General features: G+C 55.9%; 60 protein-coding genes and 2 pseudogenes (2 of these 62 cut by a window edge). 7 read left to right on the top strand and 55 right to left on the bottom strand.

Features of this window, described 5'->3' with window-relative positions:
- Both GH657_RS02675 and GH657_RS02670 read right to left on the bottom strand, forming a co-directional pair.
- On the bottom strand, positions 1-599 hold the 5' portion of the coding sequence (locus GH657_RS02675) for a glutamate synthase-related protein (RefSeq protein ID WP_153099251.1). Its footprint begins 4,108 nt before the window's first position; the window shows 599 of its 4,707 coding nt (coding positions 1-599); its start codon is at positions 597-599; the stop codon falls past the left edge of the window.
- Between the two features lie 278 nt (positions 600-877).
- On the bottom strand, positions 878-1,585 hold the full coding sequence (locus tag GH657_RS02670) for a transposase (protein WP_153099250.1): 708 nt from the start codon (positions 1,583-1,585) through the stop codon (positions 878-880).
- Positions 1,586-1,760: 175 nt separating this feature from the next.
- Between GH657_RS02670 and GH657_RS02665 the strand changes: the two genes are divergently transcribed.
- Both GH657_RS02665 and GH657_RS02660 read left to right on the top strand, forming a co-directional pair.
- On the top strand, positions 1,761-2,483 hold the full coding sequence (locus tag GH657_RS02665) for an OmpW/AlkL family protein (RefSeq protein ID WP_153099249.1): 723 nt from the start codon (positions 1,761-1,763) through the stop codon (positions 2,481-2,483).
- 245 nt (positions 2,484-2,728) lie between these two features.
- Positions 2,729-3,109: an ElaB/YgaM/YqjD family protein gene (locus GH657_RS02660; protein ID WP_153099248.1), complete on the top strand. Its 381-nt coding sequence runs from the start codon at positions 2,729-2,731 to the stop codon at positions 3,107-3,109.
- 112 nt (positions 3,110-3,221) lie between these two features.
- On the opposite strand, the gene GH657_RS02655 is transcribed toward GH657_RS02660, so the two are convergent.
- The 7 genes from GH657_RS02655 to pilM form a co-directional block, all read right to left on the bottom strand.
- Positions 3,222-4,433, bottom strand: a complete 1,212-nt coding sequence (locus GH657_RS02655) for a deoxyguanosinetriphosphate triphosphohydrolase (RefSeq protein WP_153099247.1) — start codon at positions 4,431-4,433, stop codon at positions 3,222-3,224.
- 24 nt (positions 4,434-4,457) lie between these two features.
- Positions 4,458-5,534, bottom strand: coding sequence for a 3-dehydroquinate synthase (gene aroB / locus GH657_RS02650; protein WP_153099246.1), 1,077 nt, complete (start codon positions 5,532-5,534; stop codon positions 4,458-4,460).
- 9 nt (positions 5,535-5,543) lie between these two features.
- A complete protein-coding gene (locus GH657_RS02645) occupies positions 5,544-6,095 on the bottom strand; it encodes a shikimate kinase (protein ID WP_153099245.1) in 552 nt (183 codons plus the stop codon).
- Positions 6,096-6,191: 96 nt separating this feature from the next.
- Positions 6,192-7,847: a type IV pilus secretin PilQ gene (locus GH657_RS02640; protein WP_153099244.1), complete on the bottom strand. Its 1,656-nt coding sequence runs from the start codon at positions 7,845-7,847 to the stop codon at positions 6,192-6,194.
- Complete coding sequence (locus tag GH657_RS02635) at positions 7,844-8,803, bottom strand: hypothetical protein (RefSeq protein WP_174769854.1); 960 nt, start codon at positions 8,801-8,803, stop codon at positions 7,844-7,846. The genes GH657_RS02640 and GH657_RS02635 overlap by 4 nt, the downstream gene beginning before the upstream one ends.
- Complete coding sequence (locus GH657_RS02630) at positions 8,800-9,537, bottom strand: fimbrial assembly protein (RefSeq protein WP_153099243.1); 738 nt, start codon at positions 9,535-9,537, stop codon at positions 8,800-8,802. Before GH657_RS02630 ends, GH657_RS02635 begins: the two co-directional genes overlap by 4 nt.
- On the bottom strand, positions 9,534-10,511 hold the full coding sequence (pilM, locus tag GH657_RS02625; protein WP_153099242.1) for a type IV pilus biogenesis protein PilM: 978 nt from the start codon (positions 10,509-10,511) through the stop codon (positions 9,534-9,536). The genes GH657_RS02630 and pilM overlap by 4 nt, the downstream gene beginning before the upstream one ends.
- Positions 10,512-10,783: 272 nt before the next feature.
- Between pilM and GH657_RS02620 the strand changes: the two genes are divergently transcribed.
- A complete protein-coding gene (locus GH657_RS02620) occupies positions 10,784-13,192 on the top strand; it encodes a penicillin-binding protein 1A (RefSeq protein WP_153099241.1) in 2,409 nt (802 codons plus the stop codon).
- Positions 13,193-13,302: 110 nt separating this feature from the next.
- Here the strand turns inward: GH657_RS02620 and cyaY are convergent, their stop codons facing one another.
- On the bottom strand, positions 13,303-13,620 hold the full coding sequence (gene cyaY, locus GH657_RS02615; RefSeq protein WP_153099240.1) for an iron donor protein CyaY: 318 nt from the start codon (positions 13,618-13,620) through the stop codon (positions 13,303-13,305).
- A 36-nt stretch (positions 13,621-13,656) separates the two neighbouring features.
- Here cyaY and lptM point away from each other — a divergent pair, with 36 nt between their 5' ends.
- Together lptM and lysA are read left to right on the top strand one after the other, a co-directional pair.
- Positions 13,657-14,058 (top strand): LPS translocon maturation chaperone LptM, encoded by a 402-nt coding sequence (gene lptM, locus GH657_RS02610; RefSeq protein ID WP_153099239.1) that lies wholly within the window; start codon positions 13,657-13,659, stop codon positions 14,056-14,058.
- Positions 14,059-14,068: 10 nt separating this feature from the next.
- Positions 14,069-15,340, top strand: coding sequence for a diaminopimelate decarboxylase (lysA, locus tag GH657_RS02605; RefSeq protein ID WP_153099238.1), 1,272 nt, complete (start codon positions 14,069-14,071; stop codon positions 15,338-15,340).
- A gap of 102 nt (positions 15,341-15,442) precedes the next feature.
- Here lysA and msrQ read toward each other — a convergent pair whose 3' ends face one another.
- The 5 genes from msrQ to GH657_RS02580 form a co-directional block, all read right to left on the bottom strand.
- A complete protein-coding gene (gene msrQ, locus GH657_RS02600; RefSeq protein WP_246173979.1) occupies positions 15,443-16,087 on the bottom strand; it encodes a protein-methionine-sulfoxide reductase heme-binding subunit MsrQ in 645 nt (214 codons plus the stop codon).
- 71 nt (positions 16,088-16,158) lie between these two features.
- Entirely contained in the window at positions 16,159-17,163 is a 1,005-nt protein-coding gene (gene msrP, locus GH657_RS02595) for a protein-methionine-sulfoxide reductase catalytic subunit MsrP (RefSeq protein WP_153099236.1), read from the bottom strand.
- A 191-nt stretch (positions 17,164-17,354) separates the two neighbouring features.
- Positions 17,355-18,545 carry a c-type cytochrome biogenesis protein CcsB gene (gene ccsB / locus GH657_RS02590; protein WP_153099235.1) on the bottom strand — a complete coding sequence of 397 codons (1,191 nt, stop codon included), beginning with the start codon at positions 18,543-18,545 and terminating at the stop codon, positions 17,355-17,357.
- Positions 18,546-18,566: 21 nt separating this feature from the next.
- Positions 18,567-20,825 (bottom strand): cytochrome c biogenesis protein ResB, encoded by a 2,259-nt coding sequence (locus GH657_RS02585; RefSeq protein WP_153099234.1) that lies wholly within the window; start codon positions 20,823-20,825, stop codon positions 18,567-18,569.
- Between the two features lie 120 nt (positions 20,826-20,945).
- Positions 20,946-21,599 carry a c-type cytochrome gene (locus tag GH657_RS02580; protein ID WP_153099233.1) on the bottom strand — a complete coding sequence of 218 codons (654 nt, stop codon included), beginning with the start codon at positions 21,597-21,599 and terminating at the stop codon, positions 20,946-20,948.
- 205 nt (positions 21,600-21,804) lie between these two features.
- Between GH657_RS02580 and yihA the strand changes: the two genes are divergently transcribed.
- Positions 21,805-22,455 (top strand): ribosome biogenesis GTP-binding protein YihA/YsxC, encoded by a 651-nt coding sequence (gene yihA / locus GH657_RS02575; RefSeq protein WP_153099232.1) that lies wholly within the window; start codon positions 21,805-21,807, stop codon positions 22,453-22,455.
- 232 nt (positions 22,456-22,687) lie between these two features.
- Positions 22,688-23,686, top strand: coding sequence for a porphobilinogen synthase (hemB, locus tag GH657_RS02570; RefSeq protein WP_153099231.1), 999 nt, complete (start codon positions 22,688-22,690; stop codon positions 23,684-23,686).
- Positions 23,687-23,776: 90 nt separating this feature from the next.
- On the opposite strand, the gene dsbD is transcribed toward hemB, so the two are convergent.
- The 40 genes and pseudogenes from dsbD to rplJ form a co-directional block, all read right to left on the bottom strand.
- Positions 23,777-25,603 carry a protein-disulfide reductase DsbD gene (gene dsbD / locus GH657_RS02565; protein ID WP_153101602.1) on the bottom strand — a complete coding sequence of 609 codons (1,827 nt, stop codon included), beginning with the start codon at positions 25,601-25,603 and terminating at the stop codon, positions 23,777-23,779.
- Positions 25,596-25,922 (bottom strand): divalent-cation tolerance protein CutA, encoded by a 327-nt coding sequence (cutA, locus tag GH657_RS02560; protein ID WP_153101603.1) that lies wholly within the window; start codon positions 25,920-25,922, stop codon positions 25,596-25,598. The genes dsbD and cutA overlap by 8 nt, the downstream gene beginning before the upstream one ends.
- A 140-nt stretch (positions 25,923-26,062) precedes the next feature.
- Positions 26,063-26,458 carry a 50S ribosomal protein L17 gene (gene rplQ, locus GH657_RS02555; RefSeq protein WP_153099230.1) on the bottom strand — a complete coding sequence of 132 codons (396 nt, stop codon included), beginning with the start codon at positions 26,456-26,458 and terminating at the stop codon, positions 26,063-26,065.
- 141 nt (positions 26,459-26,599) lie between these two features.
- Positions 26,600-27,577, bottom strand: coding sequence for a DNA-directed RNA polymerase subunit alpha (locus GH657_RS02550; protein ID WP_153099229.1), 978 nt, complete (start codon positions 27,575-27,577; stop codon positions 26,600-26,602).
- Positions 27,578-27,697: 120 nt separating this feature from the next.
- Entirely contained in the window at positions 27,698-28,321 is a 624-nt protein-coding gene (gene rpsD / locus GH657_RS02545) for a 30S ribosomal protein S4 (RefSeq protein ID WP_153099228.1), read from the bottom strand.
- Positions 28,322-28,468: 147 nt separating this feature from the next.
- On the bottom strand, positions 28,469-28,873 hold the full coding sequence (rpsK, locus tag GH657_RS02540) for a 30S ribosomal protein S11 (protein WP_153074423.1): 405 nt from the start codon (positions 28,871-28,873) through the stop codon (positions 28,469-28,471).
- A gap of 28 nt (positions 28,874-28,901) precedes the next feature.
- Positions 28,902-29,267, bottom strand: coding sequence for a 30S ribosomal protein S13 (rpsM, locus tag GH657_RS02535; RefSeq protein ID WP_153099227.1), 366 nt, complete (start codon positions 29,265-29,267; stop codon positions 28,902-28,904).
- Positions 29,268-29,308: 41 nt separating this feature from the next.
- Positions 29,309-29,425, bottom strand: coding sequence for a 50S ribosomal protein L36 (rpmJ, locus tag GH657_RS02530; RefSeq protein WP_004199844.1), 117 nt, complete (start codon positions 29,423-29,425; stop codon positions 29,309-29,311).
- A 20-nt stretch (positions 29,426-29,445) separates the two neighbouring features.
- Positions 29,446-29,581: pseudogene (locus GH657_RS17955) on the bottom strand (S1 domain-containing protein); the annotation flags it as partial.
- Between the two features lie 87 nt (positions 29,582-29,668).
- The gene (gene secY, locus GH657_RS02525; RefSeq protein WP_153099226.1) at positions 29,669-31,015 is read right to left on the bottom strand and encodes a preprotein translocase subunit SecY; all 1,347 of its coding nucleotides are present in this window, start codon (positions 31,013-31,015) and stop codon (positions 29,669-29,671) included.
- A 46-nt stretch (positions 31,016-31,061) separates the two neighbouring features.
- Entirely contained in the window at positions 31,062-31,496 is a 435-nt protein-coding gene (gene rplO, locus GH657_RS02520) for a 50S ribosomal protein L15 (RefSeq protein WP_153099225.1), read from the bottom strand.
- Between the two features lie 29 nt (positions 31,497-31,525).
- Complete coding sequence (rpmD, locus tag GH657_RS02515) at positions 31,526-31,708, bottom strand: 50S ribosomal protein L30 (RefSeq protein WP_153099224.1); 183 nt, start codon at positions 31,706-31,708, stop codon at positions 31,526-31,528.
- 15 nt (positions 31,709-31,723) lie between these two features.
- Positions 31,724-32,242 (bottom strand): 30S ribosomal protein S5, encoded by a 519-nt coding sequence (gene rpsE / locus GH657_RS02510; RefSeq protein WP_153074418.1) that lies wholly within the window; start codon positions 32,240-32,242, stop codon positions 31,724-31,726.
- A 14-nt stretch (positions 32,243-32,256) separates the two neighbouring features.
- A complete protein-coding gene (gene rplR, locus GH657_RS02505) occupies positions 32,257-32,622 on the bottom strand; it encodes a 50S ribosomal protein L18 (RefSeq protein ID WP_153099223.1) in 366 nt (121 codons plus the stop codon).
- Positions 32,623-32,634: 12 nt separating this feature from the next.
- Positions 32,635-33,165 carry a 50S ribosomal protein L6 gene (gene rplF / locus GH657_RS02500; protein WP_153099222.1) on the bottom strand — a complete coding sequence of 177 codons (531 nt, stop codon included), beginning with the start codon at positions 33,163-33,165 and terminating at the stop codon, positions 32,635-32,637.
- A 20-nt stretch (positions 33,166-33,185) separates the two neighbouring features.
- Positions 33,186-33,581 (bottom strand): 30S ribosomal protein S8, encoded by a 396-nt coding sequence (gene rpsH / locus GH657_RS02495; RefSeq protein WP_153099221.1) that lies wholly within the window; start codon positions 33,579-33,581, stop codon positions 33,186-33,188.
- 14 nt (positions 33,582-33,595) lie between these two features.
- On the bottom strand, positions 33,596-33,901 hold the full coding sequence (gene rpsN, locus GH657_RS02490; RefSeq protein ID WP_153099220.1) for a 30S ribosomal protein S14: 306 nt from the start codon (positions 33,899-33,901) through the stop codon (positions 33,596-33,598).
- A 7-nt stretch (positions 33,902-33,908) separates the two neighbouring features.
- On the bottom strand, positions 33,909-34,448 hold the full coding sequence (gene rplE / locus GH657_RS02485) for a 50S ribosomal protein L5 (protein ID WP_153099219.1): 540 nt from the start codon (positions 34,446-34,448) through the stop codon (positions 33,909-33,911).
- 16 nt (positions 34,449-34,464) lie between these two features.
- Positions 34,465-34,772 (bottom strand): annotated as a pseudogene (rplX, locus tag GH657_RS02480) (50S ribosomal protein L24).
- Positions 34,773-34,781: 9 nt separating this feature from the next.
- On the bottom strand, positions 34,782-35,150 hold the full coding sequence (gene rplN, locus GH657_RS02475) for a 50S ribosomal protein L14 (protein WP_006052212.1): 369 nt from the start codon (positions 35,148-35,150) through the stop codon (positions 34,782-34,784).
- A gap of 289 nt (positions 35,151-35,439) precedes the next feature.
- Positions 35,440-35,712 carry a 30S ribosomal protein S17 gene (rpsQ, locus tag GH657_RS02470; RefSeq protein ID WP_153099218.1) on the bottom strand — a complete coding sequence of 91 codons (273 nt, stop codon included), beginning with the start codon at positions 35,710-35,712 and terminating at the stop codon, positions 35,440-35,442.
- A complete protein-coding gene (rpmC, locus tag GH657_RS02465) occupies positions 35,709-35,903 on the bottom strand; it encodes a 50S ribosomal protein L29 (RefSeq protein WP_007180130.1) in 195 nt (64 codons plus the stop codon). Before rpmC ends, rpsQ begins: the two co-directional genes overlap by 4 nt.
- A 10-nt stretch (positions 35,904-35,913) precedes the next feature.
- Positions 35,914-36,330: a 50S ribosomal protein L16 gene (gene rplP, locus GH657_RS02460; protein ID WP_153099217.1), complete on the bottom strand. Its 417-nt coding sequence runs from the start codon at positions 36,328-36,330 to the stop codon at positions 35,914-35,916.
- Positions 36,331-36,332: 2 nt separating this feature from the next.
- Positions 36,333-37,139, bottom strand: a complete 807-nt coding sequence (rpsC, locus tag GH657_RS02455) for a 30S ribosomal protein S3 (RefSeq protein WP_153099216.1) — start codon at positions 37,137-37,139, stop codon at positions 36,333-36,335.
- An 11-nt stretch (positions 37,140-37,150) separates the two neighbouring features.
- Entirely contained in the window at positions 37,151-37,480 is a 330-nt protein-coding gene (gene rplV / locus GH657_RS02450) for a 50S ribosomal protein L22 (protein WP_153074407.1), read from the bottom strand.
- A 12-nt stretch (positions 37,481-37,492) separates the two neighbouring features.
- Entirely contained in the window at positions 37,493-37,768 is a 276-nt protein-coding gene (gene rpsS / locus GH657_RS02445) for a 30S ribosomal protein S19 (protein ID WP_042623627.1), read from the bottom strand.
- 10 nt (positions 37,769-37,778) lie between these two features.
- Positions 37,779-38,606, bottom strand: a complete 828-nt coding sequence (gene rplB, locus GH657_RS02440; RefSeq protein WP_153099215.1) for a 50S ribosomal protein L2 — start codon at positions 38,604-38,606, stop codon at positions 37,779-37,781.
- Positions 38,607-38,608: 2 nt separating this feature from the next.
- Positions 38,609-38,923: a 50S ribosomal protein L23 gene (gene rplW, locus GH657_RS02435; protein ID WP_153099214.1), complete on the bottom strand. Its 315-nt coding sequence runs from the start codon at positions 38,921-38,923 to the stop codon at positions 38,609-38,611.
- Positions 38,920-39,540, bottom strand: a complete 621-nt coding sequence (rplD, locus tag GH657_RS02430; protein WP_153099213.1) for a 50S ribosomal protein L4 — start codon at positions 39,538-39,540, stop codon at positions 38,920-38,922. Before rplD ends, rplW begins: the two co-directional genes overlap by 4 nt.
- A complete protein-coding gene (gene rplC / locus GH657_RS02425) occupies positions 39,540-40,199 on the bottom strand; it encodes a 50S ribosomal protein L3 (RefSeq protein WP_153099212.1) in 660 nt (219 codons plus the stop codon). The genes rplD and rplC overlap by 1 nt, the downstream gene beginning before the upstream one ends.
- A 186-nt stretch (positions 40,200-40,385) precedes the next feature.
- Entirely contained in the window at positions 40,386-40,703 is a 318-nt protein-coding gene (gene rpsJ, locus GH657_RS02420; protein WP_153099211.1) for a 30S ribosomal protein S10, read from the bottom strand.
- 119 nt (positions 40,704-40,822) lie between these two features.
- On the bottom strand, positions 40,823-42,013 hold the full coding sequence (gene tuf / locus GH657_RS02415) for an elongation factor Tu (protein ID WP_153099199.1): 1,191 nt from the start codon (positions 42,011-42,013) through the stop codon (positions 40,823-40,825).
- A gap of 36 nt (positions 42,014-42,049) precedes the next feature.
- Complete coding sequence (gene fusA / locus GH657_RS02410) at positions 42,050-44,152, bottom strand: elongation factor G (RefSeq protein ID WP_153099210.1); 2,103 nt, start codon at positions 44,150-44,152, stop codon at positions 42,050-42,052.
- 119 nt (positions 44,153-44,271) lie between these two features.
- Positions 44,272-44,742: a 30S ribosomal protein S7 gene (gene rpsG, locus GH657_RS02405; protein ID WP_006053291.1), complete on the bottom strand. Its 471-nt coding sequence runs from the start codon at positions 44,740-44,742 to the stop codon at positions 44,272-44,274.
- A 193-nt stretch (positions 44,743-44,935) separates the two neighbouring features.
- Positions 44,936-45,316: a 30S ribosomal protein S12 gene (gene rpsL, locus GH657_RS02400; protein WP_153099209.1), complete on the bottom strand. Its 381-nt coding sequence runs from the start codon at positions 45,314-45,316 to the stop codon at positions 44,936-44,938.
- Positions 45,317-45,567: 251 nt separating this feature from the next.
- Positions 45,568-47,415, bottom strand: coding sequence for a DNA helicase RecQ (recQ, locus tag GH657_RS02395; RefSeq protein ID WP_153099208.1), 1,848 nt, complete (start codon positions 47,413-47,415; stop codon positions 45,568-45,570).
- Between the two features lie 225 nt (positions 47,416-47,640).
- A complete protein-coding gene (rpoC, locus tag GH657_RS02390) occupies positions 47,641-51,879 on the bottom strand; it encodes a DNA-directed RNA polymerase subunit beta' (RefSeq protein WP_153099207.1) in 4,239 nt (1,412 codons plus the stop codon).
- Between the two features lie 21 nt (positions 51,880-51,900).
- The gene (gene rpoB / locus GH657_RS02385; RefSeq protein WP_153099206.1) at positions 51,901-56,007 is read right to left on the bottom strand and encodes a DNA-directed RNA polymerase subunit beta; all 4,107 of its coding nucleotides are present in this window, start codon (positions 56,005-56,007) and stop codon (positions 51,901-51,903) included.
- Between the two features lie 364 nt (positions 56,008-56,371).
- Complete coding sequence (rplL, locus tag GH657_RS02380) at positions 56,372-56,746, bottom strand: 50S ribosomal protein L7/L12 (RefSeq protein WP_153099205.1); 375 nt, start codon at positions 56,744-56,746, stop codon at positions 56,372-56,374.
- A 75-nt stretch (positions 56,747-56,821) separates the two neighbouring features.
- On the bottom strand, positions 56,822-57,113 hold the 3' portion of the coding sequence (rplJ, locus tag GH657_RS02375) for a 50S ribosomal protein L10 (protein ID WP_153099204.1). 215 nt of this gene lie beyond the right edge of the window; only the last 292 of its 507 coding nucleotides appear in the window; the start codon falls outside the window, past its right edge; the stop codon is at positions 56,822-56,824.

Genomic DNA, 57,113 nt, shown 5'->3' with positions numbered 1-57,113 from the left:
AAATATTCCTTGCCGTGCTTGAGCTGGAGCGCCTGAATACGATGACTGGCGGTCTTGCGGATGACGTACAGCTTGCGCTCGAGGGCATCGGTCACCATGATGTCGCGGCCACGGCCAATGAAAATTTGCCGGATGAGCGGCTCGGTCGCCTTGACGGTTGGAGAGATCGGCATCGTGTGATCCACCGGGACATCACGCCAGCCCAGCACCACCTGCCCTTCTGCCTTGACCGTGCGCTCCAGTTCCTGCTCGCAGGCCAGGCGCGAAGCGTGTTCTTTCGGCAGAAAAACCATGCCGACCCCATATTCGCCGGCCGGAGGCAGCATCACGCCCTGCCTTGCCATTTCCTCGCGGTAAAAACCATCAGGGATCTGAATCAGAATACCCGCGCCATCACCCATTAAGGGGTCGGCACCGACCGCGCCCCGGTGATCGAGGTTTTCGAGAATTTTCAAACCCTGCTGAATGATCTCGTGACTTTTCTTGCCCTTGATATGGGCGACAAAACCTACGCCGCAGGCGTCGTGTTCGTTGTGCGGGTCATAGAGACCTTGCGCGGCGGGAGATGCCTGGCGGGCTAGTGGTTGAGGGTCGTTCATGAGAAACACCGTCTGTGAGGAGGCCGGACTGGCCGTTGAACCATTTTTATTGCAGCGAACGGAGCCGCGGAAAATCACCAGAACGTGCGCGCTCGAACTGCCGGAGTTCGAAATATACGCGACGAAACAAAGGAATCGCAATCAAAACATGATGGTGCGACCCTATTTACAAAGCCATTTACAAAATATTGGTATTTATTAGTTCCACATCAAATGGAGAAACAAAAAACGGCACGCGTTATACGTGCCGTTTGACGCATCTCTTATTCAGTCTTCCGCTAGCGCACTTGGGATGCTTCCCGGATTTTGCGCGGACGGCCGCGTGGCAAGGGCGACACTCGCCGGTTTGCGGCCCCTGCCGCCCATGCCCGGTAAGTCTCGCTGCCCAACACCCAGCCCTTGAGCGTGGCCTGCTGCAGCTGGGCCACCTCATGCTCATCGAAAGGCTGTTCACATAGTTCGTGATAAGCGCGCTGACGCTCGAACGGCGTATTGCCCAACGCCCAAAAAAGCGGATGGTCGGTAATCAGGCTATCCAGCGTAAGCCCAGTATGGTGGCGATAACTTGACCAGCGATACGCCTCGGGCGTTGCTGCCAAAGCCGCACGCACGGGCGCCATTTCGACCACGCGGCTGGCGAGCAGGAAATAACGCTCCGCTTCTATCACCGTTGCGCGATAGCGGCCCTCCCACAACGTGCCGCGCCGCACATAACGCCGGTTGAAATGTGCCACATAACGTCGGCCAACTGCCTGCATGGCTTTGGGCAAACTTGATTCGGTCGCAGGCGTGACCAGTAAATGCACCGCGCCAGGCATCAGCGCATAGGCGTGAATGGAAAGCCGGTGATCGCGTGCCGCCGCTTTCAGGCAGTCGATGAAAAGCTCGTAATCCTGGTCATCGACAAACGCAGGCTGAGCTTCAAGCCCACGCAAAATAACGTGTTGCGGCTGGTCGGGAACATAAAGACGTGCAAGCCGTGCCATGCTGAAGTGTCCAATAGTCGGATTGGGATATACCCGAAGGTTTTCCAGGCCTTGTACATGCGGGGCCCGGTACAGCCAGAAAGCACGCGGACCTTAGGGAGAAAGCTCTAATTGCCTTGTATGGTTTGTTTCAAACGTTCTCGTCATAATGAGCGGGCTTTTTGGAGGAGCACACATGAAATTAAAACAAACCATCACGGGGCTAGCTGCATTTGCCTGCGTGAGTACGGCCCATGCACAGTCAGCAGGGTCTTTTTACGTCACAACCGGCTGGTTCCATATGGCACCGCAAGACAGCAGTGAAGCACTAAGAGAAACAAGCGTTGGCGGCTCTCCTGTCAACATCACCTTGCCGAACACCGGTGCCAGCATCAGCGATGCCGATACGATCGGCTTCACGGCAGGCTATTTCGTCACAGACCACATCGCTACTGAAATCGTTCTGGGCGTACCGCCTTCGTTCGACCTCAAGGGTGCAGGCTCCTTTGCAGACTACGGCAAGATCGGCGAAGCAAAACAGTGGAGCCCCACGTTGCTGTTCAAGTACTACTTCAACGCAGCCCAAGCCAAATTCCGGCCGTATCTGGGTCTTGGCGTGAGCCGCGTATGGTTTACTGGTGAACGAATCACCAATGGTGCGTTTCAGCAAAACGTACTGCATGGTCCGACCACGGTGACTACGAATAGTTCTTGGGCTCCGGTGTTTAATGCGGGTTTTACCTATGCATTCGACCAGCACTGGTTTGCCGGGCTGTCAATCTCGTATCTGCCACTCAAGGTTACGGCCAAGCTGAATTCGTTAGCCAATACGCCTGTAGGCCAGTTGAACGTCCAGTCACAAACCAAAATCACGCTCAATCCAATCGTGACCTACCTCAACCTCGGCTATCGTTTTTAACGCTGCAAACGCTCGGGCAGAGGACAGTTCATGGCGGCTGACACGCCATATCTCTGCCCGATCCCATCTGAGTTGTAACTTTGACTCGCATCACAGCCAGATTTACACATATTCATTTATTTTTTCGGTAACGCGCCTCTGCATGGAACGCTTCGTCTGAACTGGCATCGAAGTTGCGTCACATCCTGGCCTCTCGCATGCATGGGAGAGCGTCCATTCATGCCCACCTCATTGACGGAGCACTTATGAAGGCACTACCGAAAACGCGAGACGCGCTCGGCGAATCCTGGACGAAAACGCAGCGTCATGTACGCCGCATCACACGTCACGGCCGCGATGCCGCTGAAGATATTGGTGGTGAACTGCAAACGCTGATGTCGTCCATCGAAGAAGCCATGGCCGATGGCACCAAGGCCGATGTCGCGGAACTGCGCGGCCAGTTGCGCAAGCTTCTGGATACAACCTACGCACGCGTCAACGACACCCGCCAGGCGGTACGCGAACAAGTCGAAGTCTCGCTGGCGGACGCCGATGACTATGTCCATGCAAACCCCTGGCAAGCGATCGCCATCGTGGGAGGCCTCGGGATAGTCGTGGGTGCCTTGCTGGCCCGTAGCCGCGGATAGCGCGGATAGATCTCCCGGCTCATCAACTTAACGCGCCGTCAGGAAACACTCCGCCGGCGCGTTTTGCTTTTCAAGCGCCCCATTGCCGCCCGCAACCCCGCTCTAATATCGCTTAATTGTCGTCAACGGCAAAAATCTGCTGATACTCTTTCAGAGCGTACCGGTCGGTCATCCCCGCGATGTAATGTGCAATCAGACGCGGCTGCGTCACCGCCGCGGCTGCATCAGATACATCAGCAGCCTGATAAGCCGGGGGCAGCAGGCGCGGATCGGCAGCAAACGCTGTGAACAGGCCGGTCACCACGCGCCGCGCCTTGTTCGCCATACGCATCACACGGTAATGGCGGTACAGGTTTTTAAACAGAAACTGTTTGAGCGCCAATGCCTGTGCGGCTACGGCTTCGCTATGCACGACCAGCGGCGGTGCGGCACGGACGGCCTCCAGCGAGGTGGGTGCGTACCGGGCAAGATTGCGTCGAGTGGTATCGGCCAGATCGACAATCAGCCTATTGATCACGCGGCGCACCGTTTCGTGAACCAGCCGCCGCCCTTCGATCAGCGGATATTCGCGCAGCGCCGCTTCGTAATGCACCTGCCATAGCTCGACTTGCGCAAGCTGCTCCACCGTGAGTAACCCCGAACGCAAGCCATCATCGACATCGTGATTGTTATAGGCGATCTCATCGGCGACATTCGCAATTTGCGCCTCAATAGACGGCCGTCGCCCAAGCAGGAAACGCTCTCCCAACGGGCCCAAACGTCGTGCATGCTCACGCGAGCAATGTTTCAGAATGCCTTCGCGGGTTTCAAAACACAGATTGAGGCCATTGAACCCACCGTAGTGCTCTTCCAGATCATCAACCACCGCGAGGCTTTGCAGATTGTGTTCAAAGCCACCGTGATCGCGCATGCATTCGTTGAGCGCATCCTGTCCGGCATGGCCAAACGGTGTATGGCCTAAGTCATGGGCCAACGCAATGGCCTCCACCAGATCTTCGTTGACGCTCAGGTTGCGGGCGAGCGAACGTGCAATTTGCGCGACTTCAAGGCTGTGCGTAAGACGCGTGCGAAACAGGTCGCCTTCGTGATTGACGAACACCTGCGTTTTGTATTCAAGACGGCGAAAAGCCGTCGAATGAATAATACGATCGCGGTCACGCTGAAATTCGGTGCGAGCGTCAGGCGGCGCCTCCGGATAGCGCCGTCCAGCGGAGTACGCAGAACGCGCCGCATACGGCGCGAGGTGACGCTCAAGATCCGCTGGCATGGGCTGCACGAGGGCGCTGATGGCGCTAACGGCCCTGGCAGCGCGGGCTTCAGTCATGGTTGCCTTTGCCTCTGGCGATACTCAAACTGCAGCGGCAAGCGTGGCGCGCACGGCATTGTCGGGAGCCGTGGTGACGAGTGTCTCACCCAAACGTTTGAGCAAAATAAACTTGATCTCGCCGGCTTCCGCTTTTTTGTCGACACGCATCAGCTCGATATAGCGCGCCTCGCCCAACGCTGGCGCGTGCACCGGCAAACGCGCTGCAACGATCACCTCCACCAGACGGCGGCGCACGGCTTCATCGAGATAGCCGAGTCGAACCGATAAATCAGCCGCCAGCACCATCCCGCATCCGACCGCCTCACCATGCAGCCATGCACCGTAGCCGAGACCGGCTTCAATTGCGTGGCCAAACGTGTGGCCAAAGTTGAGGATGGCGCGCAAACCGCTTTCGCGTTCATCGGCCGCCACGACCGAGGCCTTGATCTCGCACGAGCGCTTGACCGCTTCGGCCAGCGCCAGCGGCTCGCAGCGGTTAAGCGCGGCCATATTGGCTTCGATCCAGGCGAAAAACCGGGCGTCGGCAATTGCGCCGGTCTTGATGACCTCGGCAATGCCTGCTGACAGTTCACGCTCAGGCAGCGTCCTGAGCACGCCGACATCAGCGATGACCGCTTGTGGCTGATAGAACGCACCGATCATGTTCTTGCCCAGCGGATGATTGATCCCCGTCTTGCCGCCAACAGACGAGTCAACCTGGGACAGCAGCGTGGTCGGCACCTGGATAAACGGCACGCCACGCATATAACAAGCTGCCGCAAACCCGGTCATATCACCGGTGACGCCCCCACCCAGCGCGATCAGCGTGGTTTTACGGTCCGCGCGTGCGCTCAGTAGCGCATCGAAAATCTGATTGAGCGTTTCCCAGTTTTTATAAGCTTCGCCATCGGGCAAAACCACCGTTTCGACACGTTTTCCCAGTGGCGCAAGTGCCTGTCGCAAGGCGGTGCCATACAACGGATCAACCGTCGTATTGGTCACAATGGTAATGCCCGCCCCGGCAATATGCGGCGCAAACAATGCCGTCTGATGAATCAGGTCGACACCGATATGAATGGGATAGGCGCGCTCGCCTAGTTCAACATTGACGGTAATCATGCATGGCCCTTATAAAGCGGCAGGTTGCGTGATGCCAGCCATTTCAAGCTGCATCAGCACCATATTGACGAGACCGTTGACCGATGGCCGTCCGGTTTCGATGATGAAGTGCGCGCACTCACGGTACAGCGGGTCGCGGATTTCGAACAGCGCTTCGAGCCGCGCTTTGGGATCTTCAGTTTGAAGCAGCGGGCGGTTGCGGTCGCGCCGGGTACGCAGCCAGAGGTCGTGTGGCGTGGCGCGCAGATAGATCACAAGGCCATTCTGATGCAGCGCCGCGCGGTTATCCTCGCGCAAAATCACACCGCCGCCCGTGGCCAGCACAATGCGTCGTTGCTGGGTCAGATCTGCGATGACTTGCGCCTCGCGCTCGCGGAACCCGGCTTCTCCCTCGATCTCGAAAATGATCGGGACCCGCGTGCCCGTGCGCGCTTCAATTTCATGGTCGGAATCGAAAAACGGACGACCCAGCCGACGCGCCACGGCACGGCCTACAGTGGTTTTACCCGCCCCCATGAGGCCTACAAAAAATACATTGGCGTGTGCATCCAGCGCTTGCAACGGTGTCCTCTGGCTATTCCGCTATGGTTCGTGCCGCAGCTTACTGGCAAAGCGCGTGCCTTGTCGAGTCTGCCACCCGCCAGCCTGGCCGGAGGGTCAATCAGGTTGCACTACTTTGGGTGTGATGAACACCACCAGCTCGCTACGCTGGTCACGATGTGCCCGATGGCGAAAAAGCGCGCCCAGAAATGGGATTTTCCCAAGGAATGGCACCCGAGCAACGTCATCGCGGTTTGCTGTCTCGTAAATGCCGCCAATCGACACGGTTCCACCATCCTCCACCTCAACCCGGGTGCGCACGTGTTTGGTATTGATCGCCGGGCCGGCGGCAGTTTGCTCGCCAACGCTGTCCTTTGCGACATCGAGATCAAGCACGACCCGGCCATCGGGGGTGATCTGCGGCTCGACTTCAAGCTTCAGGCTGGCGCGCCGAAACTGCACGCCCGAGACACCTTGCCCCACCTTCGCCTGGTAAGGCAGCTCGGTTCCCTGCTCGACGATCGCTTTCATCCGTTCCGCGGTAACCACTCGCGGGCTCGACACCAGTTGCCCGCGCCCCTCGGCTTCCAGTGCGCTCAATTCAATATTGAGCAGGCGCGTAGCATGGGCCGCAAACAGCGTCAGGCCAGCCGTCGCGGCCTCAAACCCTGCTATGGGACGGGCCGACAAGTCATAAATCGAGCCCTCCTTGCCACCGGCCAAGCCTGTCGACACGCCATCGGTGCGTGTACTGGCAAGCGAAAGCCGTGCGCCTAGCGTGCGCGAGAAGCCCTGTTCGCCTTCGACGATGCGCGCCTCGATCAGTACCTGACGCGCAGGCCGGTCGAGCGCGGAAAGTAACGTGCCGATCTGCGCCAGACGCACTTGCAGATCGGTAACGAAGAGCATGTTGGTGCGCGGATCAGCCATCACCGCACCCCGTTTGGACAGCACGCGCTGACTGCCGGACGCGGTTAGCAAACGCCGCACTTCTTCGGCGCGGGCATAGTGCAACTCAAAAGTACGGCTGGCGAGCGGCTCCAGATCCATCGCCCGGGCATGGGCCTCATAGCGCAAACGCTCGCGCGCCGCCAGATCGGCGACGGGGGCGACCCAGATGACCTTGCCACGGCGCTTCATCGCCAAGCCATTGACATCGAGCAAGGTGTCGAATGCCTCACGCCAGGGCACCTTGTCTAGCTGCAACGAAACCGCTCCACGCACACGCTCGCTAGCGACGATGTTGAGCCCCGTGAAACGCGCGAACGCATTCAGCACCGCACCTAGTTCAGCGTGCTGGAAATCGAGGGTGATGGGTTTATCCGGGCCCAGACCGTCATCCGGTGAATAACCCGGCGTCGCGCTTGTCGCTGGGCTCAGACGAGCTGCGGCGGGCAACGGCACCGGCGGGCCTTCAAGCCCCTCTACCGCAGGCCGGGTGTCCATGTTCGGCCTAACCGCCTGAGGCACTGACCGCAGTGATGGCGGCATGCCAGCAGGCAACCCCGGTTCAGGCGCATCAGGCACCTCAGGCACCTCAGGCACCTCAGGCAAGACTGTATTTATGTCTGTATCTGTTTCAGTTGGGGCCGGATCCGCTGCCGCGACAGGCTCCTGAAACGGGTTTGACACAGCCACTACGGCCGTGACACGGGGAAAAGATGAGGATGGCAACGGCGGCAAGGGGGGGACTGCCGCATGCACCTCAACCTGCACCACGTAACCCGCGCTACACAAATACAGCATGAGACAAATGATTCGAGCGTTTTTCATGGCGTCTTCTCAAGAAACGCCAGGAACCGTTCCTCGTCCTGACCATCGCCCTGATTGCCCAGCCGGGCCAACGTGATACCACGGGCAGTAATCCGGCTAACGCGTTCAACGCCTAGGTGCTGACCAGGCGCGACTGTCATGACACCGTCCGGCGTTTCGACTAGCGCCAGACTGCGCGAGCCCTGGCGCAGCAGACCCACGAGCTTCAATGACGCACTCACGGTCAATGAGGGATTCCCCTCTGCTGTCGCAAGCCCTGCCGCGAAAGGATCCAGCAGAAGTACCTCGCCCTCATCGGCATCGGCATCGGCATCGGCATCGGCATCGATATCAGTATCGGCAACCGCGGCCACAGCCGGGGCCGCCGGGGATAGCGCGCGATAGACTTGCAAGGTCGCGCTGAGCGTCAGGTACTGCCTGTCACGCTTGATCGTCAGGTCGCCTGGCACCACCAGAACAGGCAGGCTGGCGAATCCGCCCAGGAACCCCAGGAGTCCCGCAAAATCCGTCCGGGCCACGATATGTACCGGCTGGGCAACCCCACCGCCTGCGCCACTTGCCACGCCGTGTTCGAGCGTCAACAGCTCAATGCCACTCTGTGCGGCTAGCTGGGACACGATCCGCACATCGTCTGCGGTACTCCAGTACGGATTCACACGAGTAACGGACTGCCTGGCGGAGGCGACCTGATGGCGTAGCCCAGGCAATCCCTGGACTGTCTTTCTCGCAGCCAGCAAACGCTGCTGCACGTCTTCGAACAAAGTTCGGCTGTACATCAGATGCCCCAGATCGGCGGCATACCAGCCCTGTACGCCCAGAATAAAAACCGTTGCGGCAAGCAAAAGCCCAACCATCCAGCGGCGGCGGTCACTCCATAACTCGAGCGGCAAGCCCAGTTGCAAACGGCTTATTCCAGGGCCTGACGGATTCCATTGAGGTACGGCCGCGGCCTTCATCGCGCACCTCGCACCGAACCTGCTGCGCCGCTCGTTGCACCCGATGTGCTGGATGTACCAGAAGCATCAGAAACGTCAGAAGCACCAGGAGCACCCGCAGCAGCCGAGCCGCCCCAGTGCCACCTGACGGCAAACTCCACCGGGGCCGGATCGGAGGAACGCGTGTTGTGCACAGCATCATTCGCACGGCGCAGGCCGTTCATCTCCGCATTTTTTACATCAGGCACAAGCGAAAGCTGTTTCAACCATGCGGCAGCGGCCATATGGCCGGGTGCGCTCGCCAGCACTCGGGCGTCCTGTCCGCGCACTTGCATCTCGTGCACGGTCACACCTTCCGCAGCCATGTGGCCCAGCGCATACAGCAAGACGAGCAAGCGTGTCGTCGGCACTGAGGCTGCTGCGGCCTGTTCCACGAGCTGACGTTGCAACGCCGCATTGCGCTTTAGCTGTTCGTGTTCAGCCAGCGGTGCCGCCAGTTGCGCCAGCGAATGCTCGAGTACCGCGCGTTGCGTATCCGTCCTGATGCGCTCGATGGCGTGCCAACCTGCTACGGCAGCAACGGCTGCCAATCCTGCGACGGCCGCCGCGCAGCCTTGTATCAGGCAGCGTTGGCGGGCACGCCGCGCATCGCGCTGGCGGTAAGGCAATAAATTGAAACCTCCAAGCCATAAGCGCCGCAATGCGCGCGGCTGCCTTTTACCGGTTCTGGCCCACCCCAGAAGCAGCGGGCTCATTCCATCACCTCGCGTAACGCCAGGCCACACGCGACAGCACACGCGGGCTCATGCAGCAGCCCTCCCTGAACGCTCTGGGAACGACTGCCGAAAGCCATGCATTCAAATGGCAAAACGATGCAACCCAGCACATCGCCGATATCCGCGAGAGAAAAACTCACGCCATCCAGCAAATCCAGCTCCCCTCCTACCAGCGCGCAGTTGGGTGCCGTACCGTCGGCAAGTTCGCGCAACGCCTGCGCCAGATCGGTGTATCGGGCATCGGGATAGCGGATTTCGCGTGCCACCTGGCCATCCATCAGACGCCAGCCAAAGATGCCGTCCCAACCCACCCACAGCGCGACGTATATCGCATCAGGATCGAGTTCGATGCTCGCCTCGTAACGCAGCGCCCGCAAAGCAGCATGCGGCTCGCCATCCAGCGTGGTCAGCACGATACCGGCCATGGCCGCGCATTCGACCCGGTCATCGAGATGCCGCCGTGCAGCCGCCGCAATGCTCAAGTGCCCCTCGTAAGGCACCGAAGTGTCCACAAACCAGTCAACGGCCAGCGCATGGCGCTCGATGCCCGCTATCCGTTCCGCCGCCACCATCACGGCAGGCTCCAGCCCCGCGAGCTTAAAACCGCTAGCCGCCGGGCTGCTGTCAGGCGCTAGCCCGGCGAAAGAAAGCGTTGCCATCAGCGTGGCCGAAGCGGGTACCGCCATGGCACAGTGCAGCACGTGACGGCTACAGCTACGCGGCAAGCCGCCAAACGCTTCACGCAACGCCTGCGCCACGGTGGCCTTGTCGATAATTTCGGCACCCGCCATCGCACCGGCCGGCAGAGGCTGCGAAGCCAGATATTCGATGCGCAAGGTCGTCCTGGCTCGCCCGCGCTGGCTTAACACCACCAACCTCACGCCTTGCGGGCTGACATCGACCCCCACCGCGAAGCGGCGCAGCCCTAATAACAATGAATCATCCAGCACCATTCACTCCTCCAGACTCAACTCGCCCGACACCGTCACCCAACGGGCACGGCCAGCAATGAAAAAATTGTGCCTGGCGCAAGGAGGGCGCGATATTCGGCCAGATGGCTAACGCTGCGTTAAAGCGCGCCGTGGATGCCCTGAGCCTGGTTACAGTAGGGCTGTTCCAGATTTCGCGGCACAGCGCGAAACCCGGGTTTTTATCAACGGTTTTTTACAAGAAAAGACCAAAAACGCGGACGGCTATAATCGCGGGACTGTTTTTTGGTGCCTATATGGAATCTTTGCCTCCCGCTCCTGTTTCTCCTCCGCCTGCTCCCGAAAAGGAAAAGCGCACGCAGCCGCTATGGCTCAAGGTGAGCCTCTGGTTCGTCGGCCTGATCGCAGCGGCCATCGTCTGCGGGGGTCTGGTGCTGTGCTATGCGCTGGTTGTCGCCACACCCAACCTGCCGTCACTTGACGCGCTCACCGATTACCGTCCCAAGGTGCCCCTGCGCATTTACACCGCCGACCACGTACTGATCGGCGAATTCGGCGAAGAACGGCGCGATATCGTCCATATCCAGGATGTGCCCGAAACACTGAAAAAAGCCGTGCTGGCCATCGAAGACGCCCGTTTTTACGATCATGGCGGCGTCGATCTGACGGGTATCGCACGAGCCGGTTTTGTCGCGCTGACCAACGGTCATGCCTCGCAGGGCGCGAGCACGATCACCATGCAAGTGGCCCGCAACTTCTTTTTATCGAGCGAAAAAACCTACACGCGCAAGATTTACGAAATGCTGCTGGCGTACAAGATCGAATCCAGGTTATCGAAAGACCAGATTCTCGAGGTCTACATGAACCAGATTTATCTGGGGCAGCGCGCTTACGGCTTCGCCAGCGCCGCGCGGATATATTTCGGCAAAGAACTGAAAGACCTGACGCTGGCTGAATCCGCGATGCTCGCGGGTTTGCCAAAAGCGCCTTCGGCCTATAACCCCGTAGTCAATCCCAAACGGGCCAAGGTTCGCCAGGAGTACATCCTGCAACGCATGCTGGAACTGCACGACATCACTCAGGCGCAATACGACGAAGCTAGCAGCCAACAGCTGGTCATCAAGGGCGCGGGGAAAGAATTCAGCGTGCACGCCGAATACGTCGCCGAAATGGTGCGGCAACTGATGTACGCGCAGTATCGGGAAGAAACCTATACACGCGGGCTCAACGTCGTCACCACGATCGATTCCGCCGATCAGGACACCGCTTACCGCGCCTTGCGCAAGGGTCTGATGAACTACGAGCGGCGCCATGGTTATCGCGGGCCGGAAGCCTTTATTGAACTGCCCGACGACAAAACCGAACGTGAACAGGCAATCGATGATGCCTTGCTCGACCATCCGGATAACGGCGAGATCATCGCCGCGGTTGTCACCGCAGCCAGCCCGAAACAGGTAGAAGCCAGCTTCAGCGACGGCAATACCGCCATCATCGAAGGCGATAACCTGCGTTTCGCCGCATTCGCACTTGGCCCACGTGCCCAGCCTAACCAGCGCATTCGGCCCGGCGCAATCGTTCGGCTCATCAAAGGCGAAGACGGCAAGTGGTCCATTACCCAATTGCCGCAGATCGAAGGCGCGTTTATCTCGGTCGTGCCGCAAAACGGCGCGATTCGCGCCCTGGTGGGCGGTTTCGATTTCAACAAGAACAAGTTCAATCACGTCACTCAAGCCTGGCGGCAACCGGGCTCCAGCTTCAAGCCGTTCGTATATTCGGCTGCGCTGGACAAGGGGCTCGGCCCGGCGACCATCGTCAACGATGCTCCGCTTTACTTCAGCGCCGCTGAAACCGGTGGACAAGCGTGGGAGCCGAAAAACTACGGCGGAAGCTTCGATGGTCCGATGAGCATGCGCACCGGGCTGCAAAAATCCAAAAATCTGGTTTCAATCCGCATCCTGAACCAGATTGGCACGAAGTACGCGCAGCAGTTCATTACCCGCTTTGGCTTCGATGCCGACCGCAATCCTGCCTACCTGCCGATGGCGCTTGGCGCGGGACAAGTCACACCGCTACAGATGGCCGGGGCATTTTCGGTTTTCGCCAACGGTGGCTATCGCGTCAATCCTTATCTGATCGCTGAGGTTACCGACCAGCGCGGCATAGTCGTCACGCATACGCAACCGCTGGTGGCAGGCGAAAGCGCGCCGCACGCAATCGATCCGCGCAACGCCTACATCATGAACAGCATGCTGCAAAGCGTTGCGCAACGCGGCACCGGGTCCAAGACAAATGCCTTGAAGCGCACGGATCTGGCAGGCAAAACCGGCACCACGAACGATTCACGCGATGCGTGGTTTGGCGGCTATCAGCCTACGTTAGCCGCCGTGGCATGGATCGGCTATGACAATCCGCGCAGCCTGGGCGATCGTGAAACCGGCGGCGGACTAGCGTTGCCGGTCTGGATCGAATATATGGGCAGCGCCTTAAAAGGCGTGCCGGAATACCGGATGCCAATGCCCAATGGCATCGTGACGCTGGGCGGCGAACTGTATTACGACACGTTCACTCCCGGTCATGGTTTTATCGCCTCGGTCGGCTTGAACCAGGCCACACCGGGCAACGGCACAGACGGCACCTCAACCGCGCCAGCCCAGGTCGACGAGCAGGAAAAGCAGGACATCATGAATCTGTTTCGAGGCCACTGAAACTCACCTGGTGCCGGATGTCGCCATCGCGCTAGCGCCTTCACGCTCCGCCCGATGGCGACGGCCAGTCAGGTGTGGCTCGCGTCACACATTGAGAAGGAATCGCCAGATCACAGGGTGAAATGCAACGGCTCGCCGGCCTGTTGCGTCGCATAGTCGGAAAGCGCGGCGAAAAACTCGGTGCCGCCGCGCGTATCCCGCCATACACCGTCGATAAACCTGAAATGAAACCCGCCTGCTTTCGCGGCGATCCAGATCTCCTGCATCGGCGGTTGTAAATTCACGATGATCTTCGATTTATTCTCGAATTCGAGCGTCAAAACATTGCCGCTGCGTTCGAACTCAAGATCTACTTCGGTCGCGTCGAGCGTGCGCTCAAGCGCCGCCAGGACAGCCTCAGCGCGGCTCAGGTACTCACTGTCGGACATGCTAAACTCCGTCGATTAACTAATTTAGGGACAGTCATGCGAGTCATTTTCCGGATGAGCGCGATTGTAGCGGCTTTAGCCGTTTGCGCTGGCAGCTTGCTCAGCGGCTGCGGACAACGCGGCGCGCTCTATCTGCCCACTGTGCCACCGCTTCCCGCACCGCTTCGGTCGCAGCCCCCTGCGCCTGACAATGCCGATGAAGATGTTCAGCCTGATGCGCAAACCACGTCTTCAACGCCCTCAGCGCCATCAGCGCCATCAGCGCCATCAGCGCCATCAGCCGCCGCGTCAGAGCCCATCGACAGCGTGCCCGATACCTCTGGCGTGCCGCTTTCGCTAACCCTGACGCCCGACGACACCTTGAGCACGCCTCCTGCAAACGAGCCCTCGCCCGCACCGCAGCAACCCGCCTCCAGCGCTATCCCCGTTCATCAATAAGACTTTCTGCATGACTTCATCTGCATTTGCCTACATCGACGGCGTACTGCACGCCGAGCGCGTGTCGGCCGTTTCGCTTGCCGAACAGTTCGGCACCCCGTTATACGTGTATTCGCGCGCCGCGCTGACACGCGCCTGGCACGCGTATGCGGATGCCTGCCAGGGCCGCCGCGCCACGGTGCACGTGGCGGTCAAGGCCAACAGCAATCTGGCCGTGCTTAATGTGTTCGCGCGTCTGGGCGCAGGCTTCGATATCGTGTCGGGTGGTGAGCTGGCACGCGTTCTCGCGGCTGGCGGCAAAGCAGAAAACACGGTGTTCTCCGGCGTCGGCAAACGCGCCGATGAAATGCGCGACGCCCTCATCGCAGGCGTGAAATGCTTCAACGTCGAATCCATCCCCGAACTCGACCGGCTCAATGCAGTGGCCGCCGCACTCGGCAAAAAAGCGCCGGTATCGCTTCGCGTCAATCCCGACGTCGATGCCAAAACGCACCCGTATATCTCGACCGGTCTTAAATCGAACAAGTTCGGCGTTGCCTTCGACGAGGCACGTGCGGCGTACCATGCCGCGGCGGCGATGCCGCATCTTGAGGTCGTCGGGATCGACTGCCATATCGGCTCGCAGATCACCGAAATCGCCCCCTATCTCGATGCCGTGGACAAGCTGCTCGACCTGGTCGAACAGCTCGAAGCCGATGGCATCGTGCTCGGCCATATCGACGTCGGCGGCGGCCTGGGCATCACTTACCAGGACGAAACTCCCCCTGAAATTGGCGCATTCGTGCGCACGGTACTCGAGCGGATCGAAGCACGCGGCCACGGTCAGCGTGAAGTGTATTTCGAGCCAGGACGTTCGCTGGTCGGCAACGCAGGCGTGATGCTGACACGGGTCGAATTCCTGAAACCCGGCGCAGAAAAAAACTTTGCGATCGTCGATGCGGCGATGAATGATCTTGCGCGCCCTGCGATGTACGAGGCGTTCCATGCCATCGAGCCCGTCGTGCAAGCTCCCCCCGGTTCCGCACCGGCCGGAGTCTATGACGTTGTCGGGCCGGTCTGCGAAAGCGGCGACTGGCTAGGCCGCGAACGGCGTCTGGCGGTAAGCCCTGGGGAACTGCTGGCGGTGTATTCGGCGGGCGCCTATGGCTTTGCGATGAGCTCCAACTACAACACCCGGCCACGCGCAGCAGAGGTGATGGTGGATGGAGATCAAGTCCACGTCGTCCGGGTGCGTGAAGAAGTCGCGCAACTCTTTGCGAACGAAACGATTCTGCCAGACTAGGCTTTCGTTCAATCCTTCGCGCACGACGCGCACAATCAAAAAGCGATACGGCATCTGGATACCGTATCGCTTTTTTCGTTTTATCCGTGTTTTAGCCATGCATCATGGTTTCAAAGACGTTCGCGTCATCCGCCCACGCAACCACATCATCAGACGCCATCCCAGAAGTAGCGCCATGATGGCGCCATAAATTTTAGGCAACATCAGATCGTGCTTACCCGCTTTCATCCACCAGAAATGCAGGATCGCCAGCACACCAATGGCGTAAATGGCACGATGCAAAATCTGCCAGCGGCGTCCAAGCCTGCGCACCATCGCGCGTGGCGAGGTCAGCGCTAACAGCAGCAGCAAAATAAACGCCGCAAAACCCACCGTGATAAAAGGCCGCTTGCCAATGTCTTTCAGGATCGCCAGCCAATCGAACCATTTGTCGAACCAAAGATAGGTCGTGAAATGCAGCGTCGCATAGAAAAAAACATACAGGCCAAGCATGCGACGAAACCGCAACAGCGCATTGATCCCGGTGAGACGGCGTAGCGGCGTCACCGCGAGCGTGATACAGAGAAAAACCAGCGTCCACAGCCCTGTCGAACGCGTGATGAACTCAATCGGATTGGCGCCTAGCCGCCCAGTCAGGCCCAACACTACGAGACGCGCCAGCGGATACCAGGCGGCGAGAAACACGATGATTCTGGCCGGGGCTACCCAGCCGCCACCCACCGCAGAAGAGGGCTTGTGACACGTCACAGGTTTTCCTGTCCGGGGAGGCACAGCTTGTTCAAATCTTTTTGCACATTGATCGCCACGGTGCCGGAGGCCTAGAAGTTCTTCTTCAGATCCATGCCGTGATACAGCGCAGCCACTTGCTCGGCATACCCATTGAACATCAGCGTCTTGCGTTTCGGTGTGAAGAAACCGTCTTCGCCAATTCGCCGTTCGCTCGCCTGGCTCCAGCGCGGATGGTCAACCTCCGGATTCACATTCGAATAAAAACCGTATTCCTGTTTAGCGTAGCTGTTCCAGCTCGTGGGCGGCTGGTGTTCAAGAAAACGGATTTTCACCAGCGACTTCGCACTCTTGAAACCGTATTTCCAGGGCACGACAATGCGCACCGGTGCGCCATTCTGGTTCGGCAGCACCTGCCCGTAGACCCCCATCGTCAACAGCGTGAGCGGATGCATCGCCTCATCCATGCGCAAGCCTTCGGAATAAGGCCATTCAAGAACCGGCACGGACAGGCCTGGCATTTGCGACGGATCGGCCAAGGTCACGAACTGGACAAACTTGGCGTTACCGGTCGGCTCGGCGCGCCGGATCAGTTCCGATAACGGAAAACCGATCCATGGAATCACCATCGACCAGCCTTCGACACAGCGCAGCCGATACACCCGCTCTTCAAGCGGTGCGAGCTTGAGCAGCGCGTCGATGTCATAGACTTTCGCGTTCTTCACCTCACCTTCGACGCTAATGCGCCATGGACGCGGGCGCAGGCTAGCCGCGCGTTGAGCAGGATCGCTTTTATCCGTGCCGAATTCATAGAAATTGTTATACGACGTGATGTCTTTATAGGGCGTGACCTTGTCCGGCGCGACAAAGCGGGAATTTGTCTTCGCCGCCAGTTTTTGCGCCCCGCTGTCCGGCGAGGTATAAGCGGCCAGGGCTTCGCCGTTGACGCCAATCAGGTTGCCCAGTGTCGCCGCAGTCGCCACGCCCGCGAGTTGCAGCACCCGCCGCCGGTTCTCAAAGACCTGTTGTGGCGTGATCTCGCTGCGAGCCATGTCATCGCCGCTCAACGCGCCTCGCACCATCCGTTTGATCCACATGATCCAACCCCTTTCAGGCCCTGGGAGCCAGGACAATAAGCATTCGACTCGCGCCGCCTGCTGAGCGTTCGTGCGGCACCCAGAGCGACCATTACGCCCAATTTCCAGATTTGAAGCGCAATAAAAAAACCGCCGGGAGCGAATCTCCCAGCGGTTTTCGGATAACAACAACAACCGGCTTCGGTCGCAATCTATAACTTTCCGTAGCTATGCAAACCCGACAAAAACATGTTCACGCCCAGAAAGGCAAACGTCGTCACCAGCAACCCCGTCAGTGCCCACCATGCAGCCACGGCGCCACGCAAGCCTTTCATCAGGCGCATATGCAGCCAGGCAGCGTAATTCAGCCAGACGATAAGCGCCCATGTTTCTTTCGGGTCCCAGCTCCAGTAGCCCCCCCATGCTTCGGCAGCCCACAGCGCCCCAAGAATGGTCGCAATCGTGAAAAAAGCGAAACCCACGGCAATTGACTTGTACATCAGGTCATCAAGGACCTCGAGTGAGGGCAAGCGATCAGCCAGCACGCCACGTTCCTTGAGCAGATACGCCACGCCCACCATTGCGGACAGCGCGAAACTGCCATAACCGATGAAATTCGCCGGCACGTGAATCTTCATCCACCAGCTCTGCAAGGCCGGCACGAGCGGCTGAATCTGCTGTGCATCACGCGCGATCGAATACCACATCAGAAAGGCCACGGCAGCGCTAATCACCAGCAAAACAAACGCGCCCAGCGAGCGCGTGTTGTAGTGCCGCTCGTAATACAGATAAAGCAGCGCGGTAATCAGGCTGAACAGCACAAACACTTCATACAGGTTCGACACCGGAATGTGGCCTACATCGGCGCCAATCAGATAGGACTCGTACCAGCGCACCATCAGGCCAACGAAGCCCATCAAAACAGCGGCCCAAGTCAGCTTCGAACCAATTGCGCCGCCTGTCGGCGAACGCGTCAACATGCCGATCCAGTAGAACAGCGTGGCAAGCACGAATAAAGCGCTCATCCACAGAATGGCCGACTGGCTCGAGAGCAGATATTTCAGAAAGAACGCGCTATCGGCCCGCGCCAGATCGCCCTGGTAAATCCAGATCGCCAGCAGCGAGAGCACCGCAATACCGGCCATCAGAAGACGCGAGGGCTTCCAGCGCCAGCCCAGCGCAACGAATACGGGCACGGCACAAACCAGCACCAGCTTGTCGTAATAATTCATGAACGCGTGATAGCGCCACAACGCAAACCCCGCGCCGACGACCAGCGCAAGTGCGAACAGCCAGTCAAACGCGCCAAGACGCTGCAAGAATGGACGGTCATCGGGCAACACAGGAGGCATCTCACCACCGGGCTGATCTGAATGAGGGGAGGAAGCCTGAGTCAAGTTCATGATGTTTTTTGGGGTCGAAACTTAGCGGGTCGAATCGTGTGGATCTGTGGACGGTGCACGGCTTGAATTCGCCGGAGCGGCTTCATCGGGACTGCCCGTACTGGCGGTGCTAATGGGATGAGTGCCCAGCGTTGCGCTCACAACCGCGCGCGTTTGAATGAATTCCTTTTCGAAATCCATGGTTTTGCGTGCAGTCGACATGGCCATGACGACATTCGCGCCCTGGCCGCTATCTTTGAGCCAAAACCAGAGTCGGCGTTCACGGATATAGAACATCGAAAAGATACCCACAACCAGCAGCAGGCTGCCAAGATACACGAGTTTTTTGCCGGGTGCCCGAGTCAGCTGGAATACTGAGGCTTGCACCTGTTTAAACGAATCAAGCTGCAAATAGACGGGTGATCCGTACAAAAAGCTGTCAGATATCGCATTAATAGCGCTTTGCACAAAACGGCTGTTTTCGGCTGACGGGGCCATCGCAGGCTCGCCCGCCTGCGTCCGGGCCAATTGCCAGAGGTCCCAAAACGAGCCTTCCAGCATGCGTAATAGCAAGCCCGCCGCCTTTTCCTGCTCGGGTTTCGGTACCGAATGGTCGATAAAAGCCGCCACCGCCTGAAAACCGCCGATGTTTTGCCCGCCAGGCATCTTGCCGATGCTCGCGTCCGCACCGGAGAACAGCATCAGCACGCGCTGGGCGCTTTCTTCGAGATTGTGTTGCAGTTCCGGATTCGCCCCCGCCACCGAGCGCTCGGCAAAACGCCGGGCCGCTTCGGTACGCAGCGCGGGGTTTTCGAGCGCAGCTCGCAGCTTCATCCACTCGCCGACCGACCCCGCCTCATCCGCAGGAATCCGCAGATAACGAAAAGCATCGTTAGGATTGGCGCGCATGCCCGCCAGAAACATCCGCTCTCCGCCCACGTCGACGGGCAGCATGTAGTTGTTGTACTCGCGCGCCTGGCCATCCTGGTCACGCACCTTGTACTGGACGGATGGGCCGACATTGCGCAAATCGATCGGCCGGGCGGATTTCGCGCCCGATCCAAGACGCTCATCAAACGCTTCCTTCAGCGAGCGATGCGCGGTGACGCCGCGCACATCGTTCTCCCCGCTACCATTCGAAATATTCTCAACGTTGATGGCGCGAAAATCAGCGAACTCAACGGTTTCGCCCTTCGCGCCCGGCAGCGATGTCTGCAGCGGTGCCGCGCCGCCGATCGTGCCGCCGAACGGCACGGTTTTCGCACTATCACCGCTCATCGGCCAGGCAGTCATTTCCATTTGCGAGCCGCCGTCCTGGAAGCTCGACTGGTAGATCGACACGCCATCGTAGGTAAACGGTTTGTTGACTTCGATCCGGGCCGGAATACGAGCGCCGCTCTTGTGGTCGATCACGACGATATCGCTGGCGAAAAGCTTGGGCATGCCCGTCGAGTAGTAATCGACGATGAACTTTTTCAGCTCGATAGAGAAGGGCAAATCCTGAATCAGCGAGCCATTGGGCTGATTCAGGATTGCGGTGGACACATGCTGGCCTTCCGGCACCCATGCATAGCCACGAAATGAGGGATTGGACGGCGCCAGCCGATGCGCTGGCGGAATATCGTTGATCACAATATTGCTATTGATTGGCGTTTTGTCGAAAAGCCACATCTGCAACTTGATCGGCAAGTTGCTATCGAGCAGGCCGCCAATACAGATCACCACGATAGCGACGTGCGCAAAGATATAGCCGATCTTTGTCAGCGCGCCACGTTTAGCGGCGATCAGCGTTGCGCCATCGCGCTCGCGCGTGACCCACTTATAGCCCATCTTGCGCAGCATTTTTGCCAGGGTTTCGGCGAGATGAACACGCGAGCCTTCTACGACAAATTCCGCCTTGTGATGAAACGCCCGCAAGCTGCCTTCACGAACCTTGTCTTTCCAGCTCTTCATGTCAGCGATCATCTTCGGTGCATTGCGGATCACGCATAGCGAAACCGACACCATCAGAAAACCGAGGATCAGCATGAACCACCATGCGCTGTACACGTTGTACAGGGTCAGCGAGCGGAAGATATCGGCCCAGAACGGGCCAAACTGGTTGACGTAATTAGGATACGGATCATCTTGAGTCAGCACGGTGCCGATAATGCTCGCAATCGAAAGGATCACGAGCAAGGCAACCGCAAAACGCATGGAACTCAGCAACTCGATCACACGACGCGAGGCGCGCTGGCCTGACTTCGAAGATTTCAGAGGCTTTAAAGGCTTCAAAGGCAATTCCGACTTGGTAACGCTCATTCAAACTCCGGCTAACAGCAAAAAAGGGTGATGGGCGACCGTTGCCACACGACGCCCCCACCCTTTTCTTGTTTTTCACCAGCCTCGAAGGGCTGACTGCACTTGCGTGCGAACTGGCAATTAATGCAAGCCCGCGATGTAATCGGCTACGGCCTTGATTTCTTTATCGGACAGACGCAACGCGGTGGCATGCATCGGTTCACTGTTATTACGTGCTCCAGGCCCTTGCTGGAATGCCACCAGTTGCGCCACGGTGTAATCCGCCCATTGTCCAGATAACCGTGGATACTGCGATGGGATGCCCAAACCGGTTGGCCCGTGACAACTGGCGCAGGCAGGCACACCCTTGTCAGCCAGGCCGCCGCGGTAAATTTTTTGCCCAAGCGCTAGCGTTTCCTTGTGACGCGCATAGCCGGGCTTGGCAGCCTGCGATGCAAAATAAGCGGATACATTGACCATGTCCTGATCGGAAAGCGCTGCGGCCATACCCGTCATAACCGGATTATTGCGCAAGGGAGGTTTGCCACCCGGCTGAGCCTTGTAATCCTTCAACTGTTTGACGAGATATTCAGGATGTTGCCCCGCCAGTTTCGGATAAGCACCAGCCGCACTATTACCATCGGCACCATGACACGCAGCGCAAACCTGAGTTGCAATCGCCTGGCCCCGGTTGATATCGAGCTTTACCGGACCAGCCGCGTCAGCCTGCGCTGCCAGAACAAAAAAACCTGCTGCCGTGTGGAGTACCACCAGAAACTTGCCGAGTCGGTTCATTCGCGCACCCTGTTTCGTCTTGTGGGAATTAGAGTTTTGGCAAAACACGACGGCAACCGGGTAACCGCATGGACTAACCTGCCCGTCCCGCAGACCTTCAGGTAAACCATCGTATTGTACAATAACCCGCTAATTACGAAGACGCCAGTCGGGCAAGTCCCGCCCCGCTCCGGGCCATCGTGGCGTCTCATCTCCCGGCCTGCCCATGTCCTTCCTGCTCCACCAATCCCGCTTCTTCATCACCGTCAATCACCTGCGCGATTTGCCGGCAACACCTCAACCAGAAATCGCTTTTGCTGGCCGCTCAAACGCTGGAAAATCCACGGCCATCAATATCCTGTGCAACCAGAAGCAGCTTGCATTCGCCAGCAAGACGCCCGGGCGCACCCAGCACATTAATTATTTCGCGGTCGGCCCAGCTGATGCGCCCGTCGCTCACCTGGTCGATCTCCCAGGCTATGGCTACGCAGAAGTACCTGGCGCCGCAAAAGCGCATTGGCAAGCGCTGCTGTCGATGTATCTGCAATCGCGCGCGCAATTGCGCGGCTTGATTCTGATGATGGATTCGCGCCGCCCGCTTACCGAGCTTGACCGGCTCATGATTGAATGGTTCGCGCCTACCGGCAAACCCATTCACACCTTGCTCACCAAAAGCGACAAGCTCACGCGGCAAGAAAGCGTCAATGCATTGCGCGCCACCCAGAAAGGACTCGCCGAATATCGTGACGCGGGCTATCAAGGCGAACTCACGGCACAACTTTTTTCAGCGCTCAAACGCGTAGGGCTCGATGAAGCCCATGAACATCTTGAACGCTGGCTGGTTGCTCCTACGCCTGACGACGTGGCAACGGCATAAACTCGAGAATCTCGTAGATATAAGCGCGCCAGATTGAAGCACGCATAAAAAAACCCGCCGTTAATGACGGCGGGCAAACAGCCTAATCGAAACCGACAGGCACCCGCTCAGGGAGGAGAAGCGGGGAGGTTAGCGCAGAGCGCCTTGCTCGGACGGTATGATATACCATCGTCCTGAAAGGTTTTTACCGTTCAGGGGCAGGCCTGCTTCCACCACCTCTACCCTATTTAATATGAGCATTTACCCCCATTACCGTCCTCGCCGCATGCGCCGTGACGATTTCTCGCGTCGCCTGATGCGCGAAAACATCCTGACCACCAACGACCTGATTTATCCCGTATTTATCACTGAAGGCGTGAACACGCGGCAAGCTGTGCCTTCAATGCCTGGAGTCGAGCGGCTTTCCGTTGATCTGTTGCTTGGCGTAGCCGAGCAATGTCTGGAACTGGGCGTGCCCGTTCTATCGCTTTTCCCCGTTATTGACCCCTCGTTGAAAACCCCCGATGGCCGTGAAGCGACCCGCGCAGAAGGCTTGGTCCCGCGTGCGGTACGAGAGCTGAAAAAGCGCTTTCCGGATCTCGGGGTGCTCACCGACGTGGCGCTCGATCCCTATACGAGCCACGGCCAGGATGGCGTCCTCGACGAAGCCGGTTATGTGATTAACGATGAAACCGTCGAAATTCTGGTTGAGCAAGCACGCGTGCAAGCGCAAGCCGGTGTCGATATCGTGGCACCGTCTGACATGATGGATGGACGTATCGGTGCAATCCGGGAAATGCTGGAGAGCGAAGACTACATTCACACGAAAATCATGGCCTATTCGGCCAAATTTGCCTCGGCGTTCTATGGCCCGTTCCGCGATGCGGTCGGTTCTGCGACGAATCTTGGCAAAAGCAACAAGATGACCTACCAGATGGATCCCGCCAACTCCGACGAAGCGCTACGCGAAGTACGTGCTGACATCGAGGAAGGCGCCGATATGGTGATGGTTAAACCAGGCATGCCGTATCTGGATATCGTGCGCCGGGTCAAAGACGAATTCCGTTTTCCAACGTATGTGTATCAGGTAAGCGGTGAATACGCGATGCTCAAGGCCGCAGCGCAAAATGGCTGGCTGGATCACGACAAGGCGATGATGGAATCGTTGCTGGCATTCCGCAGAGCCGGGGCGGATGGCATTTTGACTTACTTCGCGCTTGATGCAGCACGTATCTTGCGCGCACAAAAATAAACGTCATTTGCTTTCTGTAGCAGCGCACGAAAAACGGAGGCATGCCTCCGTTTTTTTCAGACTCCCGGCAAAAACCCAGCTTGTACTCGATCAAGCGCCACCAGCACGCTCGAGACTGCGCAAAAACTTGTCCGCCGATTCGTACCCCACGACACGAACAAGTTCTTTTCCTTCACGATCAAAAAAAATAATACCTGGCGGCCCAAATAACCTGAAACGCTTGAGAAGCATCTGATCATCGGCATTGTTCGCTGTCACATCAGCACGCAACAAATTAAAAGACTTAAGCCGTGCAGTCACGCGCGGATCAGAGAAGGTGAATTTTTCCATCTCCTTGCAACTCACGCACCAGTCCGCGTAGAAATCGAGCATCACGGGTTTGGAAGAAGCCGCCAGCGCCTGATCGAGCTTCGCGGATGAAGGGACGGGTGCAAACGATAACGCGTCATGAGCAGCCGCACCAGGCGTAGCGGGCATGCCCCCCCGTGTCGCAGCAAATACCGCTAGCGGACGCAAGGGATCCACTGAACCTCCCGCTATCCCTATCAGTATCAATCCAGCCCAGATGGCACATGTCACGCCAACGCCACGTGCGAGACGACGCCAGATCGAACTACCGCTAACAAGCGGCGATAGTAATCCCAGACCAACCGCGGCCACCAGCAGCCACAACGCACCCAGCAACATCTGCGCCGTCGCGCTGATCACAGGCCAGACGATCCAGAATGCGGCGGCAAGCAACATCACACCAAAGAACACCTTCACGCCGTTCATCCAGGCCCCTGCGCGCGGCAACAATGAACCGGCCCCCAGCCCAATCAGCAATAACGGAATACCCAGGCCGATCCCCATGGCAAAGAGCGCGGCGCCCCCAAGCAGCGCGCTTCCTGTATGAGCAATAAACGCGAGTACAGCAAACAGGGGGGCCGTCATGCAGGCGCCGACCACCAGTGCGGAAAGCGCACCCATCAGCGCAACGGCGACAAATTTGCCGCCCGAAAAGCGTGAAGACGAACGAGAGACACTGTCTTGCCAACGGCCAGGCAGGGAAATATCAACACCGCCGATTAACGTCAACGCAAACGCGGCCAACAGCACACCGAATGCGCCCAGCACCCAGGGGTTCTGCAACCATGCACCGAGACTTTGGCCAACTATGGCGGCCGCGATACCCAGCGCCGTATAAACCAGCGCCATACCGATGACATATGACAGCGATAACGCAAACCCGCGCAACCGGGTCACGCGTGCCCCTTCGCCAATGATGATGGCAGAGAGAATCGGGATCATCGGATACGAGCATGGCAAAAGGCTCAGCACAATCCCTGCGAGAAAATACAAACCGATAATGCCGAGAAAACTTCCGCCTTGAAGCAGGGACTGCGCATAATCCAGGCTGGTCGCACGCTCATACCAAGGCGCAGACTCCATAGCTCCGGCCACTCCGACCGCTGACGATGGCATACCGCTTGCCCGATAAACATGTTCAGCAGGTGGATAACAAATACCCGCGTCCGCACATCCTTGCGATGTAACAACGAGATCGAATGGTCCTGAAGCTTGTTCAACGGGAACATGGATGCTGACCTCATGACGGTAGGTTTCGACCTCTTTCTGGAACGTCTGATCAAACTTGACTTTTCCTGGCGGCAATTGCGGCGCGCCGATCCTGGCAGTGCCATTGCGAACGCCGAAGACAAACCGCTCGCGGTACATGTAATACCCATCCGCGATCTTGAAATGGATATCTATGCCACCGCCTTGCTCTTGAGCACTGAATTTGAACGCATCCGCCGGGTTGAGAAAATCATCAGCTACCGCATGATTGATCGTGAACAGGGCAAGAGCAAGGGAGGCAAGCAGCAACGCGGCACGCCAGCGCGCAGTATGCATGTAGCAGGAAAGTCGATTAAACATGAAGAAGAGGCTGAGTTTCAGCGAGAACCCACCGGCCATAAGCATCGGAAGCCAACGCCGACCATTGAAGGAGCTCGGGGGTGCTATAAGGATGCTGCGCAAGAATAAAACGCTCAAGCTCCAGCGCACGTACAGCACTAGTTTTGAATAGCAATGGGATTTCGTCGGCAGTTTCGATCTTGCCCTGCCAGTGATAACTAGACCGGCTGGCACCCAGACGGGTCACACAAGCGGCAAGACGTGCCGACAACACGGCGGATGTCAGGTTTTGTGCCGACTCGTCGTCGGGTAGCGTCGTCAAAATCAGCGTTATAGTCATCATCACCCTGACATTGCCCCACTAAAAATGGCATCCGTGCCATCCTAACATCGCGCTGGAATGCTTACTTTCCACCGTGATAAAAAAAGCCAGATCAAAGCTAACGCTTTGATCTGGCTTTTTCAAACAACAAAAACCGCTTATTCGGCTTCGCTGACGTTTTCTTCTTCAGCGACTTCCGGGCGATCAAGCAATTCGACCAGTGCCATTGGCGCATTATCGCCAACACGGAAACCAAACTTCAAAACACGCAGATAACCGCCAGGACGCGTAGCAAAACGGGGGCCGAGCACTTCAAAAAGCTTCGTTACCGAATCACGGTCACGCAAACGATTGAATGCCAGACGGCGGTTTGCCAGCGACGGTTTTTTACCCAGCGTGATAAGAGGCTCAACCACTTTGCGAAGCTCTTTAGCCTTCGGCAACGTTGTCTTGATCACTTCATGCTGGATCAGCGAATTGGACATATTACGGAGCATTGCCAGACGGTGGCTGCTCGTGCGGTTCAGTTTCCGCAAACCATGACGGTGACGCATTTTAGCTTCCTTGATTCAAAGTTTTGGTCCAGCTCTTCTATCGCATCCTGTATGGACACACGGGCCGGTATAAAAAAGTACGCCGCGGATCTTAAAGCAAAATCCGCGTCTTTGCTACCTGGTACTACGACGCTGCGCTGTTTACTTGTCGAGACCGGCTGGTGGCCAGTTTTCGAGCTTCATGCCCAAGGTCAAGCCACGAGAAGCCAGCACTTCCTTGATCTCATTCAACGACTTCCGGCCAAGATTCGGTGTCTTCAGCAACTCGTTTTCAGTGCGCTGGATCAAATCGCCGATATAGTAAATATTTTCGGCTTTAAGGCAATTGGCTGAACGGACCGTCAACTCCAGATCATCCACCGGACGCAACAGGATCGGATCGATCTGTGGTGCACGCGACGGCGCTTCTGCCATTGCTTCCGTACCTTCCAGCGCCGCGAATACCGACAACTGGTCGACCAGAATACGCGCCGACTGACGAATCGCTTCCTCTGGTGAAATCACACCATTGGTTTCAATATTCATCACGAGCTTGTCAAGGTCAGTACGCTGTTCAACCCGTGCGCTTTCAACTGCATAGCTCACACGACGAACCGGCGAAAACGATGCATCAAGCACAATCCGGCCAATGATCTTGCCTGCATCCTCACCATACTGGCGAACATTACCAGGCACATAACCACGACCTTTTTCTACCTTGATCTGCACGTCAAGGCTACCGCCTTTTGACAGATGCGCGATGACGTGATCTGGATTGATGACTTCACAATCGTGAGCCAGCTCAATATCACGTGCCGTTACCACGCCTTCCCCATCTTTACGCAACGAAACCGTGACTTCGTCACGGTTATGCAGCTTGAACACCACCCCTTTCAGGTTTAGTAGCAGATTGACAACATCTTCCTGCACACCATCGAGCGTTGAATATTCATGAACCACACCAGCAATCGTTACTTCTGTCGGCGCATAACCCAGCATCGAAGACAACAATACCCGCCGAAGCGCATTTCCCAACGTATGGCCATAACCACGTTCAAACGGTTCCATGACCACTTTCGCGTGGCTCTCGCCGAGCATTTCAACAGCGATAATCTTCGGTTTCAACAAACTGGTTTGCATAGGGTTTCCTTTCCAATACCCTCGGCTCGTTACACCGATAAGGCTGACCGGCAACAACCTGAAAATAAACAGCCGAAATGACCTTTTGCAGAGTAACAGGTACTTCGGCTGTCAATCCGATTAGCGCGAATACAATTCGACGATCAGGCTTTCATTAATATCGCCAGCGATGTCGCTGCGTTCCGGCATTTGTTTGTATGTACCTTCAAACTTCTTGGCATCAACCGATACCCAGCTTGCCAAACCACCCTGCTCAGCCAACGACAGCGCTTCCAGAATACGAGCCTGTTTCTTGGCTTGCTCGCGGATAGAAACAATATCGCCTGCCTTCACTTGTGCCGAAGGAATGTTTGTCACTACGCCATTCAACGTAATTGCTTTGTGGCTTACAAGCTGACGCGCTTCAGCACGTGTGGAAGCAAAACCCATACGGTATACAACGTTGTCCAGACGGGATTCCAGCAATTGCAGCAGGTTTTCACCTGTGTTGCCTTTGAGGCGGTCGGCATCAGCAAAATAGCGGCGGAACTGACGCTCCAGAACACCATAGATGCGCTTAACCTTTTGCTTTTCACGCAACTGCGTACCGTAATCGGATGTGCGTGCACCGGAAGTCCGGCCATGCTGACCAGGCTTGCTATCCAGCTTGCATTTATCAGCGAGTGAGCGACGAGCGCTCTTCAGGAAAAGGTCGGTACCTTCCCGACGGGAAAGCTTGGCTTTCGGGCCTGTATAGCGTGCCACGTTGCATTCCTTCTAAATTAATCACGTGAATATAATTCACGCTAGTTCACACCCCACAGGGGTAAACGGTGGGCTTAATTGAATCTATAACGCACGCAACCTGCTATCGCCCAAAGCGACAACAGGTGCGATGCAAAAAACAACGACTTAGATACGGCGACGCTTTGACGGGCGGCAACCGTTATGTGGAACTGGCGTTACATCAGAGATCGCGGTGATCTTGATGCCAAGACCATGAAGCGCCCGAACGGCAGATTCACGGCCAGGGCCTGGGCCCTTGATACGAACCTCAAGGTTCTTCACACCATACTCCATTGCCACCCGGCCGGCCGATTCAGCGGCGACCTGTGCTGCGAATGGTGTCGATTTACGTGACCCCTTGAATCCCTGACCACCCGACGTCGCCCAAGCAAGCGCATTGCCTTGACGGTCAGTGATCGTGATAATGGTGTTGTTAAACGACGCATGAACGTGAACTACGCCCTCCGCGACATTCTTTTTAACCTTCTTGCGAACGCGTTGCGCCGCAGAATTATTCGAAGCCTTAGCCATTACATTTTCCTGTAACTGTCAGTTCCGCTTACTTCTTCAACGATTGTGCTGCACGACGCGGACCCTTCCGAGTACGGGCATTTGTACGCGTACGCTGCCCACGGAGGGGTAAGCCTTTGCGATGCCGCACACCACGATAGCAACCGAGATCCATCAGGCGTTTAATATTCATCGTAGTTTCACGACGTAAATCGCCTTCCACGATGAACTTGCCGACTTCTTCACGCAGCTTTTCGAGGTCTGCGTCGTTCAGGTCTTTGACCTTTTTCGAAAATGCCACACCAGCAGCAACGCAAATGCCGCGTGAGCGCGTGCGACCAATACCGTAAATAGCCATCAGGCCAATTTCAGTATGCTGGTGATTCGGGATATTAACCCCTGCGATACGAGCCATTGTTTTTCCTCAAACAAAAAGCGCTAGCAAAAGCGCGGCTTTCAGCCTTGACGCTGTTTGTGGCGCGGATCAGAGCTGCAAATCACCCGCACAACGCCTTTGCGCTTGATGATCTTACAATTGCGGCAAATGCGCTTAACCGATGCCATCACTTTCATGATATTACCCTTTTTTCAAATCACTTCGCCCGGAACACGATCCGCGCACGCGACAAATCGTAGGGCGTGAGCTCAATCGTTACTATCGTCCAGCAAGACGCGGCTACAGCGCACCCGCATCTTACCGGATATGTGTTCCAGTCCCACATGACCGTCTTGACTATAAAACTTAAACAGCCAAGTCAGACAAATTTACGATGACGCTCCCAGCACTTGAACAACGCCACCTTGCCCACACCCCGCTTACCGCGTTGGAACATTGCCACCTTTGAAGTTAGCCTTCTTCAGCAGCGACTCATACTGTTGCGACATGACGTACGACTGTACTTGCGCCATGAAATCCATCGTGACAACCACAATAATGAGTAGTGACGTTCCACCGAAATAAAACGGCACATTCCAGCGCAGCACCAAAAATTCGGGCAGCAAGCAAACAAAAACGATGTAAATAGCGCCAGCAAGCGTGAGGCGAGTCAAAATACGATCAATATATCGTGCAGTCTGATCACCCGGCCGGATACCTGGAACAAATGCACCGCTTTTCTTCAGGTTGTCCGCAGTTTCCCTGCTGTTAAACACCAATGCGGTGTAGAAAAAACAGAAAAACACGATAGCTAACGCGTACAACAAAACATAGACTGGCTGCCCTGGCTTAAGTGCCTCCGCTACGTTGTGCAACGTATCTGAAAGCCAGCCGGACCGCTCGCCGGAACTAAACCAGCTTAAAAGCGTTGCCGGGAACAAAATAATCGACGATGCGAAGATCGGTGGAATCACCCCCGACATATTCAATTTCAACGGCAGATGGGATGATTGGCCACCGTAAATTTTGTTTCCAACCTGACGTTTCGCATAATTCACAAGAATTTTGCGCTGGCCGCGCTCGATGAACACCACCAGATACGTCACTGCTGCAATCAAGAACACCACGAAGATCGCAGAGACCGGCCCCATCGAACCCGTTCTGACCAGCTCAAACAAACCACCAATCGCATTAGGAAAACCAGCTGCTATTCCGCCAAAAATGATGATCGAAATACCATTACCTAATCCGCGCTCAGTAATCTGTTCACCCAGCCACATCAAAAACATCGTTCCTGTCACAAGCGTGACAACCGTCGTCAACCTGAAGACCAATCCTGCATCAGTAACCAGGCCGGGCTGATTTTCCAGTGCCACCGCGATGCCAAATGCCTGAAACGTAGCAAGCAACACGGTAAATACACGCGTGTATTGCGTAATTTTTCGCTGTCCGGCTTGCCCTTCTTTCTTTAGCGCTTCCAGTTGCGGCGAAACAATCGTCAACAACTGCATGATGATCGACGCCGAAATATACGGCATGATCCCAAGCGCAAAAATTGTGAACCGAGAGAGAGCGCCGCCCGAAAACATGTTGAACATACCGAGAATGCCGCCGGCCTGACTTTGAAACAACTTTGCAAGCTGCTCCGGATCAATGCCGGGGACCGGAATGTGCGCGCCTATACGGTAAACAATCAAGGCCAAAAGCAAAAAGATCGCCCGCCGACGCAAGTCGGCAAACTTCCCCCCACTTCGGGCTGGCTTCACAAGACTCGGGGTGTTGGCCAAGTACTTTCTCCGATACCAATACTAATAACGACAAATAGCTTGAACGTTATTCAGAAAAAGAACCACCCGCTGCCTCAATCGCAGCACGTGCACCTTTAGTTGCGCCTAGTCCCTTCACAACGACTTTACGCTTCAGCTCACCCGTTGCGATGATTTTTGCACTTTTGATCAACTCACCGACCAAACCAGCCTGCTTCAATGCGAGCAAGTCAATTTCGTCAACTGGCAGTTTCTCTAAATCAGAAAGTCTCACCTCACCTACAAATTCGCGGGTCAGCGAGGTAAAACCACGTTTTGGCAAGCGGCGTTGCAAAGGCATCTGACCGCCTTCAAAGCCGACCTTATGAAAACCGCCTGAGCGTGATTTCTGCCCTTTATGGCCTCGGCCCGCAGTCTTGCCCAAGCCAGAGCCAATTCCACGGCCTACACGACGCTTGGCGTGCTTTGCACCTTTAGCAGGCTTAAGGTTATTCAATTCCATTATCAACTCCTTGAGTCCTGATTAGACGCTTAGCTGATGACCTTAACGAGGTATGAAACCTTGTTGATCATTCCGCGCACGGACGGTGTGTCTTGCAACACGCTAATTGAGTTGACACGACGCAAACCCAAACCGAGGATCGTCGCCCGATGCGACTCACGCGTTCCAATCAAGCTTTTAACGAGCTGAATCTTGACAGTTTTATCAGACATGGTGACCACCTGGGCTTAGCCCAAAATATCTTCGACGGACTTGCCACGCTTCGCTGCGATATCGCCCGGCGTAGATTGCTTGCGCAGCCCATCGAGCGTTGCACGAACGAGGTTGTAAGGGTTTGTCGAACCGTGGCTTTTAGCCACGACGTTTTGCACACCCATTACATCAAACACTGCGCGCATTGGACCACCGGCAATCACACCAGTACCATCTTTCGCCGGAGCGAGAAGAACCATGGATGCGCCGTGCTTACCATGCACTTCGTGTTGAAGCGTACCGTTTTTAAGAGGCACCTTAAACATATTGCGACGAGCTTGTTCCATTGCTTTCTGAACCGCAACAGGAACTTCTTTCGCTTTACCCTTGCCCATACCAACGCGGCCATCACCGTCACCCACTACGGTCAGGGCAGCAAAACCGAGAATTCGGCCACCCTTAACCACTTTGGTCACGCGATTAACTGCGATCATCTTTTCACGAAGGCCGTCGTCGCGTTCGTCAGCCTGAACTTTCGCTTGCATCTTTGCCATGACGAATTCTTCCCTTAGAACTTAAGTCCGGCTTCGCGCGCCGCATCGGCCAGCGCTTTAATGCGGCCGTGGTAACGAAAACCCGAACGGTCAAAGGCGACGGATTCAATGCCGGCAGCCTTAGCTTTTTCTGCAATACGCTTACCGACCACAATCGCAGCGGCTACGTTACCGCCCTTACCCGTTTTGTCAGCAAGTTCGGCACGCACTTCAGCTTCAAGCGTAGAGGCACTAGCGAGTACTTTCGTACCGCACGGCGAAAACACCTGCGCGTAAATGTGCGTATTTGTCCGATGCACAGCAAGGCGAGCAACTTGCAACTCAGCGATCTTGATCCGTGTCTGACGAGCGCGGCGCAGGCGAGATTGGTTCTTATCCATGTTTGCGCACCTTTACTTCTTCTTCGTTTCTTTGAGGGTCACAACCTCGTTGGCATACCGCACACCCTTGCCTTTATATGGCTCCGGTGGACGATAGCCTCGGATTTCCGCCGAGACTTGACCAACTTGTTGCTTACTGATGCCCTTGATCACGATCTCGGTCTGCGACGGGGTTTCGGCCTTGATGCCTTCCGGCATCTGGTGCACCACAGGGTGCGAGAAACCCAGCGACAAATTCAGCTTGTCGCCCTGTGCTTGCGCGCGGTAGCCAACCCCAACTAGCATTAGCTTCCGCTCAAAGCCTTTCGTCACACCGCGCACCATGTTCGCAACCAGCGCGCGCATCGTGCCCGACATCGCATTTGCCTCGCGGCTTTCATCAGCCGGTTCAAAGGTCAGCGTGCCGTTCTCGTTCTTGATAATTACAAGAGGATTTGCATCTTGCGAAATCGTACCCAGTGGCCCCTTTATGACAATCTTGCCGTCAACCAGGGTCACTTCTGCGCCTTCTAGCGCTACCGGGCTTTTACCTACTCGAGACATGTTTCTCTCTCCTTTCGGCTTTAAGCGACGTAGCAGATGACTTCGCCGCCAACGCCTGTAGCGCGTGCCTTGCGATCTGTCATCACGCCTTTCGGTGTAGACACAATTGCCACGCCAAGGCCATTCATGACCTGTGGAATGTCGTTGTGACCGCGATAAACCCGGAGACCTGGCTTTGAAACGCGTTCAATGCGTTCAATCACAGGACGTCCAGCGTAGTATTTCAATACAATCTTTAACTCAGATTTCGCACCTTCAGTTACTACCGCGAAATCATCTATATAGCCTTCGTCCTTAAGGACTTGCGCAATCGCAACCTTGACTTTCGACGAGGGCATCGCTACCGAAGCTTTCTCAACCATCTGCGCATTGCGGATGCGAGTCAGCATATCGGCGATAGGATCACTCATGCTCATTTACGTTTCTCCTATTACCAGCTCGCCTTGGTCAGGCCAGGGATTTCGCCGCGAAATGCGATCTCACGAATTTTATTTCGTGCCAGTCCAAATTTACGGAACGTGCCACGTGGGCGACCGGTTATCGCACAGCGATTACGCTTGCGGGTTGGATTCGAATTACGCGGCAGCTGCTGCAATTCCAGACGAGCGGCATAACGCTCTTCATCCGATTTGCTCGCGTCATCAATAACCGCTTTCAGCTCAGCCCGCTTGGGTGCGTACTTAGCAGCAAGGCGTGCACGCTTCTTTTCACGTTCGATCAGTGCCAGTTTAGCCACGGTAACCTCAGTTTCTGAACGGGAATTTGAAGCTGGCGAGCAGAGCCTTTGCTTCGTCGTCAGTCTTCGCAGTAGTCGTAATGCTGATATTCAGCCCACGCAATGCGTCGATTTTGTCGTAATCGATTTCGGGGAAAATAATCTGCTCTTTCACACCGATGTTGTAATTACCTCGACCATCGAATGCACGACCTGATACACCACGGAAGTCACGCACACGAGGCAGCGCAACTGTCACAAAGCGATCCAGAAATTCGTACATTGCCCGACCGCGCAAGGTAACCATCGAACCAATCGGATAGCCCTGGCGAATCTTAAAACCAGCAATGGCCTTGCGAGCCTTTGTAATTACCGGCTTTTGTCCGGCGATTTTGGTCAGATCACCAACAGCGTTTTCGATGATTTTTTTGTCAGCGACAGCCTCACCAAGACCCATATTCAGAGTGATCTTGGTAATGCGCGGCACTTCCATTACAGACTTGTATCCGAACTTTTCTACGAGGCCGGGCACAACCGTTTCTTTGTAAAATTCTTGCAGACGAGCCATTTTTTACTCCGCAGCGTCAGGCGCTCAGCTCAGCACCAGTCGTCTTAAGAAAACGAACCTTCCGCTCCCCCTCGACCTTGATGCCTACACGCGACGCCTTGCCATTCGCGTCAACCAATGCGACGTTCGAAATATGCAACGGCATCGTCTTGGCTTCCACACCCCCGTTGTACCTTTCATCGGGTTCGGCTTCACGTGCTTCTTAACGAGGTTAATACCCTCGACAGTCACACGCTCATCACCAACGGACAGCACAATGCCGCGCTTGCCTTTATCTTTACCGGTGGTGACAATTACTTCGTCACCTTTACGAATTTTGTTCATCTCGACTCCTCACAGCACTTCCGGTGCCAGCGAAACGATCTTCATAAATCGTTCACTACGCAACTCACGCGTGACCGGCCCGAAAATCCGGGTGCCGATAGGCTCAAGCTTGGCATTCAACAATACAGCGGCATTGCCATCAAATTTGATCAGCGAGCCATCCTGGCGGCGAACGCCCTTAGCGGTGCGAACCACTACAGCATTGTAAATTTCGCCTTTTTTCACGCGCCCGCGCGGCGTTGCCTCTTTCACGGTGACTTTAATAATGTCGCCGATGCTGGCATAACGACGCTTCGAGCCGCCGAGCACCTTGATGCACATTACTTCGCGTGCACCCGTGTTATCGGCCACTTCAAGCCGAGTTTCGGTCTGGATCATGGTTTATCTTTCCCAACTTAATCCGGCTGTACCACCATGGCACGCCCGGTCAGTCTTGGTCCCGTCAGCCTGTCAGCTGCTTGGGTTAGAACAGCAGCGACGGCAAACGAAACCCGCCATCGCATCCGGTGAATCTTTCGGAGCAGGCTGGCGCCCGCCCCGCTTCCCCCACCAACTTCGCCCGCGACGGGGCTCCCACAAAGAGGGAAGACCGAGATTATAACAAATAATCTCGGCCCTGCAAGCAAAACATACTTCTACTTCGATTTATATCTACTACAGCGCGACATTAAATGACGCGCGCGGCCTCAAGCAGACGCGACACAATCCATGCTTTCGTCTTTGAAATCGGACGAGTTTCCTGGATTTCAACAAGGTCACCCTCGTTGAACGAGTTTGCGTCGTCATGCGCATGGTATTTCTTCGACCGCACAACATACTTTCCATAAATCGGGTGCTTGACCCGATGCTCAACCAGCACGGTGACCGTCTTGTCCATCTTGTTGCTGACGACCTTGCCGACCAGCGTCCGCTTGAGCGAGGTTTTCACGCTATCGTTCATTTCTGGTTCGCCTTCTCAGTCAGGACGGTCCGCACGCGAGCGATATCACGACGAACCTTCTTCAGCTGGCTCGTGTTAGTGAGCTGCTGCGTCGCGAGTTGCATGCGCAGACCGAATTGCGCCTTCAACAGGTCCGACAGCTCCTTGTTGAGCGCGGCCTGATCTTTCTGGTGAAGTTCGGAAGCCTTCATCATCTACTCCTTAGGCACCGAGCTGGCGCACGATGAAGCTCGTCTTAAGCGGCAGCTTCGCTGCAGCCAGACGGAACGCTTCGCGTGCCAGCTCTTCGGTTACGCCGTCCATTTCGTACAGCATCTTACCTGGTTGAATCTCTGCGACGTAGTACTCTGGATTACCCTTACCATTACCCATACGAACTTCCGCCGGCTTTTGTGAGATTGGCTTATCCGGGAATATGCGAATCCAGATTCGACCGCCACGTTTAATATGACGAGTCATCGCACGACGCGCTGATTCGATCTGACGCGCGGTAAGACGGCCACGACCGATAGCCTTCAAACCGAATTCACCAAACGACACCGCGTTACCGCGGGTGGCGATTCCAGTATTACGGCCCTTTTGCTCTTTGCGATACTTTCTGCGTTTCGGTTGCAGCATCGTTATTCTCCAGTCTTCCCGTCATTACCGGCACCGCCAGCACGACGAGGAGCACCACGGCGAGCACCTGCAGGAGCTCCGCCTTCGCCATCACGGCGCGGACGACGGTCACCGCCTGGACGGGCGTTACGGCGCGGACGTTTCTCTTCAGCGACCTCTTCTACAGCCGGCGCATCATTGCGGCCAAGGGTATCACCCTTGTAAACCCACACTTTCACGCCAATAATACCGTAGGTCGTCTTCGCTTCCGAAGTTGCGTAATCAATATCGGCACGCAGCGTGTGAAGTGGTACGCGACCTTCGCGATACCATTCAGTACGAGCAATTTCGATACCATTCAAACGGCCAGCGCTCATAATCTTGATACCCTGAGCGCCCAATCGCATGGCATTTTGCATTGCCCGCTTCATCGCACGGCGGAACATGATACGACGCTCGAGTTGCTGGGTAATCGAATCAGCAATCAGTTGCGCATCGGTTTCCGGCTTACGGATTTCTTCGATGTTGACGTGAACTGGAACGCCCATCCGACGCTGCAATTCTGACTTCAACAACTCAATGTCCTCGCCCTTCTTACCGATAACCACACCCGGACGCGAGCTATAAATCGTAATACGCGCGTTCTTTGCAGGACGCTCAATCACGACTCGACCCACCGAGGCATTTTTCAGCTTTTTCTTCAGATACTCACGAACACCGATGTCTTCCTGCAGCATTCCCGCAAAATTGGTGTTGTTCGCGTACCAACGTGATGCCCAATTGCGGCTGACGGCCAAACGGAAGCCAGTCGGATGAATTTTTTGTCCCATCGTATGGCCCCTTAATTCCCGACCGTCACAGTGATGTGACAGGATTGCTTCTCAATGCGGTTACCACGGCCTTTAGCGCGCGCAGTAAAACGCTTGAGCGATGCCGCCTTATCAATATAAATGCTCGTAATTTTGAGCTCATCGATATCGGCGCCTTCGTTATGCTCCGCATTCGCAATTGCCGACAGCACGACTTTTTTCACGATTCCCGCAGCCTTCTTCGGCGAGAACGTTAAAACGTTCAGCGCCTTGTCGACTGGCAAACCACGGATCAGGTCAGCCACAAGGCGCGTTTTTTGCGCCGAGATGCGGGCACCGCGATGAATTGCTTTCACTTCCATCTTGATAGCCCCTTATTTCTTGGCCTTCTTGTCGGCTGCATGACCCTTAAACGTCCGGGTCAATGCAAACTCGCCAAGCTTATGGCCGACCATGTTTTCCGAGATATATACCGGAACGTGTTGACGGCCGTTATGCACAGCGATCGTCAAACCAATAAAATCGGGCAGGATCGTTGAACGACGCGACCAGGTTTTGATTGGCTTCTTGTCACGTGTTGCTGCAGCCGCCTCAACTTTCTTCAGCAAATGGGCGTCGCAGAACGGACCTTTTTTTACAGAACGTGCCATTGCCTACTCCTTAACGCTTGTGACGGCGCTGAACGATCATCGTCGTTGTGCGCTTATTGCTACGGGTGCGATAACCCTTCGCAGGCGTACCCCAAGGGCTGACAGGATCACGCCCTGCTGCCGTCTTGCCTTCACCACCACCGTGCGGGTGATCAACCGGGTTCATGGCAACGCCGCGAACTGTCGGGCGAATACCGCGCCAGCGATTTGCGCCAGCCTTACCGATCTGACGCAGGCTGTGCTCTTCGTTACCCACTTCACCGATGGTTGCACGGCATTCGATGTGTACACGGCGAATTTCGCCAGAACGCAACCGAACCTGAGCGTAAGTACCTTCACGAGCCAGCAACATTGCCGAAGTACCCGCTGAGCGGGCAATTTGCGCACCCTTGCCTGGCAGCATTTCGATGCAGTGGATCGTTGTACCAACCGGAATATTCCGGATAGGCAACGCATTACCAGAACGAATCGGCGCTTCCGAACCGGACATCAACGGCTGACCAACAACAGCGCCCTTTGGAGCGATGATGTAACGGCGCTCGCCATCAGCGTACAGAACCAGTGCAATGTTCGCACTACGGTTTGGATCGTACTCAAGGCGCTCGATCTTTGCCGGAATACCATCTTTAATACGGCGAAAATCAATCATGCGGTAGTGCTGCTTATGACCACCGCCTTTATGGCGCGTCGTAATATGACCATTATTGTTACGGCCAGCAGTCACGCTTTGCGGCGATACCAGAGCAGCAAAAGGCTTGCCTTTATGCAGCTCCTTGTTCACCACCTTGACCATCGCACGGCGACCCGGCGATGTCGGTTTAACTTTAACGATTGCCATGATTACTTGGCCTCCGCTTCAAAGTTGATTTCCTGACCAGGCTTAAGACACACATAAGCCTTTTTAACGTCTTTACGCTTACCCATGAAGCGACCAAAACGCTTGGCCTTACCCTTAGCAACCAGGACGTTGACCGAATCAACTTCCACCTTGAACAAAAGCTCAACCGCTGCTTTTACTTCATGCTTGGTAGCATCCGGGGCAACTTCGAATACAACCTGCTCATTTTTGTCTGCTACGAGTGTCGCCTTTTCGGAGATCACTGGCGCGAGCAGCACTTGCATCAAACGATGATCGTTCTTGCGAATCTCGCTCATGACAGCAACTCCTCGATCTGGGCGACAGCAGCCTTCGTGATCAAGATCTTCTTGAAATAGATCAGCGAGAGCGGGTCGGCATAGCGCGGCTCGACAACTGCCACGTGGGCGAGATTGCGCGACGCGAGGTACAGGTTTTCATCAACCGTATCGGTAATAACCAACACGGATTCGAGACCCATTGCCTTAAATTTTTCAGCCAACAATTTCGTTTTAGGCGCTTCGAGCGTCAATTCGTCCACGATCGAAATACGACCTTCGCGGGCCAACTGGGAAAAGATCGAGCAGAGACCTGCGCGATGCATCTTCTTGTTAACCTTGTGCGAGAAATTTTCTTCTGGCGAATTCGGGAAAATCCGACCACCGCCACGCCACAATGGGCTTGACGACATACCAGCACGGGCGCGGCCCGTACCTTTTTGCCGCCACGGCTTTTTGGTCGTGTGCTTGACCTGCTCACGATCTTTTTGTGCACGATTACCGCTACGGGCATTGGCTTGATAAGCAACCACAACCTGATGAATCAGGGCTTCATTGTAGTCACGACCAAACACGACGTCCGAGGCACTCACCGCCGAGCCTTCCTGACCATTCGCATTAAGGAGCTTAAGTTCCATTATTTCGCTCCTTTTACAGCACGCGTCTTCACAGCCGGCGTCACAAAAACCTTGCCGCCCTTGGCACCAGGAATAGCACCCTTGATAAACAAGAGTTTGCGATCAGCATCAATACGGGCGATTACCAGATTTTGAACTGTCACCGTTACGTCACCCATGTGACCAGTCATGCGCTTACCAGGAAACACGCGGCCTGGATCTTGCGCCATACCGATCGAGCCCGGCACGTTGTGCGAACGCGAATTACCGTGCGATGCACGACCAGACGCGAAGTTATAACGCTTGATCGTACCAGCGTAGCCCTTACCAATAGACGTGCCTTGCACGTCAATCTTCTGGCCTACTTCGAAAAGATCGATATCGATGACAGCGCCATTCGACAGCTCAGCGGCCTTGGCTGCATCGATCTGGAATTCCTTGAGGATTTCACCGGCTTCAACACCAGCTTTGGCGAGATGACCTGCCAATGGCTTACGCACGCGCGAGCGGCGGCGCTTACCAAATGCAACCTGAACGGCTATGTAGCCGTCGGTTTCAACAGTCTTGATTTGCGTCACGCGGTTGTCGGACACGTCTAGTACGGTAACGGGGATTGAGTCCCCTTCAGCCGTAAAAATACGGGTCATGCCAACCTTGCGACCTACAAGTCCAAGGCTCATCGTTTTCTCCATTCCCAACTGCGATTGGTCGGGGCTAATTTACAAAATGCCGAAGCCACCACTTGGCAAGCATCGGCTTTTTTGCGCAAATGCGCGAAAAGCCTTGCATTATAGCCAGGCCTTTCGTTTTTCGCAAGCAATCAATAACTTAGCAATGACATCCATGAATGCACTGCCAGACAAGGGTTACTGCAGCTTGATTTCGACATCAACGCCAGCGGGAAGATCCAGCTTCATCAAGGCATCAACGGTTTTGTCCGTCGGATCGACGATGTCAATCAGGCGCAAATGCGTACGAATTTCGAGCTGGTCGCGTGAAGTTTTATTCACGTGCGGCGAGCGCAAAATATCGAAACGTTGAATACGGGTAGGAAGTGGTACCGGGCCACGAATAATCGCGCCAGTCCGTTTAGCCGTCTCGACAATCTCAGCAGCCGATTGATCGATCAATTTGTAGTCAAACGCTTTTAGGCGAATGCGAATTTTTTGCTGTTGCTGCTGCATGGACATTCCTTAAAAAGAGCGAGGCGGCTTAGCGCCACCGTACACAAAAGAACGAGAGAATGAGCCAATACAACACCGCATTGACCCATTCCCTGACATACATCTACTGCGATTACGTTTTACTCGATGATTTTAGCGACGACACCTGCGCCGACGGTACGACCGCCTTCACGGATAGCGAAACGCAGACCTTCTTCCATGGCGATTGGCGCGATCAGCTTCACCGTGATCGACACGTTATCACCCGGCATCACCATTTCCTTGTCTTTCGGCAACTCGATCGAACCCGTCACATCCGTTGTACGGAAGTAGAACTGCGGGCGATAGTTGTTAAAGAACGGCGTATGGCGACCGCCTTCATCCTTGCTCAGCACATACACTTCTGCCGTGAAGTGCGTATGCGGCGTGATCGAACCCGGCTTGGCCAGAACCTGGCCACGCTCCACGTCTTCACGCTTCGTGCCACGCAGCAGGATACCCACGTTGTCGCCCGCCTGACCCTGGTCAAGCAGCTTGCGGAACATTTCCACACCCGTGCACGTCGTCTTGACCGTCGGCTTGATACCGATAATTTCGATTTCTTCGCCAACCTTCACCACACCGCGCTCGATACGCCCCGTTACCACTGTGCCGCGACCCGAGATCGAGAACACGTCTTCCACTGGCATCAGGAACGCCCCATCAACTGCGCGCTCTGGTGTCGGAATATAGGTATCCAGTGCATCAGCCAGGCTCAGGATCGCCACCTCACCCAGCTCGCCCTTGTCGCCTTCCAGCGCCAGCTTGGCCGAACCCTTGACGATTGGCGTATCGTCGCCCGGAAAGTCGTACTTGGACAGGAGCTCGCGCACTTCCATCTCGACCAGTTCCAGCAGCTCGGCGTCGTCCACCATGTCGCACTTGTTCAGGAACACGATGATGTACGGCACACCAACCTGGCGCGCCAGCAGGATGTGCTCACGCGTTTGCGGCATGGGGCCGTCTGCTGCCGAACACACCAGGATCGCGCCATCCATCTGCGCCGCACCCGTGATCATGTTCTTCACATAGTCAGCGTGCCCCGGGCAGTCAACGTGCGCGTAGTGACGGTTGGCCGTTTCGTATTCAACGTGCGCCGTGTTGATCGTAATGCCACGCGCCTTTTCTTCCGGCGCCGCATCGATCTGGTCATACGCTTTTGCTTCGCCGCCAAATTTCGCGGTCAGCACTGTCGTGATGGCCGCCGTCAGCGTCGTCTTGCCGTGGTCAACGTGACCGATCGTGCCGACGTTCACGTGCGGCTTGGTCCGTTCGAATTTACCTTTAGCCATTTTTCTCTTCTTTCAAAAAAATTGATCAGTGAATAATTACTTCGACTTTGCGTTGATAACCGCCTCGGCAACGTTCCGCGGAGCTTCTGAGTAATGCTTGAACTCCATCGTGTACGTTGCACGCCCCTGGGTCAGAGAGCGCAGCGACGTCGAGTAGCCAAACATTTCTGCCAATGGCACTTCTGCGCGGACGATCTTGCCGCCGCCAACCATGTCATCCATGCCCTGGACAATACCGCGACGGCCAGACAAATCGCCCATCACATTGCCCATGAAGTCTTCTGGTGTTTCCACTTCCACGGCCATCATCGGCTCAAGCAGCACCGGGTTAGCGCGGCGCATGCCTTCCTTGAAACCCATCGAGCCAGCCATCTTGAACGCGTTTTCGTTCGAATCCACATCGTGGTACGAACCAAAAAACAGCGTGACCTTGATGTCAACGACCGGGAAACCAGCCAGCACACCCGCCTTCAATGTTTCCGTAATGCCCTTGTCCACTGCCGGGATATATTCGCGCGGCACCACACCGCCCTTGATCGCGTCAACGAACTCGTAGCCCTTGCCCGGCTCTTGCGGCTCAAGCTTCAGCACGACGTGGCCATATTGCCCACGACCGCCCGATTGCTTGACGAACTTGCCTTCAACTTCCTCACAAACCGAGCGAATGGTTTCGCGGTATGCCACCTGCGGCTTGCCAACCGTTGCCTCAACACCGAATTCGCGCTTCATCCGGTCAACCAGAATTTCAAGGTGAAGCTCACCCATTCCTGAAATAATAGTTTGACCCGATTCTTCATCGGTTTGAACGCGGAACGAAGGGTCTTCCTGAGCCAGACGATTCAGCGCCAAACCCATTTTTTCCTGGTCAGCCTTGGTTTTCGGCTCAACAGCTTGCGAAATCACCGGCTCAGGGAAAATCATGCGCTCAAGCACAATCGGAAAAGCTGGATCGCAGAGCGTGTCGCCCGTCGTCGCTTCTTTCAGACCCACAGCAGCGGCGATATCGCCCGCATGCACTTCCTTGATTTCTTCGCGTTGATTTGCATGCATCAACAAAATACGGCCAAGACGCTCTTTTTTGTCTTTGGTCGCGTTGAGCAACGTATCGCCGGATTTGGTCGTTCCAGAGTAAACACGGAAGAAGATCAACTGACCGACGAATGGGTCCGTCATGATCTTGAAGGCCAGTGCCGAGAATTTCTCATCATCAGCCGCACGACGTTCAGCCCGCTCGCCGTTTTCCAACTCACCGGTAACCGGCGGGATATCAACCGGCGACGGCAAGAAATCAAGCACAGCGTCCAGCATCCGCTGCACGCCCTTGTTCTTAAACGCCGTCCCACAAAGCATCGGCTGAATTTCACAAGCGATCGTGCGATCCCGCAGACCCTTGATGATTTCTTCTTCGCTCAGCTCACCGGACTCAAGATACTTGTTCATGAAGGCTTCGTTTGATTCCGCGGCAGCCTCAATCATCTTTTCGCGCCACTCAGCACATGTATCTGCCAGCTCCGCCGGAATGTCCTCGTACGAGAACTTTGTCCCCTGCGAGGCATCGTCCCAAATGATCGCCTTCATCTTGATCAGATCGACCACACCCTGGAACGATTCTTCGGCGCCGATAGGCACCACAACAGGAACCGGATTGGCCTTCAGGCGCAACTTGAGCTGCTCATAAACCTTGAAAAAGTTCGCGCCCGTACGATCCATCTTGTTGATGAACGCGAGGCGGGGAACCTTGTACTTGTTCGCCTGACGCCAAACGGTTTCCGACTGCGGCTGAACGCCACCCACAGCGCAGTACACCATGCAGGCGCCATCAAGTACGCGCATCGAGCGCTCAACTTCGATGGTGAAGTCAACGTGACCCGGGGTGTCGATGATGTTGATCCGGTACTCAGGGCGATCGCCAGCCATGCCTTTCCAAAAGGCCGTGGTAGCAGCCGACGTGATCGTAATGCCACGCTCCTGCTCCTGCTCCATCCAGTCCATCGTTGCAGCGCCGTCGTGCACTTCACCAATCTTATGGTTCACGCCGGTGTAAAACAGAATGCGCTCGGTCGTCGTCGTTTTGCCAGCGTCGATGTGAGCGCTAATACCGATGTTGCGGTAGCGCTCGATAGGTGTCTTGCGAGCCACTTTAGTCCTCTATGGGAATGGCGCGATGGAGTAGACCATTGCGCCTTAAACAAACGGGCGAGGCACTTTGTAAGCGCTCCCGCCCGGAATTTCGCTCCGTCAGCCCGGGTTCGGGATGCCTAGAAACGGAAGTGCGAGAACGCCTTGTTGGCTTCCGCCATCCGGTGCACTTCGTCGCGCTTCTTCATCGCACCGCCACGGCCTTCAGCTGCTTCGCTCAGCTCCCCAGCCAGACGCAGAGCCATTGATTTTTCGCTGCGCTTCTTCGCAGCCTCGCGCAACCAACGCATCGCCAATGCCATACGACGCGACGGACGCACTTCGACTGGAACCTGGTAATTCGCCCCACCAACACGACGGCTCTTCACTTCGACCACCGGCTTGACGTTATTGAGCGCAACCGTGAACACCTCCAGCGGGTCCTTGCCACCCTTGGTCTGAATTTGTTCAAAAGCACCATACACAATGCGCTCGGCAACTGATTTCTTGCCAGACAGCATCAACACATTCATAAACTTGGCTACATCTACATTGCCGAACTTGGGATCCGGCAATACTTCCCGCTTGGGAACTTCACGACGACGTGGCATGCTTCTTCCTTTAATTTTTCAGTTGGAGCCGATACCGGCTCCGCGGCCACCAACTAACCCGATCCAGCCTAAGCGGCCAGTCAGCCCGGTCGGGTGACCACTTACTCGACAGCACGGGCTACCCCAGAACTGCCGCCTTATACCCTATGCCCCATGGCACGGGCGACCTGAAATTACCTGATTTCGGACTGGCTTATTTGCCAGCCTTGGCACGCTTCGCACCGTACTTCGAGCGAGCCTGCTTGCGATCCTTGACGCCCTGGGTATCCAGCGAGCCGCGAACCATGTGGTAACGCACACCCGGCAAGTCTTTCACACGGCCGCCACGAATCAGCACGACCGAGTGCTCCTGCAGGTTGTGGCCTTCACCACCGATATACGAAATGACTTCAAAACCATTCGTCAGGCGCACCTTGGCAACCTTACGAAGCGCCGAGTTCGGCTTTTTCGGCGTCGTCGTGTACACACGTGTGCACACGCCGCGACGCTGGGGGCAGTTCTGCAAGGCCGGGCTCTTGCTCTTCACAGTTTCGGAAGCGCGACCGTGGCGAACCAGTTGATTAATGGTTGGCATTGTTTATTCCTGAAATTTAACAAAACCGGCTACTTTACCTGGGCATTTCGGGCAAAGCGAAAGCCAGAAGACGCCGGAGATCCCGCTTCGGGTTGATAGCCACTTGCTGTGCGGACCTTACCTTAACGAGTAAGCCAAACGCGCAAAAGCACCAAATACGGGAACCTAGCATCATATTCTGAAAACCTGAAAGAAGTCAACAAGTTGCAACCCCTTTCGGCGCACGGTACAAGCCAGGCCGCGAAACTGGACTAATCTGCAGCAACAACCTCCAGCAGGGCATCTCCAAAGCGATCCAGCTTGCGGGCGCCCATCCCGGGAATATCACGCAGCTCCGTAATTGAATTTGGGCTACTACGGGCAATTTCAGCCAGCGTGGCATCGTGAAAGATGACATAAGCCGGCACCCCATCGCTCTTCGCGGTTTCGGTGCGCCAGGCACGGAGGCGGTCCCAGCGGGCACGCTCTCGTGGCCCCATGCCAATGGTTGGATCGGCACGCTCACTCGTTCGAGTCGAGGTCTGACGGCTGCGAACCGGCTTGACATAACGCCGCAATGTGACGTTTTGCTGGCCTTTTAATACCGGCTTGCTGTTTTCCGTCAGTACCAGCGCCCCATACCCTTCGTGATCCACCGTGAGATAACCGAACGCAACCAACTGACGAAATACGGCTCGCCATTCTGGCTCGGAAAGCCCCGAACCAATCCCGAACGTTGTTAAGCGCTCATGGCCACGCTGAAGAATTTTCTCGGTGCGATGGCCACGCAAAATATCTATCAGATGGCCCGCACCAAAATGGAATCCACTCGCTCGCTGAGCACGAAATACACAAGACAACGCCATCTGCGCTTCTCTTGTTGCATCCCAGGATGCAGGCGGTTCAAGGCACGTATCGCAATTTCCGCATGGCTGACTTAATTCGCCAAAATAGGCAAGCAGCCGCACCCGACGGCACGAAGCGGTTTCGCACAAACCCAGTAATGCATCAAGCTTTGCTGTCTGAACTCTTTTATGTGTGTCGTCAGCATCAGAATCATCAATCATCCTGCGCTGCTGAACGACGTCACCCAGTCCGTATGCCATCCATGCATTGGCCGAGGCTCCATCGCGCCCAGCCCGCCCCGTTTCCTGGTAATAGCCTTCCACGCTCTTGGGTAAATCCAGGTGAGCGACAAATCGCACGTCGGGTTTATCGATACCCATACCAAATGCAATTGTTGCGCACATGACAATACCCTCTTCGCGCTGGAACATCTCCTGATGTTTCTGGCGCACGCCGAACTCCATGCCTGCGTGATAGGGCAATGCCCGTACGCCCTGTGCTTTCAGCCATTCCGCAGTCTCTTCGACCTTGCGCCGCGAGAGGCAATAAACTACGCCAGCGTCGGTCATGCCATTGGTTCTTGAATGTTCGGCGCGAATAAAATCGAGCAACTGCGCACGAGCATTATCTTTTTCGACGATGCGGTAGCGAATATTTGGCCGGTCGAAGCTCGAAACAAAAACATGGGCCTCATCCAGCGCAAGACGCTGAACGATCTCCTCGCGTGTAATCGCATCCGCGGTCGCTGTCAGGGCAATGCGAGGAACAGAGGGAAAACGCTCGTGTAGCACCGACAGCTGAATATATTCGGGACGAAAATCATGGCCCCATTGCGACACGCAATGCGCTTCGTCAATCGCAAACAGACTAATGCGAGCACGCTCCAGCAAATCCAGAAAACGCGTTGTCATCAACCGTTCTGGCGCCACGTACAACAGATCAAGCTCGCCCTCGCGCAACGCCCGTTCGGTGGCTGCAGCCTCAGCGCCGCTCAGCGTGGAATTCAAGTAAGCAGCGCGCACGCCAAACTCGGTCAATGCAGCAACCTGATCTTGCATCAGCGCAATCAGGGGTGACACCACGATTCCAGCCCCCAGTCCAGCCTCCCGGCGCACGAGCGCGGGAATCTGATAACACAGTGACTTTCCTCCCCCCGTCGGCATGAGCACAAGGCAATCACCGCCAGCGCTCACGTGCTCGACAATTTCGCCCTGCCGCCCCCTAAATGCGGGGTAGCCGAAAACCTCTTTAAGAATTTCTAGCGAACGGGACATAAAAGCGAAATAAAGTAGAAGGAGGGACAGGAAATGCCAGTTGTGCAAATTTTATCAACACGTTCGCATGTTGCTCACGGTTTCAAAGCTTTGCTGGCGACATGGCCTATCCACCCATACCAGCATTCAAGGCAATGCTTTGTCGAAAAGCCATAAAAAAAACCGCCCAGTCGAAAACTGGGCGGTTTGACTGGCGCTCAATCCAGCGGCTCACGCCGCATGAACTTACTCGCCAGAGTGCTGCTGTTCAGCGGCCGGAACTTCCGGTGTACCAAACTCGAACGACTCTTCAGCCGCGATCTGGTCAAAACGTTCACGGTCTGACAGCTCCCGGCTCTTGCGAGCCTTATGGAACGCAAGACCTGTACCCGCCGGAATCAGACGTCCAACGATCACGTTTTCCTTCAGCCCGCGCAGATCATCACGCTTGCCCATGATCGCTGCTTCGGTCAGCACGCGAGTCGTTTCCTGGAACGATGCCGCAGAGATAAACGAATCAGTCGACAACGACGCCTTCGTAATACCGAGCAACACGTTTTCGTAGGTTGCTGGGCGTTTGTCGTCGGCGATCATCCGGTCGTTCTCATCGAGCATATCCGAACGCTCGACCTGTTCGCCCGGAATGAAGCGCGTATCACCGTTATCCGTGATCTGAACCCGACGCAGCATCTGACGCACGATCACTTCAATATGCTTGTCGTTGATCTTCACACCCTGCAAACGATACACGTCCTGCACTTCGTCCACGATATAGCGTGACAGCGCTTCAACACCCTGCAAACGCAGAATGTCGTGCGGATCAGCCGGCCCGTCCACGATCATTTCACCCTTGTTGACCACTTGGGCGTCATGCACCAGAACCTGCTTTTCCTTCGCAATCAGGAACTCGTGCTGGTTACCTTCGAGGTCCGTGATCACAAGGCGCTGCTTGCCCTTCGTGTCCTTACCAAACGACGTCGTTCCGGTTACTTCCGCGAGAATGCCAGCGTCCTTCGGCGAACGCGCCTCGAACAATTCAGCCACCCGTGGCAGACCACCGGTAATGTCACGCGTCTTCTGCGACTCGGTTGGAATACGCGCCAGCACTTCACCTACCTGAACCTGCTGACCGTCTTTCACCGTAATCAGCGCACCAACCTGGAAGCCGATCTGCACCGAATGCTCGGTACCCGGAATCTTGACTTCCTCACCGCTGGCATCCAGCAACTTGACCTGCGGACGCACACTCTTCGATGCCTGCGAACCACGGCGTTTGACGTCGATCACAACCAGCGTCGAAAGACCCGTCACATCGTCGATCTGCTTGGCAACCGTCACACCTTCTTCGACGTTTTCGAACTTCACCGTGCCACCATACTCGGTGATGATCGGACGCGTCATCGGGTCCCATGTCGCCAGTTGCGTACCCGCCTTGATGAGCGCGCCGTCGAGTTGCAACAGGGTCGCGCCATACGGCACCTTGTGACGCTCACGCTCACGGCCGTGATCGTCCGTGATCATCGCTTCGCCTGAACGCGAGATGACGATCTGTTCGCCCTTCGCATTCGTCACATAGCGCATCGTCGCGGTAAAGCGAACCGTACCGTTGGACTTCGCTTCAACCGACGAAGCCACTGCCGCACGCGATGCCGCGCCGCCGATGTGGAACGTCCGCATCGTCAACTGCGTACCGGGTTCACCAATCGATTGCGCTGCGATCACGCCAACAGCCTCGCCCACATTGACCGACGAACCGCGCCCGAGATCCCGGCCATAGCAGGCCGCGCACAAGCCATAACGCGTCTCGCACGTAAGCGGCGTGCGCACGCGCACTTCATCGATGCCCAGACGCTCGATCTCTTCGACCGCATCTTCGTCAAGCAGCGTGCCCGCTTCGTACAAGGTCTCTTGCGACTCTGGATTGACGACGTCAGCCACCGCCACCCGGCCGAGAATCCGGTCACGCAGCGCTTCCACAACCTCGCCACCCTCGACCAGCGCCTTCATTGCCACGCCATTCGATGTGCCGCAGTCGTCCTCGACCACAACCAGATCCTGGGTCACGTCAACCAGACGGCGAGTCAGGTAACCCGAGTTCGCGGTTTTCAGTGCCGTATCAGCCAGACCCTTCCGTGCACCGTGGGTCGAGATGAAGTACTGCAACACGTTCAGACCTTCACGGAAATTCGCCGTAATCGGCGTCTCGATAATCGAGCCGTCCGGCTTCGCCATCAGGCCACGCATCCCCGCCAGCTGGCGAATCTGCACAGCAGAACCACGAGCACCGGAGTCAGCCATCATGTAAATCGAGTTAAACGATTCCTGACGCGTCTCCTTGCCATTGCGATCAACAACAGGCTCGGTCGACAACTGCTCCATCATCGCCTTGCCCACTGCTTCCGATGTTGCTGACCAGATATCGACCACGTTGTTGTAGCGCTCTTGCGAAGTAACAAGACCTGACATGTACTGACGGTCGTATTCCTTCACCTTCTTCGCTGCATCACCGACGATCGTCTCTTTTTGTGGCGGCACGAGCATGTCGTCCACGCAAATCGAAATACCCGCACGCGTCGCCAGACGGAAGCCCGCTTGCATCAGCTGATCCGCGAAGATCACCGTCTCACGCAAGCCGCACTTGCGGAAAGCGGTATTGATCAGGCGTGAAATCTCTTTCTTTTTCAACGGCTTGTTCAGCACCGAGAACGGCAGCCCCGGCGGCAGGATTTCCGACAGGATCGCGCGGCCAACGGTCGTTGCGTAAAGCGAGATCTTTGGCACAAACGCGGGAGCGCCCGGCGACTTGTCTTCGTTATGGACCATTTCGGTGATCCGCACGTTCACGCGCGATGCCAGCTCGACTTCCTTGTTCTCATACGCGCGCAACGCTTCCGAGACGCCCGTGAAGGACAAGCCTTCGCCCTTGGCATTGACAGCTTCACGCGTCGCGTAATACAGGCCCAGCACGATATCCTGTGACGGCACGATCGACGGATCGCCGTTCGCCGGAAACAGGATGTTGTTCGACGCCAGCATCAGCGTGCGCGCTTCCATTTGCGCTTCGAGCGACAACGGAACGTGAACCGCCATCTGGTCACCGTCGAAGTCGGCGTTGAAGGCTGCGCAAACCAGCGGATGCAGCTGGATCGCCTTGCCTTCAATCAGCACCGGCTCGAAAGCCTGAATACCAAGACGGTGCAGCGTCGGCGCGCGGTTCAGCATGACCGGATGTTCGCGGATCACCTCTTCGAGGATGTCCCACACCACGGCGGTCTGGTTCTCAACTTCCTTTTTCGCGGCCTTGATGGTCGTCGCAACGCCCATCACTTCAAGCTTGTGAAAAATAAACGGCTTGAACAGCTCCAACGCCATCAGCTTCGGCAAACCACACTGGTGAAGCTTCAGCGTCGGGCCCACCACGATCACCGAGCGGCCCGAATAGTCAACACGCTTGCCCAGCAAGTTCTGCCGGAACCGGCCGCCCTTGCCCTTAATCATGTCGGCCAGCGATTTCAACGGACGCTTGTTGGCACCCGTCATCGCCTTGCCGCGACGACCATTGTCGAGCAGCGAATCGACGGCTTCCTGCAGCATCCGCTTTTCATTGCGAACGATAATTTCAGGCGCCTTCAGTTCAAGCAAACGCTTCAACCGGTTGTTACGGTTGATCACGCGGCGATACAGATCGTTCAGATCGGAAGTCGCAAAACGGCCACCATCAAGCGGCACCAGCGGCCGCAATTCAGGCGGCAGCACCGGCAACACCTCAAGCACCATCCAGTCGGGTTTGATACCCGAACGCTGGAATGCCTCAAGCACTTTCAGACGTTTGGCGTACTTCTTGATCTTGGCTTCAGAACCCGTGTTCTTGAGCTCCGTACGCAACATATCGACCTGCTCGTCAATATTGATCGCGCGTAGCAACTCGCGCACGCCTTCCGCACCCATCTCGGCACGAAACTCGTCGCCGTATTCCTCAACCTTGTTGTAGTAATCCTCTTCGGTCATGATTTGCCGCGCTTTCAGCGGCGTCATACCCGGTTCGATCACCACATAAGCTTCGAAATACAACACGCGTTCGATGTCGCGCAACGTCATGTCGAGCACCATGCCCAAACGCGACGGCAGCGATTTCAGGAACCAGATGTGCGCAACCGGCGAGGCCAGTTCAATGTGGCCCATCCGCTCACGCCGCACCTTGGCGAGCGTCACTTCGACGCCGCACTTCTCGCAAATCACACCACGGTGCTTCAAGCGCTTGTACTTGCCGCACAGGCACTCGTAGTCTTTGATCGGCCCGAAAATCTTCGCGCAGAACAGACCATCACGCTCCGGCTTGAATGTCCGGTAATTGATGGTCTCAGGCTTTTTGACCTCACCGAAAGACCACGAACGAATCTTGTCCGGGGACGCCAGACCGATCTTGATCGCATCAAAAACTTCGGGTTGTTGGACTTGCTTGAATAGATCGAGCAAAGCTTTCATCGCTTCTCTCCAGTAGTCCGATTAGTTCCGGTCCAGGTCGATATCAATACCGAGCGACCGGATTTCCTTCACCAGCACGTTAAACGACTCAGGCATGCCAGCATCGATCACATGATCACCCTTCACCAGGTTTTCATAGACCTTGGTCCGGCCTGTCACGTCATCCGACTTCACCGTCAGCATTTCCTGGAGCACGTAAGAGGCGCCATATGCTTCAAGCGCCCACACTTCCATCTCACCAAAACGCTGCCCACCGAACTGCGCCTTGCCGCCAAGCGGCTGCTGCGTCACAAGCGAGTACGGACCTGTCGAACGCGCGTGCATCTTGTCGTCAACCAGGTGATGCAGTTTCAGGTAATGCATGTAGCCGACCGTCACTGGACGCTCAAATATCTCACCTGTGCGGCCGTCATACAGACGCACCTGGTTTTTTGACGGCGTCATGCCAAGTTGCTCGGCAATCTCATCCGGGAAAGCAAGATCAAGTGCGCGTGACATTTCTTCTTCAGTTGCACCGTCAAACACCGGTGTGGCAAATGGCACACCTTCGCGCAGGTTCTTCGCCAGCTCGATGATTTCATCGTCTGAGAAGCTATCCAACTCTTCTGCACGACCCGACTCGTTGTAGATCTTGCCAAGGAATTCACGCAGTTCCGCAATCTTGACCTGGCGCTGAAGCATTTCACCAATACGCCAGCCCAGACCTTTCGCGGCCCAGCCAAGATGCACTTCGAGAACCTGCCCGACGTTCATCCGTGATGGCACGCCCAGCGGATTCAACACAACGTCAGCCGGACGGCCATCGGCCATGTACGGCATGTCTTCAATCGGGACGATCTTCGACACCACACCCTTGTTACCGTGACGGCCAGCCATCTTGTCACCCGGCTGCAGACGACGCTTCACAGCCAGATAAACCTTGACCATCTTCAGCACGCCCGGCGGCAACTCGTCGCCTTGCGTCAGCTTCTTGCGCTTTTCTTCAAATGCGAGATCGAACTGGTGACGCTTTTGCTCGATCGAATCCTTGATCGCCTCAAGCTGTGCGGCTGCATCTTCGTCCGCCAGACGGATATCGAACCAGTGGTAGTGATCGAGATCTTCGAGGTAGGCCTGCTCGATCTTCGTGCCCTTTGCCAACTTCTTCGGGCCACCGTTTGCCACCTTGCCAACCAGCATGCGTGCAAGACGCTGAAACGCATCGCCTTCCACAATACGCAACTGGTCATTCAGGTCGAGGCGGTAACGCTTCAGTTCGTCATCGATAATCTGCTGCGCCCGTTTGTCACGCTGAATACCTTCGCGCGTGAACACCTGAACGTCAATCACCGTGCCGCTCATGCCGGAGGGTACGCGCAACGACGTATCCTTCACGTCCGAAGCCTTCTCACCGAAAATCGCACGCAGCAGTTTTTCTTCTGGCGTCAGTTGGGTCTCGCCCTTCGGCGTCACCTTGCCAACCAGCACGTCACCTGCTTCGACTTCCGCACCGATATAAACGATGCCCGACTCATCCAGACGACCCAGCTGCACTTCAGCCAGGTTGGAGATGTCGCGTGTGATTTCTTCGGGTCCCAGCTTCGTATCGCGTGCGACAACATTCAACTCTTCGATGTGGATCGACGTATACCGGTCGTCCGCGACCACCTTCTCAGAAATGAGGATCGAATCTTCGAAGTTGTAGCCGTTCCACGGCATGAACGCGACCAGCATGTTCTGGCCAAGTGCCAGCTCACCCAGATCCGTCGATGCACCATCCGCCAGCACATCGCCGCGCGATACGATATCGCCCACCTTGACGATCGGACGCTGGTTGATATTCGTGTTCTGGTTCGAACGGGTGTACTTGATCAGGTTGTAAATATCGACACCGACATCGCCTGCAACCGCTTCGTCGTCGTTGACACGAATCACCATCCGGCCAGCATCGACATAATCGACCACGCCACCGCGGAACGCTTGAACTGTCGTTCCCGAGTCAACCGCCACCGTGCGCTCAATACCCGTGCCGACGACCGCTTTTTCGGGACGCAGGCAAGGCACTGCCTGCCGTTGCATGTTCGACCCCATCAAGGCCCGATTCGCATCGTCATGCTCAAGAAACGGAATCAGCGAAGCTGCAACGGAAACGATCTGCGACGGTGCCACATCCATGTACTGGATGCGATCCGGCGTGACCATCAACGTTTCACCAGCTTCACGTGACGAAACCAGCTCATCGGTCAGGGTGCCGTTTTCCGCTACCGCGGCATTCGCCTGCGCAATAACGTAACGGCCTTCCTCGATCGCTGACAGATAGTCGATCTGATCCGTCACTTTGCCGTCCGTTACCTTCCGATACGGCGTTTCAAGAAAGCCATACTCATTGAGATGCGCGTACAGCGCCAACGAGTTGATCAGCCCGATGTTCGGACCTTCTGGCGTTTCAATCGGGCAAACCCGGCCATAGTGCGTTGGATGCACGTCGCGGACTTCAAAACCCGCGCGCTCGCGCGTCAAACCACCCGGGCCAAGTGCCGATACGCGACGCTTGTGAGTGATTTCGGAGAGCGGATTAGTCTGGTCCATAAATTGCGACAGCTGCGACGAACCGAAAAACTCCCGAATCGCCGAAGAAATCGGCTTGGAATTAATCAGATCGTGCGGCATCAGATTTTCACTTTCCGCCTGACCAAGTCGCTCTTTCACGGCCCGCTCGACGCGGACAAGACCGGCGCGAAACTGGTTTTCCGCCAACTCACCGACACAGCGCACCCGGCGATTGCCAAGGTGATCAATGTCGTCAACCTCGCCCTTACCGTTACGCAGCTCAACGAGAATCTTGATCGTTGCCAGGATATCGTCGTCTTGCATGGTCATCGGACCAGTGATCTCATCGCGGCCCACGCGACGATTGAACTTCATACGACCCACCTTGGACAGATCGTATGCATCCTCGCTATAGAACAGGCGATTAAACAGTGCTTCGACCGCTTCTTCTGTCGGCGGCTCGCCAGGGCGCATCATGCGATAAATCGCAATACGGGCAGCCATCCGGTCGGTCGTTTCATCAATACGCAGCGTCGATGAAATATACGGGCCCTGGTCGAGATCATTCGTGTACAGCGTCTGAATGTCTTTGATGCTGGCCTCACGAAGCTTCTCGAGTACTGTTTCGGTCACTTCGTCATTCGCGTTAGCGATAACTTCACCGGTGTCAGCATCAATCACGTTCTTTGCCAGCACTCGGCCTAGCAAATAATCTTCGGGAACCGAAATAAATTTTGTTTTTGCGTTTTCCAGATCACGAATGTGCTTGGCATTGATACGCTTGTCCTTCTGGACAATCACATTGCCTTCCCGATCCGTAATATCGAAACGCGCGACTTCGCCTCGCAGCCGCTCCGCGACAAATTCCATCTGCGCGCCTTCAGGCATCAGCGCGAAATTGTCGAATACGAAGAAGTTAGCGAGAATCTGCTCAGGCGTCAGACCAATCGCCTTGAGCAAAATCGTGACCGGCATCTTGCGGCGACGGTCCACGCGAAAATACAGCACGTCCTTCGGATCAAATTCGAAGTCGAGCCAGGAGCCGCGGTACGGAATAATCCGCGCAGAAAACAACAGCTTGCCCGAGCTATGGGTTTTACCCTTGTCGTGTTCAAAAAACACGCCAGGAGAGCGATGCAACTGGGAAACAATCACCCGCTCTGTGCCGTTAATCACGAACGAGCCAGTCGGTGTCATGAGCGGCATTTCGCCCATGTAGACTTCCTGCTCCTTCACTTCTTTAACGACAGGCTTGCTTGGCGACTCTTTGTCGAGAAGCACGAGACGTACTTTCGCCCGCAATGCGGAGCAGTACGTCAAACCGCGCTGCTGACATTCCTTGATGTTGAATGCCGGCGGCGACAGCATATAGCTGACAAACTCAAGCCGGGCAAAGCCATTATGCGAAACAATCGGGAAAACGGACGAAAACGCCGCTTGCAACCCTTCTGGTTTGCGCTGCGTGGCGGAGGTATCCGCTTGCAGAAAAGTGCTGAATGATTCAAGCTGAGTAGCCAGCAGGAAAGGTACTTGGTGAACGATGGGGCGCTTCGCAAAACTCTTGCGGATGCGCTTCTTCTCGGTGAAGGAATATTGCATACGATCTCCGAATCACGGCGGGCATTGTTGTCGAGGCAGGATACCTGGATGAGACCACCCGAGTGTTCACCGACTGAGACCCGTTGGCCGTCCGATGGCCTGAACGAGCCTAAAAGCTTGGTGGTTGGCCGCTACCAACCGCTGGCTGACAGTAGCAAACGCATGTCCGCTACCCGACCAAACTTGCCTTCTGCAGTCGCTTCAGAAGACAAAGAGAATGACCGGCCGAAGCGCTCGAACGGTGATTCTCTTTAACTTCTATTCAGCTTTTTATATCGAAATTGATTCGTAAATATAAATTACCCATAAAGCACAAAAAGGCCGGCGGTGAATAACCGCCAGCCTTCGCATAGCGCGCCGAAACTTACTTGATTTCAGCCTTCGCGCCAGCTTCTTCCAGTTTCTTCTTGGCTTCTTCAGCAGCAGCCTTGGGCACAGCTTCTTTCACTGGCTTCGGTGCACCGTCAACCAGATCCTTCGCTTCCTTCAGGCCGAGACCAGTCAGTTCACGAACAGCTTTAATTACCGAAACCTTGTTCGCGCCAGCTTCCAGCAGAACAACGTTAAATTCGGTTTGCTCTTCAGCGACAGCAGCGCCAGCGCCGCCTGCCGGGCCAGCTACTGCAACTGCAGCTGCGGACACGCCAAATTTTTCCTCGAACGCCTTGACCAGCTCGTTCAGTTCCAGAACCGACATCGAGCTTACTGCTTCGAGGATGTCATCTTTTGCGATTGCCATTTGAAATACTCCTAAATTGAATTCGGATACAGCCAGCGATCAATTACGCTTAACAGCTATACGAGATGCAACGCCTTAAGCAACTTCGGCAGTCTCACCCTGTTTTTTCTCTGCCAGCGCGGCCAAAGCTCGCGCGAAGCCAGAAACAGGAGCTTGCATAACGTACAACAGTTTGGAAAGCAGCTCTTCGCGGCTCGGAATGTTAGCAAGCGCTTGCACGCCAGCTTTATCCATCACATTGCCTTCGAAAGAACCAGCCTTGATGATCAGCTTGTCATTGCTTTTACCGAAGTCATTAATAACCTTCGCTGCAGCAATAGCATCTGAGGAGATGCTATAGATCAACGGGCCAGTCATCTGCTCTGCC

The organism is Paraburkholderia hayleyella, assembly GCF_009455685.1.
Taxonomy (GTDB): domain Bacteria; phylum Pseudomonadota; class Gammaproteobacteria; order Burkholderiales; family Burkholderiaceae; genus Paraburkholderia; species Paraburkholderia hayleyella.
This window is presented reverse-complemented; position numbering and strand designations above follow the sequence as displayed.

Bases quoted from the DNA above. Each gene is read 5' to 3' on its own strand.
- rplQ (WP_153099230.1), bottom strand. From the start codon at position 26,458: ATGCGTCACCGTCATGGTTTGCGGAAACTGAACCGCACGAGCAGCCAC.
- rpsJ (WP_153099211.1), bottom strand. From the start codon at position 40,703: ATGCAGCAGCAACAGCAAAAAATTCGCATTCGCCTAAAAGCGTTTGAC.
- GH657_RS02630 (WP_153099243.1), bottom strand. From the start codon at position 9,537: ATGAGCCCGCTGCTTCTGGGGTGGGCCAGAACCGGTAAAAGGCAGCCG.
- rplE (WP_153099219.1), bottom strand. From the start codon at position 34,448: ATGGCTCGTCTGCAAGAATTTTACAAAGAAACGGTTGTGCCCGGCCTC.
- rpsS (WP_042623627.1), bottom strand. From the start codon at position 37,768: ATGGCACGTTCTGTAAAAAAAGGTCCGTTCTGCGACGCCCATTTGCTG.
- hemB (WP_153099231.1), top strand. From the start codon at position 22,688: ATGAGCATTTACCCCCATTACCGTCCTCGCCGCATGCGCCGTGACGAT.
- lysA (WP_153099238.1), top strand. From the start codon at position 14,069: ATGACTTCATCTGCATTTGCCTACATCGACGGCGTACTGCACGCCGAG.
- rpsC (WP_153099216.1), bottom strand. From the start codon at position 37,139: ATGGGACAAAAAATTCATCCGACTGGCTTCCGTTTGGCCGTCAGCCGC.
- rpsQ (WP_153099218.1), bottom strand. From the start codon at position 35,712: ATGAACGATAGCGTGAAAACCTCGCTCAAGCGGACGCTGGTCGGCAAG.
- pilM (WP_153099242.1), bottom strand. From the start codon at position 10,511: ATGGTGCTGGATGATTCATTGTTATTAGGGCTGCGCCGCTTCGCGGTG.
- rplO (WP_153099225.1), bottom strand. From the start codon at position 31,496: ATGGAATTGAATAACCTTAAGCCTGCTAAAGGTGCAAAGCACGCCAAG.
- rpmD (WP_153099224.1), bottom strand. From the start codon at position 31,708: ATGTCTGATAAAACTGTCAAGATTCAGCTCGTTAAAAGCTTGATTGGA.
- ccsB (WP_153099235.1), bottom strand. From the start codon at position 18,545: ATGAACTTGACTCAGGCTTCCTCCCCTCATTCAGATCAGCCCGGTGGT.
- rpsG (WP_006053291.1), bottom strand. From the start codon at position 44,742: ATGCCACGTCGTCGTGAAGTTCCCAAGCGGGAAGTATTGCCGGATCCC.
- rplB (WP_153099215.1), bottom strand. From the start codon at position 38,606: ATGGCAATCGTTAAAGTTAAACCGACATCGCCGGGTCGCCGTGCGATG.
- recQ (WP_153099208.1), bottom strand. From the start codon at position 47,415: ATGTCCCGTTCGCTAGAAATTCTTAAAGAGGTTTTCGGCTACCCCGCA.
- rpsL (WP_153099209.1), bottom strand. From the start codon at position 45,316: ATGCCAACCATTAATCAACTGGTTCGCCACGGTCGCGCTTCCGAAACT.
- rplV (WP_153074407.1), bottom strand. From the start codon at position 37,480: ATGGAAGTGAAAGCAATTCATCGCGGTGCCCGCATCTCGGCGCAAAAA.
- rplF (WP_153099222.1), bottom strand. From the start codon at position 33,165: ATGTCTCGAGTAGGTAAAAGCCCGGTAGCGCTAGAAGGCGCAGAAGTG.
- rpmC (WP_007180130.1), bottom strand. From the start codon at position 35,903: ATGAAGGCTTCCGAACTTCACCAGAAAGATCAGGCCGCGCTCAACAAG.
- yihA (WP_153099232.1), top strand. From the start codon at position 21,805: ATGTCCTTCCTGCTCCACCAATCCCGCTTCTTCATCACCGTCAATCAC.
- lptM (WP_153099239.1), top strand. From the start codon at position 13,657: ATGCGAGTCATTTTCCGGATGAGCGCGATTGTAGCGGCTTTAGCCGTT.
- GH657_RS02635 (WP_174769854.1), bottom strand. From the start codon at position 8,803: ATGAAGGCCGCGGCCGTACCTCAATGGAATCCGTCAGGCCCTGGAATA.
- GH657_RS02665 (WP_153099249.1), top strand. From the start codon at position 1,761: ATGAAATTAAAACAAACCATCACGGGGCTAGCTGCATTTGCCTGCGTG.
- rplR (WP_153099223.1), bottom strand. From the start codon at position 32,622: ATGGATAAGAACCAATCTCGCCTGCGCCGCGCTCGTCAGACACGGATC.
- GH657_RS02620 (WP_153099241.1), top strand. From the start codon at position 10,784: ATGGAATCTTTGCCTCCCGCTCCTGTTTCTCCTCCGCCTGCTCCCGAA.
- rpoB (WP_153099206.1), bottom strand. From the start codon at position 56,007: ATGCAATATTCCTTCACCGAGAAGAAGCGCATCCGCAAGAGTTTTGCG.
- rpoC (WP_153099207.1), bottom strand. From the start codon at position 51,879: ATGAAAGCTTTGCTCGATCTATTCAAGCAAGTCCAACAACCCGAAGTT.
- rpsK (WP_153074423.1), bottom strand. From the start codon at position 28,873: ATGGCTAAGGCTTCGAATAATTCTGCGGCGCAACGCGTTCGCAAGAAG.
- GH657_RS02670 (WP_153099250.1), bottom strand. From the start codon at position 1,585: ATGGCACGGCTTGCACGTCTTTATGTTCCCGACCAGCCGCAACACGTT.
- rplD (WP_153099213.1), bottom strand. From the start codon at position 39,540: ATGGAACTTAAGCTCCTTAATGCGAATGGTCAGGAAGGCTCGGCGGTG.
- rpsH (WP_153099221.1), bottom strand. From the start codon at position 33,581: ATGAGCATGAGTGATCCTATCGCCGATATGCTGACTCGCATCCGCAAT.
- cutA (WP_153101603.1), bottom strand. From the start codon at position 25,922: ATGACTATAACGCTGATTTTGACGACGCTACCCGACGACGAGTCGGCA.
- GH657_RS02550 (WP_153099229.1), bottom strand. From the start codon at position 27,577: ATGCAAACCAGTTTGTTGAAACCGAAGATTATCGCTGTTGAAATGCTC.
- tuf (WP_153099199.1), bottom strand. From the start codon at position 42,013: ATGGCTAAAGGTAAATTCGAACGGACCAAGCCGCACGTGAACGTCGGC.
- rplL (WP_153099205.1), bottom strand. From the start codon at position 56,746: ATGGCAATCGCAAAAGATGACATCCTCGAAGCAGTAAGCTCGATGTCG.
- GH657_RS02655 (WP_153099247.1), bottom strand. From the start codon at position 4,433: ATGACTGAAGCCCGCGCTGCCAGGGCCGTTAGCGCCATCAGCGCCCTC.
- rpsM (WP_153099227.1), bottom strand. From the start codon at position 29,267: ATGGCTCGTATCGCAGGGGTTAATATCCCGAATCACCAGCATACTGAA.
- rplC (WP_153099212.1), bottom strand. From the start codon at position 40,199: ATGAGCCTTGGACTTGTAGGTCGCAAGGTTGGCATGACCCGTATTTTT.
- GH657_RS02585 (WP_153099234.1), bottom strand. From the start codon at position 20,825: ATGAGCGTTACCAAGTCGGAATTGCCTTTGAAGCCTTTAAAGCCTCTG.
- cyaY (WP_153099240.1), bottom strand. From the start codon at position 13,620: ATGTCCGACAGTGAGTACCTGAGCCGCGCTGAGGCTGTCCTGGCGGCG.
- GH657_RS02660 (WP_153099248.1), top strand. From the start codon at position 2,729: ATGAAGGCACTACCGAAAACGCGAGACGCGCTCGGCGAATCCTGGACG.
- msrP (WP_153099236.1), bottom strand. From the start codon at position 17,163: ATGTGGATCAAACGGATGGTGCGAGGCGCGTTGAGCGGCGATGACATG.
- aroB (WP_153099246.1), bottom strand. From the start codon at position 5,534: ATGATTACCGTCAATGTTGAACTAGGCGAGCGCGCCTATCCCATTCAT.
- rplN (WP_006052212.1), bottom strand. From the start codon at position 35,150: ATGATCCAGACCGAAACTCGGCTTGAAGTGGCCGATAACACGGGTGCA.
- GH657_RS02640 (WP_153099244.1), bottom strand. From the start codon at position 7,847: ATGAAAAACGCTCGAATCATTTGTCTCATGCTGTATTTGTGTAGCGCG.
- rplW (WP_153099214.1), bottom strand. From the start codon at position 38,923: ATGAGCGAGATTCGCAAGAACGATCATCGTTTGATGCAAGTGCTGCTC.
- rpmJ (WP_004199844.1), bottom strand. From the start codon at position 29,425: ATGAAAGTGATGGCATCGGTTAAGCGCATTTGCCGCAATTGTAAGATC.
- rpsE (WP_153074418.1), bottom strand. From the start codon at position 32,242: ATGGCAAAGATGCAAGCGAAAGTTCAGGCTGACGAACGCGACGACGGC.
- rplP (WP_153099217.1), bottom strand. From the start codon at position 36,330: ATGCTGCAACCGAAACGCAGAAAGTATCGCAAAGAGCAAAAGGGCCGT.
- dsbD (WP_153101602.1), bottom strand. From the start codon at position 25,603: ATGTTTAATCGACTTTCCTGCTACATGCATACTGCGCGCTGGCGTGCC.
- GH657_RS02580 (WP_153099233.1), bottom strand. From the start codon at position 21,599: ATGAACCGACTCGGCAAGTTTCTGGTGGTACTCCACACGGCAGCAGGT.